This is a genomic window from Cognatishimia activa (assembly GCF_001458335.1).
In the GTDB taxonomy this organism is placed as follows: Bacteria; Pseudomonadota; Alphaproteobacteria; order Rhodobacterales; family Rhodobacteraceae; genus Cognatishimia; species Cognatishimia activa.
This window is the reverse complement of record NZ_CYTO01000020.1, coordinates 223,888-275,746: the sequence shown is the minus strand read 5'-3', so window position 1 is coordinate 275,746 and position 51,859 is coordinate 223,888. Positions and strand designations below refer to the sequence as shown.

General features: G+C 54.7%; 56 protein-coding genes, 1 tRNA gene and 1 other RNA gene. 23 read left to right on the top strand and 35 right to left on the bottom strand.

Annotated features, from left to right (window positions below; all coding sequences use genetic code 11):
- Nucleotides 1-824, top strand: an 824-nt coding sequence (locus tag TA5113_RS11170) for a LysR family transcriptional regulator (RefSeq protein ID WP_082638117.1), incomplete at its 5' end; no start/stop codon positions are given.
- Between the two features lie 62 nt (nt 825-886).
- Here TA5113_RS11170 and TA5113_RS11165 read toward each other — a convergent pair.
- The 11 genes from TA5113_RS11165 to TA5113_RS11115 form a co-directional block, all read right to left on the bottom strand.
- A complete protein-coding gene (locus tag TA5113_RS11165; protein ID WP_058314918.1) occupies nt 887-1,975 on the bottom strand; it encodes an alpha-hydroxy acid oxidase in 1,089 nt (362 codons plus the stop codon).
- Entirely contained in the window at nt 1,975-2,529 is a 555-nt protein-coding gene (gene comE, locus TA5113_RS11160; protein WP_058314919.1) for a sulfopyruvate decarboxylase subunit beta, read from the bottom strand. Before comE ends, TA5113_RS11165 begins: the two co-directional genes overlap by 1 nt.
- On the bottom strand, nt 2,526-3,032 hold the full coding sequence (locus TA5113_RS11155; protein WP_058314920.1) for a thiamine pyrophosphate-binding protein: 507 nt from the start codon (nt 3,030-3,032) through the stop codon (nt 2,526-2,528). Before TA5113_RS11155 ends, comE begins: the two co-directional genes overlap by 4 nt.
- Before the next feature lie 12 nt (nt 3,033-3,044).
- Nucleotides 3,045-3,455, bottom strand: a complete 411-nt coding sequence (locus TA5113_RS11150) for a universal stress protein (RefSeq protein WP_058314921.1) — start codon at nt 3,453-3,455, stop codon at nt 3,045-3,047.
- Between the two features lie 12 nt (nt 3,456-3,467).
- Nucleotides 3,468-4,463, bottom strand: coding sequence for an alcohol dehydrogenase catalytic domain-containing protein (locus tag TA5113_RS11145; RefSeq protein WP_058314922.1), 996 nt, complete (start codon nt 4,461-4,463; stop codon nt 3,468-3,470).
- Entirely contained in the window at nt 4,460-5,218 is a 759-nt protein-coding gene (locus TA5113_RS11140; protein WP_058314923.1) for an SDR family NAD(P)-dependent oxidoreductase, read from the bottom strand. The genes TA5113_RS11145 and TA5113_RS11140 overlap by 4 nt, the downstream gene beginning before the upstream one ends.
- Entirely contained in the window at nt 5,211-6,518 is a 1,308-nt protein-coding gene (hisD, locus tag TA5113_RS11135) for a histidinol dehydrogenase (protein WP_058314924.1), read from the bottom strand. The genes TA5113_RS11140 and hisD overlap by 8 nt, the downstream gene beginning before the upstream one ends.
- A 26-nt stretch (nt 6,519-6,544) precedes the next feature.
- Complete coding sequence (locus TA5113_RS11130) at nt 6,545-7,591, bottom strand: DUF475 domain-containing protein (RefSeq protein ID WP_058314925.1); 1,047 nt, start codon at nt 7,589-7,591, stop codon at nt 6,545-6,547.
- Nucleotides 7,592-7,594: 3 nt separating this feature from the next.
- The gene (locus tag TA5113_RS11125; protein WP_058314926.1) at nt 7,595-10,069 is read right to left on the bottom strand and encodes a TRAP transporter large permease subunit; all 2,475 of its coding nucleotides are present in this window, start codon (nt 10,067-10,069) and stop codon (nt 7,595-7,597) included.
- Nucleotides 10,070-10,231: 162 nt separating this feature from the next.
- Complete coding sequence (locus TA5113_RS11120; RefSeq protein ID WP_058314927.1) at nt 10,232-11,326, bottom strand: TRAP transporter substrate-binding protein; 1,095 nt, start codon at nt 11,324-11,326, stop codon at nt 10,232-10,234.
- 139 nt (nt 11,327-11,465) lie between these two features.
- Entirely contained in the window at nt 11,466-13,067 is a 1,602-nt protein-coding gene (locus TA5113_RS11115; RefSeq protein WP_058314928.1) for a GMC family oxidoreductase, read from the bottom strand.
- Nucleotides 13,068-13,175: 108 nt separating this feature from the next.
- Between TA5113_RS11115 and TA5113_RS11110 the strand changes: the two genes are divergently transcribed.
- Nucleotides 13,176-13,937 (top strand): IclR family transcriptional regulator, encoded by a 762-nt coding sequence (locus TA5113_RS11110; RefSeq protein ID WP_058314929.1) that lies wholly within the window; start codon nt 13,176-13,178, stop codon nt 13,935-13,937.
- Between the two features lie 151 nt (nt 13,938-14,088).
- Here TA5113_RS11110 and TA5113_RS11105 read toward each other — a convergent pair.
- Together TA5113_RS11105 and TA5113_RS11100 are read right to left on the bottom strand one after the other, a co-directional pair.
- Nucleotides 14,089-14,164 (bottom strand) — tRNA-Ala (locus TA5113_RS11105).
- Between the two features lie 98 nt (nt 14,165-14,262).
- A complete protein-coding gene (locus TA5113_RS11100; RefSeq protein WP_058314930.1) occupies nt 14,263-14,583 on the bottom strand; it encodes a TIGR02300 family protein in 321 nt (106 codons plus the stop codon).
- Between the two features lie 106 nt (nt 14,584-14,689).
- On the opposite strand from TA5113_RS11100, the gene TA5113_RS11095 reads away from it, so the two are divergent.
- A complete protein-coding gene (locus TA5113_RS11095) occupies nt 14,690-15,391 on the top strand; it encodes a M48 family metallopeptidase (protein WP_058314931.1) in 702 nt (233 codons plus the stop codon).
- A gap of 48 nt (nt 15,392-15,439) precedes the next feature.
- Nucleotides 15,440-16,090, top strand: coding sequence for a GntR family transcriptional regulator (locus TA5113_RS11090; RefSeq protein ID WP_058314932.1), 651 nt, complete (start codon nt 15,440-15,442; stop codon nt 16,088-16,090).
- 10 nt (nt 16,091-16,100) lie between these two features.
- On the opposite strand, the gene TA5113_RS11085 is transcribed toward TA5113_RS11090, so the two are convergent.
- Nucleotides 16,101-17,063, bottom strand: coding sequence for an acetyl-CoA carboxylase carboxyltransferase subunit alpha (locus TA5113_RS11085; RefSeq protein ID WP_058314933.1), 963 nt, complete (start codon nt 17,061-17,063; stop codon nt 16,101-16,103).
- Nucleotides 17,064-17,122: 59 nt separating this feature from the next.
- Nucleotides 17,123-17,716, bottom strand: coding sequence for a LysE family translocator (locus TA5113_RS11080; protein ID WP_058314934.1), 594 nt, complete (start codon nt 17,714-17,716; stop codon nt 17,123-17,125).
- Between the two features lie 72 nt (nt 17,717-17,788).
- Between TA5113_RS11080 and TA5113_RS11075 the strand changes: the two genes are divergently transcribed.
- On the top strand, nt 17,789-18,241 hold the full coding sequence (locus TA5113_RS11075) for an Lrp/AsnC family transcriptional regulator (RefSeq protein ID WP_058314935.1): 453 nt from the start codon (nt 17,789-17,791) through the stop codon (nt 18,239-18,241).
- Between the two features lie 90 nt (nt 18,242-18,331).
- On the opposite strand, the gene TA5113_RS11070 is transcribed toward TA5113_RS11075, so the two are convergent.
- Nucleotides 18,332-19,291 (bottom strand): L-malyl-CoA/beta-methylmalyl-CoA lyase, encoded by a 960-nt coding sequence (locus tag TA5113_RS11070; RefSeq protein WP_058314936.1) that lies wholly within the window; start codon nt 19,289-19,291, stop codon nt 18,332-18,334.
- Between the two features lie 297 nt (nt 19,292-19,588).
- Between TA5113_RS11070 and dgcN the strand changes: the two genes are divergently transcribed.
- The 3 genes from dgcN to TA5113_RS11055 all read left to right on the top strand — a co-directional run bounded on the left by dgcN (nt 19,589) and on the right by TA5113_RS11055 (nt 22,516).
- Complete coding sequence (gene dgcN / locus TA5113_RS11065) at nt 19,589-20,590, top strand: N-acetyltransferase DgcN (protein ID WP_058315743.1); 1,002 nt, start codon at nt 19,589-19,591, stop codon at nt 20,588-20,590.
- Between the two features lie 89 nt (nt 20,591-20,679).
- Nucleotides 20,680-21,645 carry an N-acetyl-D-Glu racemase DgcA gene (gene dgcA, locus TA5113_RS11060; protein WP_058315744.1) on the top strand — a complete coding sequence of 322 codons (966 nt, stop codon included), beginning with the start codon at nt 20,680-20,682 and terminating at the stop codon, nt 21,643-21,645.
- A gap of 10 nt (nt 21,646-21,655) precedes the next feature.
- A complete protein-coding gene (locus tag TA5113_RS11055) occupies nt 21,656-22,516 on the top strand; it encodes a D-amino-acid transaminase (protein WP_058314937.1) in 861 nt (286 codons plus the stop codon).
- Nucleotides 22,517-22,583: 67 nt separating this feature from the next.
- Here the strand turns inward: TA5113_RS11055 and TA5113_RS11050 are convergent, their stop codons facing one another.
- The 3 genes from TA5113_RS11050 to TA5113_RS11040 are packed head-to-tail and all read right to left on the bottom strand — an operon-like array spanning nt 22,584 to nt 24,011.
- On the bottom strand, nt 22,584-22,898 hold the full coding sequence (locus TA5113_RS11050) for a DUF1244 domain-containing protein (protein WP_058314938.1): 315 nt from the start codon (nt 22,896-22,898) through the stop codon (nt 22,584-22,586).
- A 4-nt stretch (nt 22,899-22,902) separates the two neighbouring features.
- A complete protein-coding gene (locus TA5113_RS11045) occupies nt 22,903-23,253 on the bottom strand; it encodes a 5-carboxymethyl-2-hydroxymuconate Delta-isomerase (protein ID WP_058314939.1) in 351 nt (116 codons plus the stop codon).
- A gap of 11 nt (nt 23,254-23,264) precedes the next feature.
- The gene (locus tag TA5113_RS11040; RefSeq protein ID WP_058314940.1) at nt 23,265-24,011 is read right to left on the bottom strand and encodes an N-formylglutamate amidohydrolase; all 747 of its coding nucleotides are present in this window, start codon (nt 24,009-24,011) and stop codon (nt 23,265-23,267) included.
- Nucleotides 24,012-24,129: 118 nt separating this feature from the next.
- Here TA5113_RS11040 and pyk point away from each other — a divergent pair, with 118 nt between their 5' ends.
- The 3 genes from pyk (at nt 24,130) to rplT (ending at nt 26,532) form a co-directional block, all read left to right on the top strand.
- Complete coding sequence (gene pyk, locus TA5113_RS11035) at nt 24,130-25,578, top strand: pyruvate kinase (protein WP_058314941.1); 1,449 nt, start codon at nt 24,130-24,132, stop codon at nt 25,576-25,578.
- Between the two features lie 374 nt (nt 25,579-25,952).
- Nucleotides 25,953-26,153 carry a 50S ribosomal protein L35 gene (gene rpmI / locus TA5113_RS11030; RefSeq protein ID WP_058315745.1) on the top strand — a complete coding sequence of 67 codons (201 nt, stop codon included), beginning with the start codon at nt 25,953-25,955 and terminating at the stop codon, nt 26,151-26,153.
- Nucleotides 26,154-26,166: 13 nt separating this feature from the next.
- On the top strand, nt 26,167-26,532 hold the full coding sequence (gene rplT, locus TA5113_RS11025; RefSeq protein WP_058314942.1) for a 50S ribosomal protein L20: 366 nt from the start codon (nt 26,167-26,169) through the stop codon (nt 26,530-26,532).
- Between the two features lie 74 nt (nt 26,533-26,606).
- Here the strand turns inward: rplT and TA5113_RS11020 are convergent, their stop codons facing one another.
- A complete protein-coding gene (locus TA5113_RS11020; RefSeq protein WP_058314943.1) occupies nt 26,607-27,758 on the bottom strand; it encodes an NnrS family protein in 1,152 nt (383 codons plus the stop codon).
- Nucleotides 27,759-27,901: 143 nt separating this feature from the next.
- On the opposite strand from TA5113_RS11020, the gene pheS reads away from it, so the two are divergent.
- Nucleotides 27,902-28,972: a phenylalanine--tRNA ligase subunit alpha gene (gene pheS, locus TA5113_RS11015; protein ID WP_058314944.1), complete on the top strand. Its 1,071-nt coding sequence runs from the start codon at nt 27,902-27,904 to the stop codon at nt 28,970-28,972.
- A gap of 36 nt (nt 28,973-29,008) precedes the next feature.
- The gene (gene pheT, locus TA5113_RS11010; RefSeq protein WP_058314945.1) at nt 29,009-31,420 is read left to right on the top strand and encodes a phenylalanine--tRNA ligase subunit beta; all 2,412 of its coding nucleotides are present in this window, start codon (nt 29,009-29,011) and stop codon (nt 31,418-31,420) included.
- Between the two features lie 46 nt (nt 31,421-31,466).
- Here pheT and TA5113_RS11005 read toward each other — a convergent pair whose 3' ends face one another.
- Nucleotides 31,467-32,360: a LysR family transcriptional regulator gene (locus TA5113_RS11005; RefSeq protein ID WP_058314946.1), complete on the bottom strand. Its 894-nt coding sequence runs from the start codon at nt 32,358-32,360 to the stop codon at nt 31,467-31,469.
- Between the two features lie 124 nt (nt 32,361-32,484).
- Between TA5113_RS11005 and TA5113_RS11000 the strand changes: the two genes are divergently transcribed.
- Both TA5113_RS11000 and TA5113_RS10995 read left to right on the top strand, forming a co-directional pair.
- Nucleotides 32,485-33,117, top strand: a complete 633-nt coding sequence (locus TA5113_RS11000) for a class I SAM-dependent methyltransferase (RefSeq protein ID WP_058314947.1) — start codon at nt 32,485-32,487, stop codon at nt 33,115-33,117.
- 93 nt (nt 33,118-33,210) lie between these two features.
- A complete protein-coding gene (locus TA5113_RS10995) occupies nt 33,211-33,660 on the top strand; it encodes a YtoQ family protein (RefSeq protein ID WP_058314948.1) in 450 nt (149 codons plus the stop codon).
- A gap of 77 nt (nt 33,661-33,737) precedes the next feature.
- Here TA5113_RS10995 and TA5113_RS10990 read toward each other — a convergent pair whose 3' ends face one another.
- Entirely contained in the window at nt 33,738-34,442 is a 705-nt protein-coding gene (locus tag TA5113_RS10990; RefSeq protein ID WP_058314949.1) for a glutathione S-transferase family protein, read from the bottom strand.
- A 146-nt stretch (nt 34,443-34,588) separates the two neighbouring features.
- Here TA5113_RS10990 and mscL point away from each other — a divergent pair, with 146 nt between their 5' ends.
- Entirely contained in the window at nt 34,589-35,020 is a 432-nt protein-coding gene (mscL, locus tag TA5113_RS10985; protein WP_058314950.1) for a large conductance mechanosensitive channel protein MscL, read from the top strand.
- A 79-nt stretch (nt 35,021-35,099) separates the two neighbouring features.
- Nucleotides 35,100-35,876 carry a mechanosensitive ion channel family protein gene (locus TA5113_RS10980; RefSeq protein WP_058314951.1) on the top strand — a complete coding sequence of 259 codons (777 nt, stop codon included), beginning with the start codon at nt 35,100-35,102 and terminating at the stop codon, nt 35,874-35,876.
- Between the two features lie 47 nt (nt 35,877-35,923).
- On the opposite strand, the gene TA5113_RS10975 is transcribed toward TA5113_RS10980, so the two are convergent.
- On the bottom strand, nt 35,924-36,205 hold the full coding sequence (locus TA5113_RS10975; RefSeq protein WP_058315746.1) for a DUF1330 domain-containing protein: 282 nt from the start codon (nt 36,203-36,205) through the stop codon (nt 35,924-35,926).
- Nucleotides 36,206-36,260: 55 nt separating this feature from the next.
- Here TA5113_RS10975 and TA5113_RS10970 point away from each other — a divergent pair, with 55 nt between their 5' ends.
- Nucleotides 36,261-37,175, top strand: a complete 915-nt coding sequence (locus TA5113_RS10970) for a LysR family transcriptional regulator (protein WP_082625868.1) — start codon at nt 36,261-36,263, stop codon at nt 37,173-37,175.
- 31 nt (nt 37,176-37,206) lie between these two features.
- Here the strand turns inward: TA5113_RS10970 and ald are convergent, their stop codons facing one another.
- Nucleotides 37,207-38,325, bottom strand: a complete 1,119-nt coding sequence (gene ald / locus TA5113_RS10965; protein ID WP_058314952.1) for an alanine dehydrogenase — start codon at nt 38,323-38,325, stop codon at nt 37,207-37,209.
- Between the two features lie 139 nt (nt 38,326-38,464).
- On the opposite strand from ald, the gene TA5113_RS10960 reads away from it, so the two are divergent.
- Nucleotides 38,465-38,923 carry an Lrp/AsnC family transcriptional regulator gene (locus tag TA5113_RS10960; protein ID WP_058314953.1) on the top strand — a complete coding sequence of 153 codons (459 nt, stop codon included), beginning with the start codon at nt 38,465-38,467 and terminating at the stop codon, nt 38,921-38,923.
- Nucleotides 38,924-38,991: 68 nt separating this feature from the next.
- On the opposite strand, the gene yghU is transcribed toward TA5113_RS10960, so the two are convergent.
- On the bottom strand, nt 38,992-39,855 hold the full coding sequence (yghU, locus tag TA5113_RS10955) for a glutathione-dependent disulfide-bond oxidoreductase (protein ID WP_058314954.1): 864 nt from the start codon (nt 39,853-39,855) through the stop codon (nt 38,992-38,994).
- 139 nt (nt 39,856-39,994) lie between these two features.
- Entirely contained in the window at nt 39,995-40,201 is a 207-nt protein-coding gene (gene rpsU / locus TA5113_RS10950; protein ID WP_005614280.1) for a 30S ribosomal protein S21, read from the bottom strand.
- 126 nt (nt 40,202-40,327) lie between these two features.
- On the opposite strand from rpsU, the gene TA5113_RS10945 reads away from it, so the two are divergent.
- Both TA5113_RS10945 and TA5113_RS10940 read left to right on the top strand, forming a co-directional pair.
- A complete protein-coding gene (locus TA5113_RS10945; RefSeq protein ID WP_058314955.1) occupies nt 40,328-40,999 on the top strand; it encodes a COQ9 family protein in 672 nt (223 codons plus the stop codon).
- A gap of 21 nt (nt 41,000-41,020) precedes the next feature.
- Nucleotides 41,021-42,001, top strand: a complete 981-nt coding sequence (locus tag TA5113_RS10940) for an NAD(P)H-quinone oxidoreductase (protein WP_058314956.1) — start codon at nt 41,021-41,023, stop codon at nt 41,999-42,001.
- 109 nt (nt 42,002-42,110) lie between these two features.
- On the opposite strand, the gene TA5113_RS10935 is transcribed toward TA5113_RS10940, so the two are convergent.
- Nucleotides 42,111-42,749, bottom strand: coding sequence for a ribonuclease T2 family protein (locus tag TA5113_RS10935; protein ID WP_058314957.1), 639 nt, complete (start codon nt 42,747-42,749; stop codon nt 42,111-42,113).
- 134 nt (nt 42,750-42,883) lie between these two features.
- On the opposite strand from TA5113_RS10935, the gene TA5113_RS10930 reads away from it, so the two are divergent.
- Nucleotides 42,884-43,648 carry a DUF1013 domain-containing protein gene (locus TA5113_RS10930; protein ID WP_058314958.1) on the top strand — a complete coding sequence of 255 codons (765 nt, stop codon included), beginning with the start codon at nt 42,884-42,886 and terminating at the stop codon, nt 43,646-43,648.
- Between the two features lie 52 nt (nt 43,649-43,700).
- Here TA5113_RS10930 and TA5113_RS10925 read toward each other — a convergent pair whose 3' ends face one another.
- The 5 genes from TA5113_RS10925 to TA5113_RS10905 form a co-directional block, all read right to left on the bottom strand.
- Complete coding sequence (locus TA5113_RS10925; RefSeq protein ID WP_058314959.1) at nt 43,701-44,084, bottom strand: VOC family protein; 384 nt, start codon at nt 44,082-44,084, stop codon at nt 43,701-43,703.
- A gap of 71 nt (nt 44,085-44,155) precedes the next feature.
- The gene (locus tag TA5113_RS10920) at nt 44,156-44,809 is read right to left on the bottom strand and encodes a DUF2306 domain-containing protein (protein WP_058316712.1); all 654 of its coding nucleotides are present in this window, start codon (nt 44,807-44,809) and stop codon (nt 44,156-44,158) included.
- A gap of 82 nt (nt 44,810-44,891) precedes the next feature.
- Nucleotides 44,892-45,482, bottom strand: a complete 591-nt coding sequence (gene recR, locus TA5113_RS10915) for a recombination mediator RecR (RefSeq protein WP_058314961.1) — start codon at nt 45,480-45,482, stop codon at nt 44,892-44,894.
- Nucleotides 45,483-45,561: 79 nt separating this feature from the next.
- Nucleotides 45,562-45,906, bottom strand: coding sequence for a YbaB/EbfC family nucleoid-associated protein (locus tag TA5113_RS10910; protein WP_058314962.1), 345 nt, complete (start codon nt 45,904-45,906; stop codon nt 45,562-45,564).
- Between the two features lie 84 nt (nt 45,907-45,990).
- Nucleotides 45,991-47,748, bottom strand: coding sequence for a DNA polymerase III subunit gamma/tau (locus TA5113_RS10905; RefSeq protein WP_058314963.1), 1,758 nt, complete (start codon nt 47,746-47,748; stop codon nt 45,991-45,993).
- 249 nt (nt 47,749-47,997) lie between these two features.
- Between TA5113_RS10905 and TA5113_RS10900 the strand changes: the two genes are divergently transcribed.
- Entirely contained in the window at nt 47,998-48,522 is a 525-nt protein-coding gene (locus TA5113_RS10900; protein WP_058315747.1) for a dual specificity protein phosphatase family protein, read from the top strand.
- An 11-nt stretch (nt 48,523-48,533) separates the two neighbouring features.
- Here TA5113_RS10900 and rsgA read toward each other — a convergent pair whose 3' ends face one another.
- The 3 genes from rsgA to TA5113_RS10890 all read right to left on the bottom strand — a co-directional run bounded on the left by rsgA (nt 48,534) and on the right by TA5113_RS10890 (nt 51,678).
- Nucleotides 48,534-49,559: a ribosome small subunit-dependent GTPase A gene (gene rsgA, locus TA5113_RS10895; RefSeq protein ID WP_058314964.1), complete on the bottom strand. Its 1,026-nt coding sequence runs from the start codon at nt 49,557-49,559 to the stop codon at nt 48,534-48,536.
- Between the two features lie 169 nt (nt 49,560-49,728).
- Nucleotides 49,729-49,827, bottom strand: an RNA gene (gene ffs / locus TA5113_RS16685) — signal recognition particle sRNA small type.
- Nucleotides 49,825-51,678, bottom strand: coding sequence for a 5'-nucleotidase C-terminal domain-containing protein (locus TA5113_RS10890; RefSeq protein WP_165589410.1), 1,854 nt, complete (start codon nt 51,676-51,678; stop codon nt 49,825-49,827). Before TA5113_RS10890 ends, ffs begins: the two co-directional genes overlap by 3 nt.
- Between the last annotated feature and the right edge of the window lie 181 nt (nt 51,679-51,859).

The following is a 51,859-nucleotide window of genomic DNA, read 5'->3' as shown; positions in this document are numbered from 1 at the left end:
CACCCGCCGTGACGTCTGCGCGTATCTCGCAGCTCGAAGAGCACCTCAGTGTACGATTGTTCCAGCGCACCACAAGAAGTTTGACGCCCACAGAGCAAGGGCGCGTCTTCTACCAGGGGGCCTGTGGCGTTTTAGAAGCGGTCGATAACGCCGAGGCAGATGTTGCGGACCTTACAGACAATCCGAAAGGGTCGCTGTTCGTTGCTGCGCCGCTTGGTGTGGGCCGGCGCCTTATTGCTCCGCATGTGCCTGATTTTATAAATGAATACCCTGCTGTTTCGGTGCGCTTGCGTTTGACCGACCGTAAAATCGATTTGACCACTGAGGGTTTGGATCTGTCCTTCTTTCTTGGTCAGCCTGAAGACAGCAATTTGCGCATTCGCAAGATCGCAGACATTGAACGAGTGCTCTGCGCTGCGCCGAGCTATATCAAGGCGAGGGGCAGACCAAGATCAGGCACAGAGATCATTGAAGCCGGTCATGAATGCCTCAGCCTGCGTTATCCCGGCACAAAAGAGTTTCAGTGGCCTTTAATGACTGAGGCAGGTGTGAAGCGCTTTCAAGTGTCCGGGAGATACGAATCTGACGACGGCGATGTCCTGACGGACTGGGCACTGGCTGGAAACGGTATTGTGATGAAACCGATGTTTGAGGTCGCCCGTCATATCGAAGAAGGGCGTTTGGTGGTTGTCGGAGAAATGACACCGCCGGAGCCTGTTCAAATGGCTTGCCTCTATACACATCGGCGTGGGCAGGATCCTAAGACGCGCCTCTTTATGGAATTTATGATTGAGCGGATTGAGCGGGCGGTGCAGACGGTCTAGCGGCGTCTTGCAACATGGAATTTGGTTCCCCTTAGGAGCGGCTGAATGCTTAACGGCTCTTTTTACGGGGTCTCTGTTAGTCCAACCATTGCCATCGCACTGGACAGCTCCGTTTCGAGAACGCCCCAAAGTTGGCGCAAACCTTCTTCGCCATTTGCAGCAATTGCGAATTGCAAAATGCGCCCCAAGAAAACAAAATCAGCGCCGGTTATCAGCGCTTTCAAAATATCTTCGCCAGAACGAATGCCGCTGTCTAAGAGAACCGGATAATCCGCACCGAGTTCTTGGCGAATGGCGGGCAACGCTTGGATCGGGGAGGGGCTGCTAGAAAGCTGCCGGGCTCCGTGGTTGGACACTTGAACCCCATCTACGCCATGGTCTTTCAATGCTTTTGCGTCCTCAGGATCCAGCACGCCTTTGACGACAAGTTTGCCCGGCCAGCGATCGCGTAACGCCCTTAGAGTTTCCCAATTTGCTTTGGCGCGGCTCTCTGTGCGGTCAAACTCAAATCCTTCCATGAGGAAATTGGCCATGTCGGGACGCCCGGCCAACAATGTGCTTAGCGACCAGCGGGGATGCATCGCAAAGTCAAAGACCTGACGATGGCCCATGCGAAACGGCATGGTGAAGCCATGGCGTAACTCTCTCGGGCGACGGCCGACCTCTGGGACATCCACCGTAAGAACCAAAGTTTGATAACCGGCAGCTTTCGCTCGATCGACAAGCTTGAATGTCCTTTGCCCATCGCCGCTGAAATAGAGCTGAAACCAAGCATTGCCCTCGGCTTCTTCAATCATTTGCTCCAGTGGGGTGGAGGCCACGGTCGACACACCAAGAGGCACTTTTTTCTCCGCCGCGAGTCGGGCCAGCATCAAGTCAGCGCCGGGTGCCGAAAGATTGCACATGCCCATTGGGGCGATGCCAAATGGGCACTTTGTTTTCACGCCGAACAAGTTTGTGACGATGGACCTCTCACTGACATCTCGCAAAATTTTCGGAGTGAGGGTGATGGCGTCTAAAGCGTTTCGATTACGTCTAGCACCTGTTTCATTGCCAGCTGCGCCGTCAATATAATCAAATACCATCCACGGCAGTCGGCGCTTGGCAATGCGCCGCGCGTCTTCTGCTGAGTGGATGGTGCGCGAGGACATCAGCTAGCGACAGCCTTCATGAAGCGATCCCGGATGACGACTGGGTCCATTGTAATGACAGGCATCTTGGCATTGCCGCTGTCACATTTCACGACCATCACAGTTCCTTTCCCGCTATCAATTGCTGCCTGCAGGGCTGTACCTGTGTCCACGTCCTGTACCTCGACGACATTCTCGCAGCCAGCCGCGCGCGCCATTGCAACCAAGTCCGTCTTCATACTGGTATATGTCGGCTGGTCACCGGTGGATCCGTAAGACCCATTGTCGATGATCATCAGAATATAATTGTCGGGGCAATTGTTGCCGATGGTGGGCAGGGTACCCAAGTTGGTCAGGATCGATCCATCGCCGTCAATCACGATGACTGTCTTCGGCTGTGCTAAGGCCAAGCCAAGGCCAATTGAGGAAGCCAAACCCATGGTTCCAAGCATGTAAAAGTTTGTAGGCTGGTCGTCGATCGCATGCAGTTCTTGTGAAGGTATGCCGATATTACAGACCACCAGTTGATCACGCAGGATCGGGGCGATGTCTCTTAGGATTTCTGAACGGATCATTGGTCGCCATAGCCTCCCCAGAAATTCGCATCCGTTAGGATCGCGACGGGTTTGTTGCACATGAAAGTGTATTTCAGGATGTTGTCGAACTCTTCCACATCGCTTTGCCAGTGGAAGTGGTATGTGGGGATATGCATCTGCGCCAAAAGCGCCTTTGTGTGGACCGCCATTTCCACCTGACAAGCGACCGGCTCGCGCAGTTCCCCTCGGTAAGAAATGATCATCGGTAGCGGCATGCGGTAGTATTGGATCAACGTCGCAAGGGTGTTGATCGTGACCCCAATTGCGGTGTTTTGCATGATGATGGCCGGACGTTTCCCCCCCATCCATGCGCCAGCGCACAACCCCATTCCTTCATCTTCTTTGTTACTTGGAATGTGAAAGATGTCGCTGCGTTGATCGATCTCTTCGATCACCCCTGCCAATTGTTTGCATGGCACAGTGGTGACGAAAGACACATCATTGGCCGCCAGATCGTCGGCAATGCGTTTGTCGATATTCATTTTACCTTCCTTTTATGTGTCGCGATGGACGTGAACGGCGCATGGAGCGTGGCGCACGACTCGGGCTGCGGTCGAGCCAATGAGGTAGTCCGTCAGCCCGGGCTTATGTGAACCGATAACGATGCAGTCGAAGCTATGTTCCATGGCGTAGCGGGTGATCGCATGGTGGGCTTGGCCACGTGTGATTTCCGCCTTGACGCCCGGCATATCAGCCACTTTCTTTTCCAAAAGATTGCGGGCTGCCTGAAACCCGCGCTCGACAGTATCCTCGCCGATGTAAACGCTGACCGATCCCTTGGGGACTTCAAACACATGCAGCGCCGTGATCTCGCCGTCCTCAGCACAATTCGCTTTGGCGATAGCCAGTGTGTGTGGCGAAATACCGTGGTCCAACGCCATTGGAACAAGAACCTTTTTGTACATGGACCTTTCCTTTCAGGTTTGGCTGGGGGGACCCCAGGGGGTGAGAATAATCTTTGGAGCCGCTGACCGACCAGCACGCATGTCTTTGAATGCGGTTGATCCGTCTTCTAGAGCACGAGTCTCTAACCAGTCGAGCGCGCCCAACCGTCCATCAAACATGGCTTGGGTGGCATCGCGAAAGTCCTGCTCGGTGTAGGTATAGGTGCCGATAAAACTGATCTCTTGCAGTGTCAGTCTGCGAATATCTAAGCCGCCGTCATTGTCGCCGAGACCCACATGCACAATCACACCACCTGGTTGCGCCAATTCGGATGCGGCTGCGCGCGTCGCATTGAAGCCGACTGCGTCGATCACTATTGGTGCAGATTTTGTGGGCGCTTCATGTGCATCTAGCCCGTACTGGTTTCTAAGATACGCGCGGCGCTGGGCATTGGGCTCCGATATCTGAATTTCTGTTATTCCCATAGCGGTGAGTGCCAGAGTTGCCGCGAGCCCGATTGCGCCTCCGCCGATCACAAGCGCTTGCCGATCCATGGAAGGGTGCAAAGCCTCCAGCGCGACACGCGCTGCATGCCAGCTCACAGAAATCGGCTCTGCAAGCGCGGCCTTTTCCAAGGAGAAGCTGTCGGGCACGGGGATGAGGTTTGATTCTGGCATCGAAACGAATTGCGCGAATGCCCCTTCGCGCGGGGGCATCGAAATGATCTGGCGGTCAGGGCACAGATTGGTACGGCCTGATCGGCAATAAGAGCAGGTTCCACAAGTCACCAGTGGGTTAATAGTGACCCGACGCCCTTTCCATGGACCATCCTCAACGACCCCAGCGGCCTCATGCCCGAGGGTGAGCGGAGCGGGGCGGCGTTCATCGTGACCGAGATACGCATGGATATCTGACCCGCATATCCCAACGGCGTGAATGCGAACCAGATGCTCTCCGTCTTTGACGGTCGGCACCGGAACATCCCGCATTTCAAGTCTTTCAACACCTTCGTAAACAAGAGCTTTCATTTTGCTGTGAAACCTCCGTCGACCATCAAGACTTGCCCGGTGACATAGGCGGATGCGTCGGAGCACAAGAAAAGAAGAGGGCCGTCGATATCCTCAAGACGCCCATTGCGACCGACGCATGTTTGCGCTGCGTTGCGCGCGGAACGGTCCGGGTCATCAAAGACCGCTTGGGTCAGTTCGGTTGGGAAAAATCCGGGTCCAATGGCATTGGCAGTGATACCGTCGCTAGACCAAGCTTCCGCCATAGCGCGGGTCATTTGACCCACGCCTGCTTTGCTAGCGCCATAGGCGATACCACCGGGAAAAGCGCGGGTGGTCTGCAGTGAAGCAAAGTTGACAATACGGCCCCAGCCTTTCTGCTTCATCGCGGGCACCAGCGCTTGCGACAAGAAAAAAGGAGCTGACAGATTGAGGTCGAGTGTTTGATCCCAACCATCACGGGTGACTTCATCAGCTGATTGGCGTGTATTTATGCCAGCTGCATGCACGACGATATCAGGCGCTCCAAAAGGCGCTTCAATTCGCGAGACCAGATCAGCGAAACCATCACGATCAGTCACATCAGCAGCGACATGCGCGCCTTGTCCCATATCGGCAACAAGGCTTTGAAGGTCGCTCTCGCGGCGCGCGATAGCAATCACCTTCGCGCCAGCAGCGCTCAGCACCTCAGCAGAACGCCGACCAAGGCCACCGCTGGCACCGGTCACGACCGCGACACGCCCGGTCAGGTCAAAGAGATCGCGCGGGTCAGCCATTGGCGGTCAGATCAAACTCTTCGTCAGGGAAATATTTTGCCAATCGCACATCGGCTGCGCGAGCGTGTCCTTCCATGCCTTCAAGACGCGAGATACGGGCCGTTGCTTCAGCCACCTGTTTTGAGCCCTCGCGGCTGGCGCGCTGCCACGTGACAATCTTCATGTATTTGTGGACGCTCAACCCACCCGTATAGCTCGCAGCTCCAGAAGTCGGCAGAACGTGGTTTGTTCCTGCTGCCTTGTCACCATAGGAGACGGTTGTCTCTTCTCCCAAGAACAGCGAGCCGTAGCATTTCAAGCGGCTGAGCCACCAATCTAGATCATCAGCTTGGACGGTCAGGTGTTCTGGGGCGTAGTCGTCAGACGTGGCCGCCATTTCTTCGCGATCTGCACAGACGATAACCTCGGCATAGTCGCGCCACGCGGCTTCTGCGTTTTCGCGGTTAAGTTCTGGGAGATCTGCAATTAGATCGGGAACACGCGCCAAAACATCCCGTGCCAGCGGTTCGTGATCTGTTACCAACCAAACCGGAGAGTTGTATCCATGCTCGGCTTGCGACACCAAATCCGTCGCAACAATATGCGCGTCGGCACCTTTGTCAGCAAGGATCAGGCTGTCAGTGGGACCCGCGATCATGTCGATGCCGACACGGCCATATAGACTCCGCTTTGCTTCGGCCACGAACTGGTTGCCCGGACCGACGATAATATTGGCTTTGGGCTGCCCAAAAAGGCCAAAGGCCATAGAGGCGACACCTTGAACGCCTCCGAGAGCCATGATCTTGTTGGCGCCGCAAGCGTGTGCCGCAAAGACAATTGCGGGATTCAGTCCTTCGCCGGGCTGTGGGGCCGATGACACTGTAATATGTTCGCAACCCGCTACTTTGGCGGTGGTGACGGTCATGATCGCGCTTGCGATATGACGGTACCGACCGGCAGGGACGTAGCAACCAGCAGCGGAAACTGGGATCGCTTTTTGACCAGCAATCAGGCCTGGATTGATCTCGTATTGGACATCTGCAACCGTGCCTTTTTGGACTTCCGCAAAACGGCGCACGTTGTCATGCGCAAAAAGAATATCGTCTTTGAGCTTTTGCGGGACCTTCGCGCAGGCGGCTTCGATCTCCTCCGGAGTTAGCTCTACATTGCCAACATATTTGTCGAATTTCGCGGCATATTCCAAAGCCGCCTCTTCGCCACGTTGCTCGATGTCAGCGAGGATATCTGCGACGGTCTTGGCTGTTTCACCCGCATCCGAACGGGCGGTCAGTGGCGCTTTTTTCAAATAGGTACGTGCCATTCAAAAACCTTTCTTAGGGTGATGAGCTATGCTGCGTGTTTGTTGTGTCGGATCGATGCGTAGAAAGCCAACCCGATCAGTGCCATGCCGATACCGCCGGTGATGAGTTCATGAACATGGGTCAGAGATTGCAGGAACATGATAACCGAGAGGGCGAAAATCGAATAGAAAGCGCCGTGTTCGAGATAGCGGAACTCGGCCAGAGTACCGCGTTCAACGAGCATGATTGTCATAGAGCGCACATACATCGCGCCAATGCCAAGACCGATTGCGATGAGCAGAATGTTTGTTGTCAGGGCAAAAGCACCGATCACGCCATCAAAGGAGAAACTTGCGTCTAGAACTTCGAGATAGAGGAACGCCCCAAGGCCACCCTTTGCCCCAATCTCCGCGGTTTTGCCCGCGATATTGTCCAGATAAGTGCCCAACCCATCGACCATGGTGAATACGAGTAGCCCCATGATCGCAGAGGTTAAGAAAATTCCCTGATCGTGCTCGGGAATAGATCTGCAGATCAGAAGCACAATCACGAGAACAAAGGCGATCTCAAACCCACGGATTGATCCCCAAATGCGTAGGCGTCTCTCTAGCATTTCAATCCAGTCGATGGACTTGTCTTCATCAATGAAGAACTTCAGTGCAACCATCATTAGGAACGTGCCGCCAAATGCGGAGATTGGCCCATGGGCGTGACCGATGATTTCCGAGTATTTGTCCGGGTCTGTCAGAGCCAGATGCATTGCCGCAAAGGGGTTGATCCAAGCAAAGATTGCGACAATCGCCAGCGGGAAGACAATCCGCATGCCAAAGACGGCGATCAAGATGCCCCAAGTTAAGAACCTACGCTGCCAAACCGGGGTCATCTCTTCCAGCTTGTTGGCGTTTACGATGGCATTGTCAAAGGACAGCGCGATCTCCAGCGCCGCCAAAACTGTGCCGACGACTAAGAAAGAGACGAGCCCAGGGATGGTTCCCGTTGTCGCCCAGCCAAGCCAGCCCGACAAGCCAAGCCCGATAACGGTGACGACCAGCGGCCATTTCAAATAGGACAGCGTGTTGCGTTGTGCGCTCATTTGTTAATTCCCTGACATGACGGCGGGTAGCCAAAGGACGAGTTGTGGGAAGAGGAACAGAAGGATCAAGCCGAACAGCTGAACCAACATGAACTGCATCATGCCCAAGTAGATGTCCTTTAGGTCCCAATTCGGCACCACGCCTTTGAGGAAGTAGGCCGACAGCGCCACCGGTGGCGAAAGCCATGCGGTTTGTAGATTAACCGCCACAAGAATACCGAACCAAACCATGAGGTCGTAGCGATCCAGCCCGTAGATATCGAGCTTCTCCACAGTGGGCAGCAAGATCGGGACGACGATCAGTACGATTGGCACCCACTCCAGAGGCCAGCCCAACAAGAAGATCAGCGCCATAACCAGCAGCAAGATCAGGTAAGGCGACAGCTCGAGTCCCAGCAGGATCTCTGTCATCATCTTTGGTGTGCCAAGGGCCGAGAACTGCGCTCCAAAGAAATTGGATGCGGCCACCAGGAACATGATTAGGACGGTGATTTCCAGCGCCTTGATCAGGCTGTCAAAGAAGCTTGGAATGGTGAACTTGCGGTAGGCGACCGACAGAAGGATCGCACCAAATGCACCCATTGCCGCGGCTTCCGCCGGTGTTGCCAGGCCCAACAAGATCGACCCCAAAGCGAAGGAGATCAGGATGGTCGGTGGCATCAATCCAGCAAAGAATTCGTCCCACAGCTGTGAGAAATAGAACCCTTCGTCGGCGTCTTTGCCATAGATCGGGCGGGCCAATACCGCGAGCAGGATCGTGAACGCCGCGAAGATGATGGACCAGATTGGCAAACCTCCATCCGTACTCATATTCGCGAAGATCATGAAGATGTGGAACAGGACTGCGATGGGCAGAACAATGCGTAGAACACTGACGTTCCGGTAAGCCCTGTGAGCGATCAGCAGCGTGATACCAAGCACGATTAGGCCGCCGAATGGGACGATGCTACCCAAGCTTCCGCTCAAGCTGATGCCAAAGACACGACAGATGGTGAGAATGCCAAGGCAAATCAACGCAACCTCTGCACCGTAGTATTTGGACGTATCAGGCTGATCCTCTTCTGCCAGAACGGGACCCAGCTCTGGGTTCAGCCAGCAGCGACCCAGCGTGTAAAGCAGGTAGAGTGATGCGAGTAGCGCGCCGGGAATGAAGGCCCCGCGGAACAGATCCAATGTGGAAACTTCCAACACAGGACCCATTACGATCAACATGATCGATGGTGGGATCAGAATACCCAATGTACCGCCAGCCGTGATCGTCCCAGCCGCCAATTTCACGTCATAGCCTGACCGGCTCATCGTCGCGCCGGCCATAATCCCTAGCAGTGTCACAGATGCGCCAACGATACCTGTCGCTGCCGCGAAGATCGTCGAGACGATCAAAACAGCGATGAACAGTGCACCACGGACGCGGGCCATGATCATTTGGATGGATGCGAAGAGACGCTCCATCAAACCCGCGGCCTCCATCACGATGCCCATCAGCACGAACAATGGCACCGCCATCAGCTGATCATTCAGCATGGTGGAGTTTGTGTTCAGTGTCATCAGAAGGGTCGTGAGTTTGAAATTCGCACCCCAGATGCCAAACACGAAGCCAAGGAAAACCAGCGTGAAAGAGATCGGGAAACCGATGAAGATCACGAACAGCATTGCCCCGAGCATGATCAGGCCAATGGTTGGCTTAGACAGGCTTGGCCGCGCTTTCATGAGTTCGGTGAACCACTCGCCACCCGGCACAATATCGGGTGCGAATACTGCGAGCATCAGCCAGACAAAGACGATGACGTAGATCGGCAGAAGCCGTACAAAGAAGCGTTCGCGTTCTTTGCCCATTTTGTGGAAGGCGCGGAATATTTCCGGAATACCCTGCAGAAACAATAGGAAACCACCGATTGGCATAGCGATACGTGCAGGCCAAAGGATCGGTTGCCACGCACTATCAAGCGCCATGGTTTCACCGGTTGTGAACGCAAGCCACCAGAATTGGGATGCAACAACTGTGAACAGCGCCATCGAAGGTAAAAAGAACAGCAGATATAGGGACGCGTCGACGGTTGCTTGCGTCTTATCTGACCAATTGCGGTAAAGGAAATCCGCCCGGATATGAACACCGCGCATCAACCCGTAACCCGCGGCGGCCATAAAGAGCATACCGGCGATCATTCGGCTGGTGTCATAGACCCAAAGCGTTGGACCAAGGCCAAGGGCGCGGGCGAAATCCTCAAATCCTGCATCTTGCAGGATCGCAAAGGAATTCCGCATGAACACTTCGTAGACCACGACCGCAATGAGCGGCACCATCATGAGGGCAATGACCTGACCCGCGCGATGGTTAATGACGTCAATGGCGGCGGTGATTGGGCGCTGCCAAGCTGTCATGTCTTCGGGTGTTTCTCCCGGCGCTTCAGCGCGCCGCTCCGCGATCAACTCGTCAGCAATCTCGAGTTCATCTGGGTTTACCTCATCTGTGGCCATACCCTATCTCCCCTCTCTCCCTGGTCGATAAACGCCCTTTACGGGTGCTCATTTTGGGTAAGGGTCAACTGAGTGTTGGCCCTTGCCAAAAATGGCGAAGTTGTCGTGACGTTTGATCGGTGTCGTGCGGCACCGAATTTAAGGCGCCGCACGTTTCACTTGTTACTTCAGCGTCGCCGCATGAGCGCGACCTAGACCTGCGTTTGAGGTCTGTGCACCGGCCCAGAATGGCACCGCAATGTCAGCAAAGTCTTTTTGGGACTGCCAAACCTCGGCGAAGAATTCATCCTCATCCGCCGCTGCTTGCAGTGCTTTTTTCGCTGCTGCCATGTACTCGGTAAAGTAGTCCTGAGGCGTGTCCTCAAGGATGACACCGTGGTTTTCGGTAAGATCCTTCAGCGCCTTGCCGTTTTCATAGATACGGTAAGACAGGGACTTGCTCAGGGATGCATTTGCTGCAACGTCCAGCGCCATCTGCTCTTGTTCAGTCAGGCTGTCATAGAAATCACGGTTCACATACATGTCCGCGTTCACAGTCACCTGGTGCAGGCCTTGCAGATAGTAGTGCTTCAGGACCTTCTGGAAGCCAAACACGGAGTCAGGCTTTGGGCAGCACCATTCCGCTGCGTCGATGGTGCCTTTTTCCAAGGCTGGCAGAATGTCACCGCCGCCCATTGCGACCGCTGGGACACCGATGTCCGCGTATGCTGCGCCAACCATACCTGGAGGAGCGCGGAAACGCATCTGACGGAAGTCATCCATGGATTCAATTGGTTTCGGGAACCAACCCAACGCTTCTGGACCTACCGGCTGCAACATGAAGCCTTTGACGTTCACGCCCATCTCGTCCCAAAGACGATCATAAAGCTCTTTACCGCCGCCGTATTGGAACCAGCTGAGGAACGCGATGTTGTCTAGGCCAACACCCGCACCGGCGACTGGCGCACCAAAGAGGTTTGCAGCGACGTGCTTGCCGCCCCAATAGTGCGTCCAAGCAAAGCCACCTTCGACCAGACCGGCGTCAACCGCGTCCATGATGTCGCGAGGGCCAACAACGGCACCCGCCGGCAACACTTCAATGGTTAGCGACCCACCGGTCAGCGCGGCTACGTCCTTGCCGAACTCGTTCAGCATGAACACCTCATCGGCAGTGATAGGCAAAACCGATTGGATGCGAAGCACCTTCTCGGCCATTGCCGTGGTCGCCATCAGCGCCAAGGCAGTTGCGCCCGCCGCTATATGTTTGAACTTAAGCATTTATTCTCCTCCCTTGAGATAAAGCCTTCTGTCTTCTTTTTGGCGTTTGCGAGGCCGAAGGCACTGCCCCGAAAGTATTGAGATCGGCTTGCCGATCTAAATTGTGTGCCGAGATCCGGCATCTTGTGCTGCTCGCGCGTCATGATCTTGCGTCCTCCAACACAAGATCGGCGGCCTTTTCGCCGATCATGATACAGGGCGCGTTGGTATTGCCGCTGACGATCTGCGGCATGATGGATGCGTCCGCCACCCGCAGCCCATTAACGCCTTTGACCTTTAACCGAGGGTCAACGACGGCCATGTCATCGACACCCATTTTGCAGGTGCCGGTTGGGTGATAGATCGTCACCGCTGTGCGGCGCGCCCAATCCAGCGTGCCCTGTTCGTCATCCATCGCAATGTCAGAACCGGGCGCATGTTCTTCCGTGATATGCGCCTTAAGCGGGTCTGTTTGAGCGATCTTGCGAGCGATCTGGATGCCCTTAACGATGGTAGTGCAATCCAAATCGGTCGCCAGGTAGTTCGGATGTATTTCCGGATGGTCGTCCATGTTCGCAGAGCGCAGCGACAAATGTCCTGCGCTTTCAGGGCGCAGCTGCAAGACTGACGCCGTAAAGGCGGAAAACTTGTGCGGGCCATCGGCCGGCTTATCCGCGCTCCAAGGTTGGATGTGGAACTGAATATCTGGGGTTTCCAATTGATCGTCGGTCTTAAGGAAACCGGTGCCCAGGCTTGCGGCCATTGTCATAGGCCCGCGCTGGGTCAACGCGTATTGCATCGCCATCATACCTTTTTTGAAGATGCTATTCGCTTCGGTATTGATGGTGCTGAGATTGGTCTTGTAGACCGGACGTGCCTGAAGATGGTCCTGGAGGTTCTTCCCAACACCGGAAAGCGCCGACCGGACCTCGATCCCGTGGGGTTTCAGCTCTTCAGGGTCCCCGATCCCGGAAAGCATGAGAATCTGGGGTGACCCAATCGCGCCTGCACTCAGGATCACTTCCTTGCGGGCGTGAATATCCTCCATCGCGCCATTGCGCTTGATACGAATGCCAGTTGTGCGCCCATCTTCGATGAGTACTTTTTCGGTCTGCGCATCTGTGATGATTGTTAAGTTCTGGCGGTGCTTCACGGGGTTCAGGTAAGCAACTGCAGAAGAGCATCTGCGGCCTTTGCGCATGGTGAGCTGGAAATACCCAACGCCTTCTTGGTCTTCTCCGTTATAGTCTGACGTGCGCCTGTATCCTGCGGTTTCGGCAGCATCGATCCAAGTGTCCACGACTTCGCGAGTCAAACGGCTGTCTTGTACGGACAGAGGTCCATCGGTGCCACGCACGTCGTTTGAGTGGTCTCCATGCCAGGTTTCTGAACGCTTGAAGAGCGGTAGAACACTGTCCCACGCCCAGCCTGTGCAGCCGAGTTGTGCCCAATGGTTATAGTCTTCAGGCTGCCCCCGAACATAAAGCAGACCGTTGATCGAACTCGAACCTCCAAGCACGCGACCGCGCGGCCATGAAATAGCGCGCCCGGCAATACCTGGGTCCTGTTCTGTCATATACATCCAGTCGGAACGGGGATTGCCCATCGTGCGGAAGTATCCCACCGGAACATGGATCCAAGGATTGCGATCCGCAGGCCCCGCTTCAATCAGCGCAACCGTGAACCGATCATCTGCACTCAGACGATTTGCAAGTGCGCAACCAGCCGATCCAGCTCCAACAATGACGAAGTCGAACTTCATATTTCCTCAATTATCAAAAAATGAGACTTTAGGTCTCGAATTTGGTAAAAAATGACGTTACAGTGATTCGTGGAAAATCCACCATCTTTTTTTACGAAGGGGGCTTAATTGCCGGATTCTGATCGCATCCCAACCAATCTGCGCACGCTTTTGATCCTGGAAATTCTAGGGAAAAGTGATCTGCCGATGACAGCGACACAGATTAACGAAGAACTTGGGTTGCCAAAACAGACCGTTCACAGATTGTGCGTGACGCTCGAGGAGAACGGGTTTCTGACACGCCCCGGCAATGCCAAAAAATACCAAGTTGCCCGGCGTCTTCGTGAAATGGGATCTGGGTTGCTTTACAATTCAAGAGATCACGTGGCGCGCCACCAAATTCTGAAACAGGTGTCTGAATGCGTCGGTGAAACCGTCAACTACGCAGCGCCGGGCAATACCGGGATGCATTATTTGGATCGCGTGGAAACCGACTGGCCCTTTCGAGTTCAGCTTCCGATCGGCACAAGCGTACCCTTCCATTGCACGGCGAGCGGTAAATCTTTTCTGGCAAGTCTCGCACAGAAAAAACGTGAAGCGCTGGTAAACTCGCTTGCGCTGGAAAGTATGACCCAATTTACACTCGATACACCGGAGCGCCTACTTGAGGAACTCAGTCAGATCCGCAAGCAAGGATACGCGCTTGATCAGCAAGAGTTTATCGAAGGAATGGTTGCAATAGCGGTCCCGGTTTTGGATACGCAAGGACGTTACATTGCCAGCATCGCTTACCACGGGCCTTCACAGCGGGTGTCTTTGACTGAGGCTATTGAGCGCAAAGATATCCTTTTAACTGCAGCGCAGAATCTCAGCTCAGCCCTGTTTTTGTAATCCAGTCTGCTGAAGTCAGACGTTGCAAGGCCACAGTAAGTGGAAGCGCCTTAGCGACAATTGCTGCTGTAGAATCTCACAGACAAAGTCGCCAAATGCAATTTCTCTGACCGAACATGCAGAACCATGTGATCATTTTCAATTGGAAAATTGGTGGAGCCTAGGGGGATCGAACCCCTGACCTCTACAATGCCATTGTAGCGCTCTCCCAGCTGAGCTAAGGCCCCAAATTTGCCAGATGATTTTGCTATTCGGCGTTCATCTGTGCGCGCCTAATTAGGCATTTCATTGGGCGGGATCAAGTGGAAATCCCGCCCGAATGAGATCAATCGTCGTTATCGTCCGCTGGAACATCTGCGATGTCGTCGAGGGAAACGTTATCGTCGTCGTCCTCGTCCAACACATCATCGTCCAGATCGATATCTACATCATCATCCTCAAGCACTTCCGCATCATCTGCGGTTGCTGCTTTGGCTTTCAATGTCGCCGCATCTTCATCATCTGCAGCAATCATGCGGCTCTTGCCGCTGTCCATCTCAACCACCTCACCGGTGTAAGGGCTGACGATTGGATCTTTGTTCAGGTCGTAAAAACGCTTGCCAGTTGTCGGGCACAGGCGCTTTACGCCCCATTCTTCTTTGGGCATGGGAATCCCCCTAAATCACGTGAGTCTTGTCGACAGTTCGCGCCAAGTGCCATATGTGACGGGGCAAGTCAAAGGGTAACGCATAATCCGATGCGTTGAGGGTGCAATGACACAACATTTTCTGCCAATTGGTCCAAATGGAGAGCCCCAAATTGAGGTTCACTTGCGCCGCAGCAAGCGGGCGCGACGGATCAGTTTGCGGGTCTCTCGCCTGGATGGGCGTGTCAGCCTGACTTTGCCCCAGCGCGTGCCAGAGAAAGAGGGTCTGGCCTTTGTGGCGCAGAAGGCCGATTGGGTTCGGTCGCAGTTATCCGATCTCCCAGGCGAGATTTTGGTGGATCTAGGGGCATCGATCCCGTTTCAAGGCGAGCTGCTTGATATCGCGCTGGGCAGTGCCAAAACCGTTTCGATAGAAAGCGACATGCTTTTGGTGCCCTCGGGCCGCAAGGCCGTCGGTCGTCAGGTCGAAGCGTTCTTAAAATTGCAAGCGCGGGAGCGTCTGGTTGCGGCTTCGGATCGCTATGCGCAGGCTTTGGGGCGCCCCTATAGCAAATTCACCTTGCGTGATACCCGGTCTCGCTGGGGGTCCTGCACATCGGCCGGCGGTTTGATGTATTCTTGGCGCCTGATCATGGCGCCGGAAGAGGTGCTAAACTACGTGGCAGCCCATGAGGTGGCGCATCTGGATCAGATGAACCACTCCCCAAAATTCTGGGCACTCGTCGAGCGTCTTTATGGACCCTTCCAAGCGGAAAGGCGTTGGCTGAAGCAGCATGGCGAAAAGTTGCATCGCTATCGCTTCGCTTAAGCCACTTTCGCGATTGACCTCCGGCTTTTTTGTGATCACATTCTTTGAATGCTGCAAAATCAAAAGCCACAAGACTACGCCACATCCGCCCATGACCGTGTCTATCGCGGATTGCGATCAAGGATCATGCACGGAGAGATTCTGCCCGGACATGCGTTGACACTTCGAGGGATTGGATCTGAGTTCGGCGTGTCTATGACACCTGCAAGAGAAGCGGTTCGGCGTTTGGTCGCCGAGGGCGCATTAACTCTTTCAAGCTCGGGCAGGGTTGCGACCCCGGAACTTACAAATGATCGCATCGAAGAGCTTGCGGCCCTGCGTGCGCTGATCGAAGTCGAACTGTCCAGCCGGGCGCTCCCGCGTGCGCACATGGCTTTGATTGATCGATTGCAGGCCATCAATAACTCGGTCGCTGAACGGGTCGCGCAGAAAGATGCGGTTGGATATATTCGCGCCAATCTTGATTTTCACCGCGCGCTATATCTGCGTGCCCAAGCGCCTGCGATGCTTGCAATGGCGGAAACCGTTTGGCTGCAAATGGGGCCAACGATGCGTCAACTCTACGGCAAATTGCGCCGGTCCGAGCCGCCGCACTATCATCGTTTGATTATTGCAGCACTAAAGGCTGGGGATGAGCCCGGTCTTCGACTTGCGGTCAGGTCTGATGTGACAAACGGGTTGCGTCTGCTGGCGTCCTAAAGGACTCGCTTTACGCGGCGAGACCTTTGCTGCCCAGATCCATGAACTTCTGGCGGCGGGACTTGATGACGTCCTCGCGGCTCAGACCATCCACCTCTTTCAGCATTTCAGCGATGGCGTTGCCGACAGCTTCGATCGCTTGGTCGCGGCCACGATGCGCGCCACCCAGAGGTTCGGTGATGCTGCGATCCACGACACCCAGTTGTAGGAGATCACCAGCGGTCAGACGCAGTGCTTCCGCCGCTTCACGCATCTTGTTGGCGTCTTTCCAAAGGATAGATGCGCAACCTTCTGGCGTGATCACGGAGTAAACAGAATGCTCTAGCATTGCGAGCTTGTTGGCTGTTGCCAGCGCAACCGCGCCACCGGAACCACCTTCGCCAATGATCACAGAGATCACCGGGACGCCTACTTGCAGGCACTTTTCTGTGCTGCGGGCGATGGCTTCGGACTGGCCGCGCTCTTCCGCGCCTTTGCCAGGGTATGCGCCCGGCGTGTCCACGAGCGTGACAATCGGGATGCCAAATTTGTCGGCCATCTCCATTAGGCGGATCGCCTTACGATAGCCTTCAGGACGGGCCATGCCGAAATTGCGTTCGATACGTGACTTGGTGTTGTTGCCCTTTTCCTGACCAATCACCATCACTGGCTGATCGTTAAACCGCGCCAAACCGCCCATAACCGCATGGTCATCGGCAAAATTCCGGTCGCCGGCGAGGGACGTGTATTCGGTGAACAGTGCTTTGATGTAATCTTCGCAATGGGGGCGATCCGGGTGCCGCGCCACCTGGCATTTCCGCCATGGAGTCAGGGTTTGATACAGCTCTTCCAAAAGTTCGCTGGCCTTTTTGTCCAGCGCAGCCGCCTCGTCAGAGACATCCATTTCCTCATTTTGCCGCGCCATGGCCCGAAGTTCTTCGGCTTTGCCTTCAATCTCGGCCAGCGGTTTTTCAAAATCGAGGTAGTTGGTCATTGTTCACTCCGCGCAATCCTGCGTTTCGCTATATGACCCTACGTGCAGACAATTGCAACTCATGCTGTCAGGCTGGGGATAAGAGAAATGACCAAGAGCGCGGCCATCGTCCAGTTAAAGACCGTTAGGCGGCGCGGGTTGCTCAGGATAACGCGCAGCTTTTGACCCAGAATCGTCCAAGTGCTGACGGTCGGGAGGTTGATCCCTCCAAAGACGATGGCGACCAGCAGTACAGATAGAAGCTCGCGACCCGGTGCATAGAGCGTGATCGCCGACAGCGCCATGGTCCAAGCCTTGGGGTTCACCCACTGGAATAGCGCCGCTTGCGTGAATGTCATAGGTTTCGCGCCTGCACTCATGCCTTCGGGGCTTGCCGAATGTGCGATCTTCCAGGCCAGCCATAACATATACGCTGCGCTGAGCACTTTCAGGATCAGATAACTGGGCGGCCAAGCATCAAACAGCTGCATCAGCCCTGCGCCCACCAACATCACCATAATTGTAAAGCCGATCCCAATTCCAAGCATATGTGGGATCGTGCGAACGAAGCCGAAATTTGCCCCGGAGGCCAGCAACATCATGTTGTTTGGGCCTGGGGTGATCGACGTGACGAAGGCGAATGCGACAAGGGCGGTGAGGATTTCAATGGTCATTTCGCAATCATGAGGGATAAATAGCCGTGTTGGGTTGCGTTTTGGTGTTCATTTTAGATAGTTTCGCAATCAATGGCGAAAAATGATGAAATAAACGATCATATATTGCGAGAGCTGGCTCGCGATGGCCGGATGAGCAATCTTGAATTAGCAGATCGCGTGGGTCTGTCGCCTTCGGCATGTTTGCGTCGGGTGCAGGAGCTAGAGCGTGAGGGCGTGATCTCTGGTTATCGTGCGGTGCTTGATCGCGGGAAACGCGGGATTGGCTTTGTGGCTTACGTGACTGTTGGATTGAACCAGCACACAAAAGACGCTCAGGAAGCGTTTGAGCGGGCCATTTCGCGTGCCCCTGAAGTGATCGAATGCCACAACATAACGGGCGCAGTCGAATACCTATTGCGCGTCGAGGCGACTGACCTTGTGGCCTACAAAACGTTTCATACAGATGTGTTGGGTGTGCTGCCCCAGGTCCACTCGATCACCAGCTATGTGGTGATGGGGTCTCCGAAAGACCAGCGGAGTTAAGGCTGGCAACCCGGACAGAGAGCTTGCGTCCGGGTTGCCGGGGACGGGCAGGTCCTTAGGGAAAACGAACAGTGCCCGGGAAATTTGGTTTTAGCTTGCGGTGATCAGTTCGGCCTGTGCGACGATCACTTCGGCTTGTTTGATCGAGGCGATATCCACAAGGCGACCCTTGTAAACGGTTGCGCCTTCACCTTTTGCCTTTGCGTCTTCCATAGCTGCGAGGATTTCGCGTGCTTCTGCAACCGCTTCCTCGGATGGGGTGAAGACATCATTGGCCAATGCGATTTGTTTCGGGTGAATCGCCCATTTGCCGACCATGCCGAGCGTGGCGGAACGACGTGCCTGCGCGATGAAGCCGTCATCGTCAGAGAAGTCACCAAATGGCCCGTCGACCGGCAGGACGCCGTGGGTCCGGCAAGCGGCAACGATCTTGGCCTGTGCCCAATGCCAAGGGTCTGACCAATGACGGTTTTCACCCACTTGCATATAGTAGTTTTCCTGTGTGCCACCGATCCCGGTGGTTTGCATGCCCATGGAGGCTGCGAAATCGGCCGCGCCAAGGCTCATGGCTTGAAGGCGAGGAGAGGCAGCGGCAATTTCTTCCGCATGGGCGATGCCTGCCGCGGATTCGATGATCACTTCAAACGAGATTTTCTTTTTGCGACCTTTCGCGGCCTCAATAGCGGTGACCAATGCGTCGACTGCGTAAATGTCTTCGGCGCAGCCAACTTTTGGGATCATGATTTGATCCAAGCGCTCATCCGCTTGTTCCAAAAGATCTACGACATCGCGATACCAGTAAGGCGTGTCCAGACCGTTGATGCGCACAGAGATGTATTTGTTGCCCCAGTCGACGCTGCCAATCGCTTCGATGACATTTGCACGCGCTGAATCTTTGTCAGATGGTGCAACGGAGTCCTCAAGGTCAAGGTTGATCACGTCTGCACTGGAGGCGGCCATCTTCTCAAAGATCGCTGGACGAGAGCCTGGGCCAAACAACTGGCAGCGGTTTGGGCGGGCAGGCGCGGCGGGCTGGATGCGGAAGCTCATTTGGAATCCTTTGGGTAAGGAAGTTACAATTTGTGTTGCTTGATGGTTATTAAATTACGTTACTGGCTGCAATCATAAATTTCGCGTTCGCGGCAAAATTACGCTGCGTTGCGGCGATTTGCGCGACGTCGCAGATTCTTCGATAAGCTGAGCTTTGAGAGAAGAAAATTCGAATAAAGCCCAAAAAACAGAATATTCCTTCCAAAAAAGTCAGCAATAATGACGTGTTTGAGAGAAAATTCGGAAGATTTTGCTGAAATCTCCATGCGATTGGAATTTTATATCGGGAGCATGGCGATGATCGAGACACCATATCTGCTTTTCTTGGGCGATGCGCCCGACATGTTGGCTGCGAAAGTGGCCATTGGTATTCGCGACTGGCGTCCTGAAAACGCAGTAGGCCAAATCAGCCTGCCAGGTTGTGGCGCGGATTTGGGTATCACCGAAATGACTCTTCAAGAGGGTCTGGATGCTGGCGCAAAGACACTTGTTGTTGGTGTTGCCAACCGCGGCGGGGTGATCTCTGACACTTGGAAAGAAGTGCTCCTGAAAGCGATCGAGATGGGCTATGACATCGCATCCGGCCTGCACAATCTTCTGTCTGACGAGGGCGATTTGGTCGCGGCGGCGCTGATGCATGGTCGCACGCTGCACGACGTTCGCATTCCATCCGTTCAGTACCCGATCGCGAATGGCGTGAAGCGAACTGGTAAGCGTTGCTTGGCCGTCGGCACCGATTGTTCTGCGGGTAAGATGTACACAGCGATGGCGATGGATGCAGAAATGCAGAAGCGCGGTCTGAAGTCGACTTTCCGCGCGACTGGTCAAACAGGTATCTTGATCACTGGCTCCGGCGTGCCTCTGGACGCGGTCATCGCGGACTTCATGGCGGGTGCGGTTGAATATCTGACACCTGACAATGACGCAGACCACTGGGATTTCATCGAAGGGCAGGGCTCTTTGTTCCACGTGTCCTATTCTGGCGTGACCATGGCGCTGGTGCATGGTGGACAGCCCGATGCGCTGATCCTCTGCCATGAGCCAACACGGACTCACATGCGTGGTCTGCCGGGCTATTCTTTGCCAAGCCTGCAAGATCTGCGCGACGTTGCGTTACAGCTGGCACGCGTTGCGAACCCAGACTGTGTTGTGGCTGGCATCTCCATCAACACCCAGCACCTGTCTGATGATGAAGCGACCGCATATTGCGCGAAGGTAGAAGAAGAGATGGGTCTGCCAACCATCGACCCATACCGCCATGGCGCAGGCCGTCTTGTGGACGCCCTCGCTGCAATCTGATCTATAGACCCCGCCGGAGGTTCGCGCTGAAATGTGTGATGCCTCCGGCGGGGATATTTTTTGCCAAAAAGAAAGATGGGGGCGGGTTTTTGAAGGTCACCGTTTCAAAAGACGTTTTTAAGCTGGCGCAGGTTTTTACCATCTCGCGTGGGTCTCGTACGCAGGCTGAGGTTCTGACCGTTAAGATCGAAAAAGATGGTGTGACCGGCTGGGGCGAATGTGTGCCTTATGCGCGCTACAATGAGACGCTTGAGAGTGTCACCGCTGAGATTGACGCGCTGCCCGCAGACTTTAGCCGCGAAGAATTGCAGGGCTTGTTGCCCGCGGGTGCCGCAAGAAACGCTGTTGATTGCGCGCTTTGGGATTTGGAAGCGAAGATCGCAGGCAAACCTGTTTGGGAACTTGCGGGGTTGCCCAAACCGGAACCAGAAATCACCGCATACACGCTGTCGCTCGACACCCCTGAGAATATGCAAAAGCAAGCGGCGGAGAACGCACATCGCCCGCTCTTGAAGATTAAGCTTGGCACTGCCGACGATATGCCGCGGCTGCAAGCTGTGCGCGCAGGGGCACCAAAATCGACCATTATCGTGGATGCCAATGAGGGCTGGTCTGCTGAGGTTTATGCAGAGCTCGCGCCACATCTGGTGCGTTTGGGTGTTGAATTGGTTGAACAACCGCTGCCTTCCGGTGAGGACGAGGCTTTGATCGGTATGGAACGCCCGGTTCCCGTGTGCGCCGATGAAAGCTGCCATGATCGCACAAGCCTGCCGAAACTCACCGGCAAATACGATGTGGTGAACATCAAGTTGGACAAAACCGGTGGCCTCACCGAAGCGCTCAAACTTCGCGAAGAGGCGCTCGCAGCAGGTTACAAAGTCATGGTTGGCTGCATGGTTGGCTCGTCGCTCGCCATGGCTCCGGCCACGCTTGTGGCACAAGGCGCGATGATAACAGACCTTGACGGACCGCTGCTATTGGCCGAAGACCGCGATAACGCTTTGACATTTGACGCAGAGGGCGTTCATCCGCCTGTTCCTGCACTTTGGGGTTAAGGAGACCATTATGACCCGTACCGTATATGTGAATGGTGAATACCTGCCAGAAACCGAAGCAACGGTTTCCATCTTTGACCGTGGTTTCCTGTTTGCCGATGCGGTGTATGAGGTGACTTCCGTGCTCGATGGCAAGCTGATCGACTTTGAAGGTCATGCTGTACGTCTTGAGCGCTCCTTGAATGAGCTCGACATGCAAGCGCCTTGCACCAAGGAAGAGCTGCTGGAAATTCACCGGAAACTGGTTGAGCTGAATGGCATCGAAGAAGGTTTGATCTACCTACAAGTGTCACGCGGGTCTGACGGTGATCGTGATTTTGTGTTCCCATCTGAGGATACAAAACCAACACTCGTTCTGTTCACCCAGAATAAGCCGGGTCTGGCGAATAGCTCAGCGGCCCAAAAGGGCGCGAAGGTGATTTCGATTGAGGACATCCGCTGGGGCCGCCGCGATATCAAGACCGTTCAACTGCTTTACCCATCCATGGGTAAAATGATGGCGAAAGCTGCCGGTGCAGACGATGCTTGGATGATCGAAGACGGTTATGTCACCGAAGGTACATCAAACAACGCCTATTACGTCAAAGACGGTGTGATCGTGACCCGTCCTTTGTCCAACGACATTCTGCATGGCATCACGCGGAAAGCGGTTCTGCGACTGGCGGAAGAAGCGCAGATGAAGATCGAAGAGCGCTTGTTCACCATCGATGAAGCAAAAGAAGCGGATGAAGCCTTCACAACATCTGCATCTGCATTTGTTATGCCTGTTGTCGAAGTAGATGGTGTCGCGCTGGGCGACGGTACGCCGGGCCCAATCGCAAAACGTCTGCGCGAAATCTATCTGGAAGAGTCCCGCGCTCAGGCGATCTAAGCACTTTCAGGTTCGACCCGAGATTTAAGGAAGAATGGGCAGGTTTATGATCTGCCCATTTTTGTTGTCACTTCTGATCTGTGACGTTTTCTTTAAAGGACGTCTTAAACGCTTTTTGCTGATCCGCGGACGCATCCGTTTGGTAGTTGGTTTTCCATTCGGCCATGGTCATGCCGTAGAAAATTTCTCGGGCTTCGTCCTTGCCCATCTCAATTCCACGCGCGTTAGCCGCTTCTTGATACCAGCGGCTCAGGCAATTTCGACAGAACCCGGCAAGGTTCATCATGTCGATGTTCTGGACGTCAGTGCGTTTTTCCATAAGATGCTCGCGCAGGGTGCGGAAGGCTGCGGCTTCCAGCTCGATCCGGGTTTGGTCATCCATGAGTTTATTCCTCCTTGAGAACGCGGCGGGCGTAGATATCGCGTTGAATTTCGACGGGTGCAACTGACAGCGCACCGACCTCCGGCAAATGCTTTAGCAAAACAGCAAGCAAGTCTTCGGCCAACTTGCGTTGCACTTCGGGCGGGCGACCATCCATCAGGCGCAGCGTGATATGGGCAAAGCCGGGCTTCGTCGCGCCAGACACTGTATGATCGCATGCCACTGAGCGTGCGCGAATGTCTTGCCGCCCGAAAACACCGCTTGAAGCCGCGGTCTCAAACAAGGCGTGCACCAGGGCACCGATGTCGTGGTCGTCAGACAATTCTGATGAATGCTCTAACACGAGATGTGGCATCGAAACTCTCCTCAGTATCCACTGCGCGCGAGCGCATCATTTAAGATTGGGGCCAAACGTGTCGCCCACGCGTGTTGCTCTTTGGCGTTGATGATCAAGTCCTGACGCAGCTCAATAAGTGTGTTCAAGCGTCCCATTTGCAAGGCCAGTCGATCCACTGCATCCCCGGGAAGGTGGCCATGATAGGGCTCATTATCCCCGACAGTAAGGTCATTTTCTTCGCGCAGGCGCTCAATCACATGCGGCCCCAGATTTCGCGGATCGTGAGCGGCGTGCAAGATCGCCACTTCCCATGGGCGTGGCGCTTTGCCGTTAAGGCGCGGTGAGAAACTGTGCATCGCAACTATGATCGGGTCATCGCGCTGTGAGGCCACGCGCTCAATCGCATCATTGTAGGGCTTGTAATATGTCTCAAGCCGTCTTTGCTCTTCCTTGACATCAATCTCGGCATTGGCCGGGATCAGAGTGCCATCATAAAGGCGCATAATGAGGGTTGGGTCGACCTCACCGCGATTTGGGTCAATCACCAGTCGGGAAAAGTCGGATGCTACCACTGGGGCATCCATGAGTTCGCCAAGGCTCAGGGCGACGCCAAGCGCGCCGATGTCGTAGGCGATGTGGCGCTGCATATCAGCGGGGGCGAGACCTAAGTCGCCTCCGTTTACCTCTTCGGGCACGCGGTTAGAGGCGTGGTCCACGGTGATCACCCATCGGCTCGCGCGGGTTTCACCGTGGATTTGATAAAAGTTCTGTGTCATCAGCCTGTCGTTTCCTTCCCCTAGGCATTATTTCAGACGCGCCGAAAAGGGAATTGCGTAAATCGCGCTGACGTTATAGTTAGCGGTAACATTTATTCGCTAGGGACACGAAAATCCGATGAGACGCCTACGTAACGTCAAGATTGTAGCCACGCTGGGACCAGCTTCTGAAACTTACGAAACAATCCGCGCGTTGCATGAGGCCGGTGCGGACACGTTCCGTTTGAACATGAGTCACGGCACGCACGAAGAGATCAAAGAAAAGCACAAGATCATTCGTCAGGTGGAAGAAGACCTCTCGAGCCCGATCGCCATTCTTGCGGACCTCCAAGGTCCAAAGCTACGCGTTGGCGTTTTTGCCAATGATGAGGGTGAGGATCTTGTTGAAGGTGAGAAGTTCCGCCTCGATCTTGACGACACTGCCGGTGACATCAATCGCGTGAACCTGCCACATCCTGAGATTTTCGAAGCCCTAAAGCCGGGTGCGCACCTTTTGGTCAATGACGGCAAGATCCGTCTGCGTGTTGAGGACTGCGGGAAGGACTTTGCGGATTGTATCGTTGTGACTGGTGGCCGGATTTCCAACCGCAAGGGCGTGAACGTACCTGATGTGGTGCTGCCATTGGCTGCGTTGTCCGTAAAAGACAAAAAAGACTTGGAGTTTGTCGCCGAGTTGGGTGTTGACTGGCTCGCACTTTCTTTCGTGCAGCGTCCTGCAGACGTTTTGGAAGCGCGCGAATTGGTGCGCGGCCGTGCATCCGTTCTTTCCAAGATCGAGAAGCCAACCGCGGTTGAGAACTTCGATGAGATCCTCGAAGTGTCTGACGGCATCATGGTTGCCCGTGGCGATTTGGGTGTTGAGCTGCCGGTGCAAAACGTGCCGCCAATCCAGAAGCGTTTGGTGCGTAAGTGCCGTCGGGCCGCAAAGCCAGTGATTGTCGCGACTCAGATGCTTGAAAGCATGATCGAAAGCCCAATGCCGACGCGCGCGGAAGTTTCGGATGTTGCGACAGCCATCTATGAAGGTGCAGACGCGATCATGTTGTCAGCGGAATCTGCAGCGGGCGATTATCCAATTGAAGCGGTCACAACGATGAACAACGTTGCCGTCGAAGTGGAAAGCGACCAAACCTATCGCGAAGTGATCGAAGCCTCTCGGACCAGCAAAGGCGAAGAGGTTGCGGATGCGATCGTTGCCGCTGCCCGTGAGATTGCGGAAACCACAGAAGTGAGCGCGATTTGCTGCTTTAGCCAAAGCGGTACAACCGCATTGAAAGTTGCACGCGAGCGTCCTCGCGTGCCGATCATCGCAATGACAAGCCGCCTGAACACCGGACGGCGCTTGGCTTTGACTTGGGGCACAACCTGCGTGATTACGCCAGAACTGGATCGCTTTAAGTCTTGCGTTGTGGCTTCTGTTGGCGCTGCAAAACGTCTTGAGATGGCCACTGACAAGGATCAAGTCGTTGTAACAGCAGGTCTGCCTTTCAACATGCCGGGCACCACAAATATCGTTCGCGTCGCGCCCTGTGATGAACGTTTGATTTTGGCCACCGAACCCGAGTAATCTGTCCCCATCGACACTCTTTATTAGAGAGGGAAGATGGGACCTGATGCAATTTTAACGATTGGCCTTGTTTTAGCGACTTTTTCAGTGCCCGCCTTTCTGTCAGCTATGGCGGATGGGCGGTCCACGCGAGCGGCGTCGCTAAGCGTTTTGTTGGCGGGGTGCGCGGTAGTGTACGCATTGACAACCAAGCCCGGTGGCTATTCAGGCGAGGAAATCCCTCGTGTGGTCATCGGAACATTGGCGAGCCTTATAAAATAAACGAATCCTCTTGCAGGATTTGGAATCGGGGCGTATACGGCGCCTCTATCCGCGCGTCCGGCTGAGTGGCATGCCGAGTCGCGTTTGTACCGACGAATATGAAGGAGACGGAAATGCCTAAGATGAAGACCAAATCAAGCGCCAAAAAGCGCTTTAAGATGACGGCAAGCGGCAAAGTGAAAGCTTCGCAAGCTGGCAAACAGCACGGTATGATCAAGCGCACGAACAAGTTCCTGCGCAACGCACGTGGCACGACAACTCTGTCTGCACCTGATGCGAAGATCGTTAAATCATACATGCCATACGCACGCTAAGGAGCTCTGAACTATGTCCCGCGTTAAAGGTGGTACCGTAACCCACGCCCGTCACAAGAAAATCGTCAAGCAAGCGAAAGGCTACTACGGCCGTCGCAAGAATACCTTCAAGGTAGCGTCCCAGGCGGTTGATAAAGCAAACCAATACGCAACACGTGACCGTAAGAATCGTAAGCGTAATTTCCGCGCTCTGTGGATCCAGCGTATCAACGCAGCTGTTCGTGCACATGACGAAGCACTGACATATTCCAAATTCATCAACGGCCTGAACCTGGCTGGCATCGAAGTGGACCGTAAGGTTCTGGCGGACCTCGCCGTACACGAGCCAGACGCGTTCAACGCAATCGTTGACCAAGCAAAAGGCGCACTGGCTGCTTAATGCAGCCGCCCAAGTTGCTTTGAAAATTGATACAAAAGCCCGTGACATTGTCGCGGGCTTTTTTGTTGTTGGGTTTATGGGAGCGGTCTCGCCAGCACCGGTACATATCGCCATAGCAATGTGCCATAGCCAACTGTCCAGATGATCGCCGCCGCGCTAAACAGCGACACATTGGTCGGAGCAAAGCTGGTCGCAGTTAACAAAACAGCTGAAACGAAAATACCTGCGAACCCCAGCGCATCCTTGGAGTCTCCCTTAATCGGGTGAATCGCTTGCGTGAGTGCGATTCGTGCCAACACGGCTATGGGCATCAGGCCCATTGCACCTGCAAGCCAGGCGTAAATCGCAGCGCTGGTGGGGAAATCGGGGCGAATTATGCTCATTGCAAGCAGCCCAAGGCCGATGGGTACAAACAAATAGGCGCCCTGCAAGGAGATCAGCAAAGGCTCTTTCCAAAGCATGATCCGCTGCCAACGAATCCAGCGCGCGGCGTTGAACAGTCCGGCGATCCCGAGGCCAATCGCGCTTATCGGGTTTTCGGGATGCATGGCCCACAAAAGCAGCGCAGGCGCGGTGACCGTCAGGGTTGCTGCATCCAAGACATCAAAAAACGGGGTCAGTCTCGGGTGGTGTTTGGCATTCAACCAATTACGCGTAAACAGTGCGAGAACGCGCCCACCCACAAGGGCGATCATAAGAACGACCAGCGCGATTCCAAACCTTGCGGCGGGATGATGCACCGCTGCTCCATAGTTCGATGCTCCCAAATGAAACGACGCGTTCGCAATCGCGCAGAGACCGGCAACCACCGCGAGGGGTAAGTTGTGCGGGGCTTTCCCCCGGATCAACAATTGCGCTGACCGCACTGCGATAAAGCCTAAGAAACCCAGGTCGATCAGCAGGACCAACGACGCAGGCAGTTCCGCCGCAAAGAAAACCGCAAGACGCCCAGCGATCCAAACAAAAATCAACCCAACCAACCCGCGACCGGTGGCAATCGGATGACCTGCCCAATTGGGAATTGCGACCAGCATAAAACTTGCTAGCGCGGCGCCACCGAAGCCAAACACCATTTCATGCACAAACCAATCGATTCCCAACCATGGGTGGGGCCGGGCCACGACGCCAGTCACAATCATTGCCCAAAGCGCCATGCAAATCGCGGACCAAGCCATCGCGCAAAGGATCATGGGGCGATATCCGTCTGACATGAGTGTTTTGAACATATTGCCCCGTCCAGTCCTGTGATTTCCGTCACCATAAAGGCCATATGGCCGGGAAATTCAATTTGTCATCCGCCAAGCTGCGCTCCTATCTTGCACCCGCTTGTGCAAGCCGTTAGCAGAGGACAACGAATTTGGAGGCCTCCATGGACGATCTCAGAGATAAATATATCGGTCTGATTGCAGATGCAGCGGATGAGGCCGCAATCGAAGACCTGCGTGTGCAAGCGGTGGGTAAGAAGGGCGAGATTGCCCTGAAGATGCGCGAGCTGGGCAAAATGACCCCAGAAGAGCGTCAGGTGATGGGCCCCAAACTGAATGCCCTAAAAGACGAGATCAACTCTGCGCTCTCTGCAAAGAAATCCTCGCTGGCCGATGCAGCGCTGGAAGAGCGCCTGAAAACCGAATGGCTCGACGTGACCCTGCCGGGCCGTGGTCGTCGTCAGGGCAGCATTCACCCGATTTCGCAGGTCACCGAAGAGGTCACAGCGATCTTTGCTGACATGGGTTTTGCGGTGGCCGAAGGCCCGCAGATCGAAACCGATTGGTATAACTTCGACGCGCTGAACATTCCGGGCCACCACCCGGCGCGTGCGGAGATGGATACGTTCTATACGCACCGCGCGGAAGGCGACAATCGGCCTCCACACGTGCTGCGCACGCACACCTCTCCGGTTCAAATCCGTTCCATGGAAAAGACCGGCGCGCCAACGCGGATTATCTGTCCGGGCCGCGTCTATCGTGCGGACTATGACCAGACGCACACACCGATGTTCCACCAAGTGGAAGGCCTGGCCATCGACAAAGACATCTCTATGGCGAACCTGAAATGGGTGTTGGAAGAGTTCCTGACTGCCTTCTTTGGCACAACGGTTAAAACCCGTTTCCGCGCCAGCCACTTCCCGTTCACGGAACCATCTGCCGAAGTCGATATCCAGTGCAGCTGGGAAGACGGCTCTGTGAAAGTGGGTGAGGGCGACGATTGGCTCGAGGTTTTGGGGTCCGGCATGGTGCACCCGAAGGTTCTGGCCGCTGGCGGTATCGACGCAAACGAATACCAAGGCTTTGCCTTCGGCATCGGGATCGACCGCTTGGCGATGCTAAAATACGGCATCCCTGACCTGCGCGCCTTCTTTGACAGCGACTTGCGCTGGCTACGCCACTACGGCTTTGCGTCTTTGGACCAGCCGACCCTTCATGGCGGCCTTGTGCGCTAATCGCATTCAACCGAAATTGACTGACGGAATAGACCGATGAAATTCACGCTCTCTTGGTTGAAAGATCACCTGGACACCGACGCAAGCCTCGATGAAATCCTCTACGCCCTGACCGACCTAGGTCTAGAGGTGGAAGAGGTTGTGAACCCTGCAGATCGCTTGAAAGAGTTTACCATCGCCAAGGTTCTGCACGCCGAAAAGCACCCGGATGCGGACAAGTTGAAGGTGTGTAACGTTCTGACCGACGAAGGCGAAAGCCAGATTGTCTGCGGCGCGCCAAACGCGCGTGAAGGCATTACCGTGGTTCTGTGCAAGCCGGGCTCCTACATTCCTGGCCTCGATATCACCATCAAAGTCGGCAACATCCGTGGTGTTGAGAGCCATGGCATGATGGCCTCTGAGCGTGAGCTGGAACTGTCTGACGAGCATAACGGTATTATCGAGCTGCCGTCTGGCGAAGTGGGCGAGAAATTTGTCGACTGGCTGGCGGCGAATGATCCATCCAAAGTCGACCCAGTGATCGAGATCGCGATTACGCCAAACCGCCCGGATGCGCTGGGCGTGCGCGGAGTGGCGCTCGATTTGGCGGCGCGCGGTCTTGGCACCATGAAGCCTGCGAAAACCGCTGATGTTTCCGGATCCTATGAGAGCCCAATCGGTATCTCTATCGATGACGACACCCGCGAGAACGGCTGCCACGTCTTTGCAGGTCGTTTGATCAAAGGTGTCAAAAACGGACCATCGCCTAAGTGGCTGCAAGACAAACTCGAAGCAATTGGCCTGCGTCCGATCTCCGCCCTTGTGGATGTGACCAACTTCTTCACTTTCGACCGCAACCGTCCACTGCACGTGTTTGACGCGGACAAAGTCAAAGGTGACCTGCGCGTGCACCGCGCGGCGGGTGGTGAGACCCTCGTTGGTTTGGACGAAAAGGAATACACTTTCTCAGCCGGTCAGGTGGTGATCTCTGACGATGAAGGCGTTGAAAGCATCGGTGGTATCATGGGCGGTCTGGCGACAGGGTGCACCGAGGAAACCACCAACGTCTTCCTTGAAGCGGCGGTTTGGGATCACGTTCAGATCGCGACCACAGGTCGTGCCCTAAAAATCAATTCCGACGCGCGCTACCGCAATGAGCGTGGCATCGACCCGGCTTTCAATATGGAAGCGCTGGATCTAGCGACAGCAATGATCATGGAGCTTTGCGGTGGTGAGCCATCCAACGTGGTGACCGCTGGTGAAGTGCCGGATGTCAGCCGTGCCTATAAGCTCGACACAGATCGCGTGCAGTCTTTGGTGGGTATGGAAATTCCAGCCGTGCAACAGCGCAAGACACTGGAAGATCTGGGCTTTGTGCTGGAGGGGGACATGGCGCAGGTTCCGTCTTGGCGTCCTGACGTTCTGGGCGAAGCGGATCTGGTGGAAGAAGTCGCTCGTATCGCGTCCCTGACCAAGCTGGAAGGCAAGCCGATGCCACGCACCCAAGCGGGTGTGCCACAGCCAATCCTGACCCCGTTGCAAAAACGCGAACAGATTGGTCGCCGCACCACCGCGGCGCTGGGCTATAACGAATGCGTCACTTATTCCTTCATCGACAAGAAATCCGCGACCCTCTTTGGCGGCGGCGATGACGCGACCATGCTGGAGAACCCAATCTCTAGTGAGATGAGCCATATGCGTCCGGCGCTTCTTCCTGGCCTGTTGCAAGCAGCAGCACGTAACCAAGCGCGCGGCTTTGCGGATATGGCATTGTTTGAAGCGGGGGCCGCTTTCCATGGCGGCGAGCCAAGCGAACAACATCTCCAGGTCAGCGGCCTGCTGGTGGGTCGTACCACCGGTCGAGATGTGCATGGTGAAAGCCGTGACGTTGATGTGTTTGATGCGAAAGCGGATGCTGAGGCGGTGCTTGCCGCATTGGGCGCGCCTGCGAAAGTGCAAATCCTGCGTGGCGCTGAAGGCTGGTGGCATCCGGGCCGTCACGGCAAGATCTGTTTGGGTCCAAAGAAGGTGCTTGGCATCTTTGGTGAACTGCACCCGAAAGTGCTCTCCGAAATGGGCGTGAAAGGTCCGGCTGTGGGCTTCACAATCTTCCCAGAAGAAATCCCATTGCCGCGTAAATCTTCTGCGACTCGTCCGGCGCTCGAGCTGAAGGATCTGCAGGCAGTCGAACGTGACTTTGCCTTTGTGGTGGATAGCGCGGTTGAAGCGCTGACATTGGTCAATGCTGCGGCTGGCGCCGATAAAGAACTGATCGAAGCGGTCCGTGTCTTTGATGAGTTCACCGGCGAAACGGCCGAGGCGCAAATGGGCGAAGGCAAAAAGTCCATCGCTGTGACGGTGCGTCTGCAGCCAAAGGACAAGACTCTGAAAGAAAAAGATATCGAAGCGGTTGCCGCCAAGATCATCGAGAAGGTCAGCAAGGCGACTGGTGGTACGCTTCGCGGATAAGCGGGTCAGACCCTAAGAGTTCAAACCCCTGCGCCTTGCGCGGGGGTTATTTTTTGCGCGCGAGAAACTCTGCCAGCATGTCATAGACCAATCGTATGCGACGACTGGTGTGCAGCTCTCTGTGAGTCACTAGCCATGTCGGGAAAACAATTGGATCTGCTTCGGGCAGCAGTTTTACCAAATCTGGATATCGATCGGCAACGTGTTCGCTCATCGCCGCGATCCCGAAACCTTCAACGCAAAGTTGCCAAGCGACAAGGCCATTTGCCGACCCGATTCGGAAATTGTGATCCGTTAGATCAATGCCAAGGGGCTGCAAGAAGCCTTTCATCGCTTCCTTGTCGCCAAACGAGATGAATTCGAAATTCGAGAGATCTGCGAAGTCTTTAGGGTGACCATGCTTCTGAAGATAGCTTTTACTGGCGTAGAAATAGGCTTTGGGTTCCGCCACAAGGCGCGCGATCAAATCTGGCTGTTCCGGGCGCACATGCCGAATGGCGATATCCGCTTCGCGGCGCATAATGTCCTGCACATCATTTACGGCGACAATGTCGATAGAAAGATCCGGCGCAGCTGCGCGCAGATCCTTGAGCACCTCGGGCAGCAGGTAGCCAGAGAAAACATCTGACGCGGTGATCCGAATTTCGCCTTCAATGGCCTGAGATTGACCCTGCGCGACCAGCGAAATCCGATCGGCTGCCAGACCCATATTCTGTGTATGCTCAAGCATCTCTACGCCGGCTGTAGTCAGCTCCAGCGTCCTGCCGATGCGCTCAAACAGCATCACACCCAACTCCTCTTCAAGGGCCGCGACCTGGCGGCTGAGAGTGGGTTGTGTCAATCCAAGCTCCCGCGCGGCGGCGCTGAGCGAACCGGTTTCGGCGGTCGCTAAGAAGGCGCGGATGTGGTTCCAATCGGGTTGTTTGGGCGATGTGCTCATACGGATATGTATAAGGAGGCTGCGAATTTCGGCAATTCCTTATGTTTTTTGTATCGGTATTCTTACCGCAACAGATGATTGCGGTGCCATTTCAGCCGCGCATTAGGATGAAAAGGACGCCGAAATGGTAAACCAAGAACAGTTTTGGGACGGGATTGCGCCAAAATACGCGAAGTCGCCGATCAAAAACATGGAGAGCTATGAATACACGCTCGACCGAACTCGTAGCTATTTGAAAGAGAGCGATCTGGTGTTGGAGATCGGTGCTGGGACGGGCTCGACGGCGCTTTTGTTGGCGGATGGCGTAGAGCAGATCGTAGCCACGGATATTTCTGAAAAGATGCTTGCGGTTGGGCGCACCCGCGCGAAAGAGCAGGGCGTTGAGAACATCCGTTTCCAGCGCACTGAGGCAGATAGTTTGCCCGAAGGGCCATTCGATGCGGTGATGGCGCATAATCTGCTGCACCTCGTGGAAGATCTACCGGGTACGCTGCAAGCATGCCATGAGGCTCTAAGTCCCGGCGGCTTGCTGATCTCAAAGACTTTCGTGAGACCAACCAAAGGCTTGCAGTTGATGTACCGGTTCATGCGTGTGGTGCTGCCGGTGATGCAATGGCTTGGAAAAGCGCCTTATGTGGCGATTTATACGGTGCAAGAATTCGAGCAAGCCTTTGAGCGCGCGGGCTTTGAAATCATTGAAACAGCCAACTATCCAGCCACCGAAGCGCGGCGGTATATTGTTGCGCGTAAGCGGTGACACCAACAACTGGACTTATCGATAAAAATCGCCAGCCGCTGGACGCTCTGACGCTTTCGATCAATAGTGCCGCCGAAGAATTGGAGGCATATTATGACCCTAAAGGTTTACCTATCCGGTGAGATCCACACCGATTGGCGTGAGCAAATCGTTGAAGGCGCAAAAGGCTTGGACGTTGCGTTTGATGCGCCCGTCACAGATCACGACGCTAGCGACGATTGCGGAGTGCGCATCTTGGGTTCAGAAGATCAGAAGTTCTGGCACGACCATAAGGGCGCAAAGCTGAACGCCATTCGAACACGCAAAGCCATTGCTGACGCAGATGTCGTCGTGGTGCGTTTTGGTGAGAAGTATAAGCAATGGAACGCCGCTTTTGATGCAGGCTATGCATCCGCATTGGGCAAATCGCTTATCGTATTGCACGGCGCTGATCATCAGCACGCGCTGAAAGAAGTCGACGCTGCGGCTTTGGCGGTTGCCGAAGATCCAATCCAAGTTGTGCAAATGCTGCGCTATGTTCTGAGCGGTGCTCTGCCAGACTAATCGACCTTAGGAATTGAAGCGGCGGGGGCCCTAGGCGTAAGTCGCATAGGTATGTTCCCGCCGCTTCGCTTTTGCAATCAACCTTCGCGAGGAGGGATATTGCTACCTTTCACGACGGATGGACGCGTATTGAACCGCTCGATGTAAGCTTGGATATTTGGAAGGTCTGGCAGGCCAACCAATTCCACCGCTTCATAGAAGGTCAATGCCTTGAGCCAAGGCACAATTGCGATGTCCGCGATTGAGAAGAAATCTCCGGCGATCCAGTCCTGGCCATCGAGTTGTTTTTCCACGACCGCCAGCAAGCGTTTTGCTTCACTGATGTAGCGCTCGCGAGGACGCGGGTCCTCGATTTCGCTACCTGCGAATTTCACGAAGAAGCCCATTTGGCCAAACATTGGTCCAAGGCCGCCCATTTGGAACATTAGCCACTGAAGAACGCGAGCCTTGTCCTCACCAGTGTCGCCCAGCAGCTTGCCGGTTTTTTCCGCGAGGTAGATCAGGATTGCACCGCTCTCAAAAAGACCGACCGGTTTCCCCTCTGGGCCATTTGGGTCGATGATTGCCGGAATTTTATTGTTGGGATTGAGGCTTAGAAACTCCGGGCTCTTCACGTCGGCGTCTGACAACGTGACCAGATGCGGTTCATACGGCAGCTGTAGCTCTTCCAAAGCAATAGAGACTTTCACCCCATTTGGGGTCGGAAAGCTGAACAGTTGCAGGATTTCAGGGTTGGCGACAGGCCATTTTTTGGTGATGGGAAATGAAGATAGATCGTTCATTGTGACTTCCTTGCTTCTATAGGGGGGAAGATATGAAGAAATTCCCGTCGTTTTAGTCGCATTTGCGTGCGTTTATGTGCAACGTCATGTGCACCGATGCAAAGTTTGTGCATTGGTGTCAATGTGGGACTAGAGGGGAAACAAAAATGTTGAAAGAATTTAAGGACTTTATCGCCAAGGGCAATGTCATGGACATGGCCGTTGGTATCATCATCGGTGCAGCGTTCACAGCGATCGTCAAATCTATGGTGGACGACCTGATCAACCCAATCATCGGCCTCTTCATGGGCGGTGTGGACTTCGTGAATAGCTACCTTGTTTTGGCGGGCGATGTGCCCGCGGGTGCAACTTTGGAAGCAGCCCGGGAAACCGGCGCGTCGGTCTTCGCCCATGGTGCATTCATTATGGCGATCATCAACTTCCTGATCATCGCTTTCGTGGTGTTCATGCTGGTGCGCTACGTGAACAAAGCAAAAGAAGCAGCAGCGAAAGAAGAGGAAGTTGTGGAAGAAGCAGCACCAGCGGGTCCAAGCGAGCTGGATGTTTTGCTTGAAATTCGCGACTCATTGAAGAAGTAAAGAACGGAAGGTCCGCGTCATGCGGTTCCGAAGTGGACAGGGCCGGGATCATCCGGCCCTTTTTTATAATAGGTGAAACATGGAAGCTTTGTTGATCAGCGCGGGTAAGGCGCTGGTGGTTTTGGTGGTCGGTTGGACTTTGGCAGGATTTGTGTCCGGTCTGGTGCGCCGCAGAGTGATGGCAAGCGAGACAATTGATGACACGATCGGCAATTTCGCCGCGTCTATCATCCGCTGGGTCATCTTGCTGATCGTTGCGATTGCGGTTTTGGGGATCTTCGGGATTGAAGCCACAAGCCTGGTCGCGATTATGGGTGCGGCCACCTTGGCTATCGGGATGGCCTTGCAAGGAACGCTGGCAGATTTGGCAGCGGGGTTCATGCTAATCTTGTTCCGCCCCTACAAGTTGGGGCAATTTGTCGATGTTGCAGGCACAGCTGGCACTGTCAAAGACATCAACCTGTTTGTTACAGAACTGGTGACGCCGGACAATGTGCAAATCATCGTGCCAAATGGCCAGGCATGGGGTTCGGTGATTACCAATTTCTCCCATCACGAAACGCGTCGCTGTGATTTGGCTTTCGGCATCGATTACGGTGACGACATTGAGAAAGCGAAAGCAATCATCACGAAGCTCGCAGGCGCTGACAGCCGTGTCCTGAAAGATCCAGAACCTTGGGTGCGCGTCACCAATTTGGGGGATAGCTCTGTCGACCTAACGGCGCGTCTTTGGTGCGATGCCGCTGACTATTGGGAACTGAAATTCGGCATGACCCAAGCGGTGAAAGAAGCCTTTGATAAAGAAGGTATCTCGATCCCTTACCCACACACAGTGGAAATCAAACGCGAGGCATAAAGCCTCAAGGAGGCGGGCCCCAAATTAAACGGGGCCCGCCGTCTTTCTTACATGAGCACGATGCGAGAGTCGCCTGCGGCCTGGCGCATTTTGTGCACCTCAGCGATCTCCGGGTCATTGATCCAACCCAGCGCGGCCTCGCGGTTCTCAAATTGCAGAATGACTGTGACGTTTGGGGCGGCACCGTTTCCTTCAATCACCTGCGCGTCGCCTGAAACGGCGAGTGGACTGACACCATGTTTGGCCATGGCGGGGCCAGCGACTTCGCGATAGGCAGCAAGCTTATCGGGGTCGGTGACGGTGATGGTCACCATTGCATAAGCGGTCATTTTTAAATCCTCTTGCTTGTTGCGGCAAACATAGGTGTCAGTCGAATGATCGAAAATGATCATTGATGCGCTTATGTTGTGCGTTTACGATCAAGTTATGTTGGATTGGAATGACCTGAAATTTGTCCTCGAAACCGCGCGCCAAGGGGGCACCAGCGGCGCCGCGCGGGCATTGGGTGTAAACCATGCCACGGTGGCGCGTCGTATCTCGGCAGCAGAAACGGCGCTGGGTGCGCGGTTGTTTGAGCGCTTGCCCAGTGGCTATGTGACCACCGATGCGGGAATGGATGCCGTGCGAACTGCCGAAGCCATGGAAGCGATGCAGGCGGACTTGGACCGGCAGATCGGTGCACGCGACACAGAACTGCGTGGGCTGTTGCGTGTGACAGCTTCGCAATTGCTGTTCCAGCGCTGCCTCGCGCCGATCATCAAAGATTTCGGAGACGCCTATCCAGAGATTGAAGTGAAGCTCATGGCCACAAATGAGTCTCTTAATCTCGCTCAAAGAGAAGCAGACGTCGCGATCAGGTTTTCGAAAAGCCCGCCGGATACTTTGGTTGGGAGGCGATTGTTTGAGCAGCGGGGCACGGTTTTTGCTTCGCGCGCTATGCTTGATCAGGACCCAAGAGGAGAAGCGCCATTGGATTGGGTGCGTTTTGCCCATTGGCCGGGACCACCCGCGGAAATCAAAGCGGTGCGAACCCTGAGGCCGCGATTAACAGTGGATGATATGACCGCCGCCATTGGCGCAGTGCGTGCAGGGATTGGCGCAACGCGGATGTCGTGTTTCTTAGGGGACCCTGATCCTGATCTTGTACGGGTGCCGGGTATGCCGATTTTCGCGCAATTGCCGCTCTGGGTTCTGACCCATGCGGATTTGCGCGATGTGCCACGTATCCGCGTATTCTTAGATTTTGTGACCAAGCGCTTGCTTGAGCTACAGCCGCTCTTTGAAGGTCGCGTAAAGTAAAAGGGGCACCCGATGGATGCCCCTTTCAGTGTTAGTTTTTGAGTGCCAGTGTCGGCGCGATCACATCGATCCCCAACGCTTTGCCGACTGCATAATAGGTCAGTTGACCAGCGTGTACGTTCAGACCGTTGAGCAGGTGAGGGTCGTCCTCACACGCCTGACGCCAGCCTTTGTCCGCAAGGTTTAGCAGGAACGGCAGCGTTGCGTTGCCCAAAGCTTGGGTGGACGTCCGAGCAACAGCACCCGGCATGTTGGCCACGCAGTAGTGCATCACGCCATCTACTTCGTAGATTGGGTCTGCGTGTGTTGTTGCCTTGGAGGTTTCAAAGCAACCACCTTGGTCGATCGCAACATCCACCAGCACTGCGCCCGGTTTCATTTCGGACAGCTGTGCACGAGAAACCAGTTTCGGAGCCGCCGCACCTGGGATCAGAACCGCACCAATCACCATATCCGCTTCGCGCACCAGCTCGGCGGTTGCGCCAGCGGTGGAGTATTGGTTCTTGAAGGTGCCACCATAGACGTCGTCCAGGTAGCGCAGGCGATCGAGGCTGCGGTCCAGAACCGTTACGTCTGCGCCCATACCCGCAGCGATTTTTGCCGCGTGGGTGCCGACAACACCGCCGCCGATGACGACAACTTTCGCCGGGGCAACACCAGGTACGCCGCCCATCAGAACACCGCGGCCACCATTGGCTTTCTGCAATGTCCATGAACCCACTTGTGGGGCCAGACGACCCGCAACTTCAGACATTGGCGCAAGCAGTGGCAGACCACCACGTGCGTCGGTCACGGTCTCATAGGCAATGGCCGTACAGCCGCTTTCCAGCAGGTCTTTGGTTTGCTCTGGATCCGGCGCAAGGTGCAGGTAAGTAAAGAGCAGTTGGCCTTCGCGAAGCATCTTACGCTCAACCGCTTGTGGCTCTTTCACCTTCACGATCATATCCGCAGTGGCGAAGATTTCCTCCGCGGTATCTAGGATGACGGCACCGGCATCGAAGTAGTCTTCGTCCGTGAAGCCAGCACCAAGACCTGCACCGCGTTGGATCACCACATCGTGTCCGTGGTTCACAGCCTCACGTGCTGCGTCAGGGGTCATGCCGACGCGGAACTCTTGAGGTTTAATTTCAGTTGGGCAACCGATTTTCATTGTATTTTTCCCCGTTAAATCGATGGCTTTACTATGGGGAAGTTGAATTCAAAGGTGCTTCTTTATTGAGCGAAATGAAAACGTGCATTTCGAAGATTCTTCGTGTATTTTTCAATAAACCGCACAGGAATTCGCAAAAATGTCGTTAGATGACACGGATCGTCGCATACTCAAGGTGCTGCAGAAGCGGGGCCGAATCTCAAATGCAGAGCTGTCCGAAGCTGTAAACCTGTCACCATCAGCCTGCCATCGGCGCGTGCATAGCCTAGAAGACCAAGGGTATATCCGCGACTATGTGGCCTTGCTGGATGCACGCAAAATGAACGTGCCAACAACGGTATTTGTGGAAATCACTCTGTCGGGACAGGCCGATGAAGTGCTGGAAGCTTTTGAAAAGTCCGTCGCGCGCATCCCTGATGTTTTGGAGTGCCATTTGATGGCTGGAACGGCGGATTACATTTTGAAAGTGGTGGCGGAGAATACGGAAGACTTTGCACGTATTCACCGCCAGTATTTGGCGCGTTTGCCCGGGGTGGCGCAGATGCAAAGCTCTTTTGCCTTGCGGACGGTGTTTAAAACAACCGCTTTGCCGGTTTGAATGGGGGGAGGGGCGTTGCCCCTCAGCGCTGATGCGCTTTCACCCCAGAGTATTTTTGCAAAGGTGAATTAGCTGTTCTCCAGCTTATCTTGGGTCTTGGTGTCAAAATCACTGGCATCGTGGCGCTCGTGGAGCTGCATTTCAGGCTCGCCAAAGGCACGATTCACCATACGGCCCCGCTGCACGGCCGGACGGGCGGCGATCTTTTTGGCCCAGGCCATCACGTTTTTGTAGCTTTCCACATCCAAGAACTCGGCGGCACCATAAAGGCGGCCAAGAACCAATTGGCCATACCAAGGCCAGATCGCCATATCCGCGATGGTGTAGCCTTCACCTGCAATGAAGGGTTTCTTTGCAAGCTCACGATCCAGGACATCAAGCTGGCGCTTTGTTTCCATGGTGAAACGGTCAATCGGGTATTGCCATTTTTCTGGGGCATAAGCGTAGAAATGGCCAAAGCCGCCACCCAGATAAGGCGCGCTTCCCATCTGCCAGAAAACCCAGTTCATGGTTTCTGTCCGTCCCGCAATGTCGGTCGGGAGGAAGGCATCAAACTTTTCCGCCAAATAGAACAGGATGCTTGCGGATTCAAAAACACGCTGGCCGGTTTCAGTATCGAACAATGCTGGAATTTTGGAGTTTGGGTTGATCTCAACAAATCCACTGCCGAATTGGTTGCCGTCAAGGATCTTGATCAACCAAGCGTCATATTCTGCACCAGCATGGCCCGCGGCGAGCAATTCCTCGAGCATGATCGTGACTTTCACGCCGTTTGGCGTCGCCATGGAATGCAGCTGAAGAGGGTGTTTGCCGACAGGCAGTTCTTGATCGTGCGTTGCGCCTGCGATTGGGCGATTGATGCTCGCGAATTCGCCGCCGCTTTCTTGTTCCCAAGTCCAGACTTTTGGCGGAGTGTAGGTGGTATCTGACATGATGCGTCGCCCTATTGGATATCGTTTCCAAGAACCTAGGGTGGCGGCGGCCTTCCTCCAAGGGTTGATGGCAAAAGAAAACCCCCAAGGCCTGAGCCTTAGGGGTTAACTATTCATCTGTGTCCAAAGCTGGGGTTGCTTAGAGCAAACCTTCGCGCTGTGCTTTCTTACGTGCCAGTTTACGGGCACGGCGGATCGCTTCAGCTTTTTCACGCGCTTTTTTCTCGGACGGCTTCTCGAAATGTTGCTTGAGCTTCATTTCACGGAAGACACCTTCACGCTGCAGCTTTTTCTTCAGGGCACGAAGCGCCTGATCGACGTTGTTGTCGCGAACACTAACCTGCATGTGGTTTTCACCACCTTTCTAAGTTGAAGTTGCAATAAAGATTGCAGGAGCCCGCCCTATAGCAAAGGGCAATTGTTCTGTCTATTATGTGCACGAACCGCCAATGCCAACCACGGAAGTGCTGTTATGAGCGAAGACTTGAAGACTAAACTGATGAATGCCGCTGTGAACCATGTGGCTTTTGATGGTTGGTCTCAGGAGAGCTTTGAGGCGGCCATTCGAGATACTGATGTGAATCCGGTTGTTGCGAAAGCGATTTGTCCACGGGGTGCTGTTGATCTTGCGGTTGCTTACCACAAGGATGGTGACGCGCGCATGGTGGCGGCCTTGAAGGACGCTGACCTGACCGAGATGCGGTTCCGCGACCGGGTGGCTTTTGCGGTGAAATTGCGGTTGCAGCTTTGTGAAGACAAAGAAGTGGTAAGGCGGGGGACGACGCTGTTTGCTTTGCCACAATACGCTGGCACCGGTTCGGGTTTGATCTGGGGCACTGTGGATGCGATTTGGACCGCGTTGGGCGACAGTTCTGAAGACATCAATTGGTATTCTAAACGCGCGACGCTGAGTGCTGTCTATGCCGCGACGGTGCTATACTGGCTTGGTGACGACAGCGAAGATCATAAGGCAACTTGGAGCTTCTTGGACCGTCGCATCGACAATGTCATGCAGTTTGAAAAGGCAAAAGCGGCATTCAACAAGAGCCCGCTGGGCAAGATTTTTGCGGGGCCAATTTCTGCGGTCAGCCGTGTTCGACCGCCTGAGCCCGCGACCAATATGCCAGGGCGTTGGCGCAGCTAACTAAATTCGGAGACTTCCTATATGAGCGATGTGATGCGCGCGGTTGAGATTACCGAGCCCGGTGGGCCTGAGGTCTTGCAAATCAGTGAACAGTTTGTCCCGGTTCCCGGCTCCGGCGAAGTGTTGATCAAAGTGGCTTATGCGGGTGTCAATCGCCCGGATGCTTTGCAGCGGGCTGGTTTGTATCGGCCACCGCCATCGGCAAGCCCACTGCCGGGCTTGGAATGCGCCGGAGTTATTGTTGCCGTTGGACCGAACGTTGCAGGCTGGAAAGAAGGTGACGAAGTCTGCGCTCTTCTACCCGGTGGTGGCTATGCGGAATACGTGCTGACGCCATCGGCGCATTGTTTGCCAGTCCCCAAAGGAATGGCTTTGCGCGAGGCAGCGTGTTTGCCCGAGACTTTCTTTACTGTCTGGAGCAACGTTTTTGATCGCGGCGGACTTAAGGCAGGGGAAACCTTCCTAGTGCATGGCGGTAGTTCCGGGATCGGCACCACGGCGATCCAACTGGCGAATGCGTTCGGTGCTCGTGTTTTTGCAACCGCCGGGTCCGAAGAGAAATGTGAGGTTTGCCGTCAGCTCGGTGCAGAGCAGGCGATCAATTATCGTGAAGCGGATTTTGTAGAGGTATTGAAGGCCGAAGGCGGGGCAAACCTTATCCTGGATATGGTGGGCGGGAGCTATCTTCCGCGAAACATCAAAGCGCTGGCGATGGAGGGGCGGTTGGTTCAAATCGCGTTCCTACAAGGCCCAAAGGTTGAACTGAACTTTGCGCAAATCATGTTGCGTCGTTTGACAGTCACAGGATCTACCTTGCGTCCTCAGAGTGATCTGGCAAAGGCAAGAATCGCAGAAGAGCTTCTAGAGAAAGTCTGGCCCTTGCTAGAGGGCGGCCGTGTTGCTCCGGTGATGGATTCTGAGTTCTCGCTGGAAGACGCGGCAAAGGCGCATGCTCTTATGGAGGGCGGGTCGCATATTGGTAAGATTGTTCTAAAGGTCTGAACCGCAGCGCGATTGCACGCAGCGCCATAGAAGCTCGGCATTTTCAGTTCCAGGGCCCGTCTTGGAAAATTAACGAATTACGAAGGAGTTAATCCCTCGCTGCATGCGGCTAGCGAACAGGATCAAAGCGTGCACTGTCTATGCTGCAATCTTTGATCACATCACGTCCGCAGGGCACAGGTGTGAGGTCTTTGGACAAACACACCCGCGCTTCTTGGATGTAACCTTGTTTGCAGGTGACGGTCAGGCCGTCCGCTGAAAGGGTTGGATTTTCTTTCAAGAAGGCTTCTTCGATCAGACGCGCGGGCAGACGGACGGCGTTGTCGAGTTTGCGGAAAATTTGCGGGCGTTGAATGCTGCCATAGGCTTCTCGGGAGAGTGTGAAATACTCCTCCGCCGAAAGTCCTGAACAGGTCCCGTGCTTCTTCCACTGATGCCATGCGAGGCCAGATGTGCCCATGATATCGGCCATATCTGACGTCATACGCCGCGAGGGCGCTCTTTCCGCAGTTGGGCAATAGCTCGGCCAGCCGCGATGGAATTGGGGCCAAAGCCCATGCAAAATCCAGCCATGATCTTCGCTAGCGTCACATTGCGGAGAGTTTTTCGCGTCCCCTTCAATAGCGCACCAGTTGGGTGACCAGCTAAGCGCCATGACGTAATAGTCAAACACGCCTGCCTTTTCGCCTTCCGCTTGGGCGTTTACCGCGATGCCACAGGCTAACAGAGCCGAAACCAGAAACCGCATTCACTCTTTCCTTTTGTCACTTGGGGCACTATATCGGCTTCAAGTTCCCCGACAACGGAAACCCGCATCCCCTCAAAAGGATGCCGTCAGACCCAAAGTCTGGCGAGGGGACACCTGTATTCTAGGAGGCCGATATGGCGAAACCGATTATGGCAAAAGCCACCGCTGTGTGGTTGGTTGATAACACCACAATCAGCTTCAAGCAGATTGCGGACTTCGTGGGCATGCACGAGTTGGAGATCCAAGGCATCGCAGATGGTGATGTGGCGGCAGGCGTGAAGGGTTTTGACCCGATTGCCAACAACCAGCTCACTCAGGACGAGATCGACGCGGCCGAAGGCAGCCCGCTGCACAAGTTAAAACTGAAGTTCAACGCAGCTGCGGTTGGCGAAGAAAAGCGCCGTGGTCCACGTTACACGCCGCTGTCCAAACGTCAGGACCGCCCGAACTCGATCCTGTGGTTGGTGAAGTTCCACCCAGAACTGACAGATGGCCAGATCGCGAAGCTGGTGGGCACCACCAAGCCAACCATCCAATCCATCCGCGAACGCACCCACTGGAACATTGCGAATATGCAGCCGATCGATCCGGTCGCGTTGGGTCTGTGTAAGCAATCTGAGCTGGACGCAGCGGTTCAGAAAGCAGCGGCGAAGCAAGCGGCTGAGGGCAACGTGATGTCTGATGACGAGCGTCGCAAGCTGGTGTCCACAGAACAGTCTCTGGAAATGGACGCGGAACCACGTATGCCGACATCCATTGAAGGTCTGGAAACCTTCACCTTGGGTGGCGACGATACTGCGGGTCTAGACGACCCGCGTGCGGATGACGAAGAGAAAGACTTCTCTGACGCTGACAGCTTCTTCGACCTGCCAGGCGACAGCGACGACGAACAGCCATAATTGGCGCGACAATCGACTGTAGAAGACCCGCAGCTTTGCGGGTCTTTTTTTATTAAACGCCAGTCGGCGAGCAGATCTCAATCAAAAAGCCATTCGGGTCTTTGACGTAGGAAATCCGTTGGCCCCAAGGTTGATCAACGGGCTTAGAAACAGGAGTTGCTCCTGCGCCAGTCGCTTTTTCAAAACTCGCGTCGACATCGGATGTTTCAAAGGCCAATTCAAAGACCGGATCTTGTAGGGCGGCGTCGCCAGGTGATTTTCCAAGATTGCGCATAAGGGACTTTGCCGAAAACGCGATTTTGGTGTCACCGGTAATGAGTTCCCCATAATCCCCAGCCTCATGAAGGAAACCGATTTCAAAGCCAAATGCAGCGTGGAAAAATTCTAACGAGGATTTGACGTTGCCGACGTAGAGAATGGTGTATTTAAAAATCATTTGGGGGCCCTTTTATGAGATACCATAAGGCCCCCCGCTGACAGGTTTTGACAAGTGCTGAAACGCGGCCGCTAAGTTGCCGCGGTTTTCTTTGTTCTGGGGCCGGCGATGATTTTCTCGGCCGCAATGATGCCGATCATCCATCCGAGGATCATCATTGCATCTGCGATTTGCGGATCAAATCGCCCCATAAGTCCCGTCGCCACTGCAATGAGGTAGCTTTGGATGCCGGACGCAGCTGCTAAGGAATAGCCACGGATCATCCAGGCGCGGTGAACGGGGATATTTTTTCGAATGGCAGCGAGGACCCCCAAGACGACAAACGTCGGTATGGCGATGCCAAAGACAACGCGGCCGATGTCGATCATGAAAGATGCCGCGCTGTGGGAAGGATAGAGAAAAACCATCCAAACTCCATAGAGCGAGAAGATGATTGCACTCACTGCAGCGCTCCAGCCAATGCGGCGGTGTAAGATGCGATGTTTGCGCCGCAAGCCCGGCGACATTTGCAATGCGCCCAGAACCAAGAACAATGACCCAAAGATCACGTGCATCAAGATCGGGACAGGCATATCAAAAAAGCGCAATTCATCAGCGTCTGTCACAGCCGCAAGATCCGTCGTGGCCAGAACTACCGTGCGATAGATGCTTGCCGCGATGGGCATAACGCCAAGAAGGACGAGTAGGATTGGAATGCGCCACGTGGTTTGTCTAAGAACGGTCATGGGTATCTCCTTTGCTGGGAGTTCTCTCATGAATGGCTTTATGCGAAAATTGGCGAAATTAGCATCTCACATATGCAGAAATTTAGACAGGCTTCCGGGCTTTCAGGGCAGCTGTGATTGTGCCCTCGTCTAGGTAGTCGAGCTCGCCACCCACGGGCACGCCTTGCGCCAAAGAAGAGACTTTGACCTGATGTTCGAGTTGGTCCGCAATGTAGTGGGCGGTGGTTTGGCCATCGACGGTTGCGTTGAGGGCAAGGATCACCTCTGTGACGCCTTCAGTGGTGATGCGGTCGACCAAACGGGGAATGGAAAGGTCTTCGGGACCAACGCCCTCTAATGCGGACAGTGTACCGCCAAGCACGTGGTAGCGACCTTTAAAAACACTGGCGCGTTCCATCGCCCACAGATCGGCGACGTCTTCGACCACACAGATCTCACCAGTTGCGCGGGTCTCATCTGCACATATGTCGCAAATGTCTGACGTGCCGATATTGCCGCAGTTGAGGCACTCTCGCGCCGTTTCAGCAACGCGTGCCATGGAATCTGCAAGTGGGGTCAGAAGCAGCCCACGTTTGCGGATCAAGTGCAACACTGCGCGTCGGGCAGAGCGGGGACCGAGGCCCGGCAGGCGGGCCATCAGGTCGATGAGATTTTCGAGATCGCTGCTGCTCATTCTGAGGGCCTACTCTGCTGCACCGGTTGTGCCGGTTTTGAGTATTTATACAAAGAAGAAGCGAATGCGTCTTTAGAAATTAAAACGGCAGTTTGAAATCTGCGGGCAGGCCAAGGCCTTCGGTGATCTTGCCCATTTCGGATTGAGATTTTTCCGCGGCCTTGGATTGCGCGTCTTTGATGGCCGCCAGGATCAGGTCTTCGGCAACTTCTTTTTCAGACGGCACAAAGATCGATGGATCAATGTCGAGTGCTTTGAGTTCACCCTTGGCGGTGGCCGTGGCTTTCACGAGGCCCGCGCCGCTTTCGCCGACAACGGTCATGTTGTTCAGGTCGTCCTGCATCTGCTGAACTTTTTCCTGCATTTCCTGCGCTTGTTTCATCATCTTGGCCATATCGCCAATCTGGCCCAGTCCTTTAAGCATTGGGATCTCCTATTTGCTTGAGCGCTTGGCGTTCATTGTCTTTGTGCCCATATCGCAATTGTTTTTGGGTATAACAAGGGGCGCTTACTCTTCCTCAAAAGGATCCCATTCGTCTTCGACTTCCGGCAAGGCTTCGGCCAGCGCTTCATTTGCGATGTCTTGTTGGGATTTGATCTCGGTGATCTTGGATTTTGGGAAGGAGTCAAAGATCGCTTGCACCAATGGATGCGAACGTGCTTCCTCTCGCATCGCTTCAGCAGCGGCGTCTTCGACTTCAAAGATGGATGGCTGCCCGCCGTCATTGACCAAAATCACGGCCCAACGGTTGCCGGTCCAGCGTTGCAATGCGCCACCCAAACGTTGCGCCAAGTCTTGCGGTGCATTGGGCGCAGGAACGAATTCGATGCGTCCGGGTTGGTAGCTGGCCAAACGCACGTATTTTTTGACGTTGTTGAGCAGCAAACCATCGCGGTTGGATTTGATCAGTTCCACCACGTGATCAAAGGTCGCGTAGCGGGCCAATGCGTTGTCGCTTTGCGGGGCGAGCGCGGTCACTGTCCCACCCGGACCGCCCGCCATTTGGGTGCTTGCGTAGGCTTGCGTCGCCCCACCCCCGTTTGGGCCGCCATTTGGCGTTGGCGCACCGCCGCCCGATGGTGGTGTCGGTGGTGGAACAGGTGTGTTTTGCAATTTGCGCACCAGCTCTTCCGGGCTCGGCAGATCCGCAACATGGGTCAAGCGGATGATGGCCATTTCTGCGGCCATCATAGCGTTTGGCGCAGCGGCAACTTCTTCAATGGCTTTCAGAAGCATCTGCCACATGCGGGTCATGACTCGCATTGGCAGGGTTTCTGCCATCGCCTGACCACGGGCGCGTTCGTCCGGGCTGATAGTGGGATCATCCGCCGCTTCCGGCGTGATTTTCACCACAGAAACCCAATGGGTGATTTCGGCGAGGTCGCGCAGAACAGCCATCGGATCGGCCCCGTCGGCATATTGAGCCGACAGCTCATTGAGCGCACCGCCCGCGTCGCCCTTGAGGATCATGTCATAAAGGTCGAGCACGCGGCCACGGTCCGCGAGGCCGAGCATCGCGCGCACTTGATCTGCTGTTGTTTCGCCGGCACCGTGCGAAATGGCTTGGTCGAGCAAGGAAGTCGCATCCCGTGCAGAGCCTTCTGCCGCGCGAGTTATTAGGGCGAGCGCATCGTCGGAAATCTCGGCGCCCTCAGCGGTTGCGATTTTGCGCATGAGCGCGATCATATCCTCGGGTTCAATCCGGCGCAGGTCGAACCGTTGGCAGCGCGAGAGAACCGTCACCGGGACCTTGCGGATTTCCGTGGTCGCAAAAATGAATTTTACATGGGCAGGTGGTTCTTCCAACGTCTTCAGCAACGCGTTGAACGCGCTGGTGGAGAGCATGTGCACCTCGTCAATGATGTAGATCTTGTAGCGCGCGGACGCAGCCCGGTAGTGCACAGAGTCGATGATCTCGCGAATATCACCAACACCAGTGCGGGAGGCAGCGTCCATTTCGATCACGTCCACATGGCGACCTTCCATGATCGCGGTGCAATGCTCGCACTCGCCACAGGGTTCGGTTGTAGGGCCCCAAGTGCCATCCGGACCGATGCAGTTCATGCCTTTGGCGATAATCCGGGCAGTTGTGGTTTTACCGGTTCCACGGATACCAGTCATGACAAAGGCCTGCGCGATGCGGTCCGCTTCGAACGCGTTCTTCAGGGTGCGTACCATGGCGTTTTGCCCCACCAGATCCGCAAAGGTCTCTGGACGGTATTTGCGGGCCAGAACCTGATAGGTGGAATTTTCGGTATCGCTCATGAGGGGCCTTCTGAATCGGGTCCCAAGCAGGTTAAGGGTTGCAGGGCGGCACGTCCACCGGATTGGTGACCAGGCCTGCTTGTTCGCGCCTTGGTTTGCGGATGCCGTGGCGGTCATTCTTGCCATTGTATGCAGTCGCTGACCGGCCCCCTCAAAAATGGAAACAATAGCGCTAAAAGAAAGCCCTTGGTTTGCAGGCCGTCTATGCAAGAATGTGTGTCGGTGCGTGCGACTCGCCCTGAGGTTTTTATGGCGCATATTTCGTTTTTTGCATTGCCTGTCGGGGGCGGGGTACTGGGGATCTCGCAATTGCCCGGGCGTGGCGGCGACTATACTGCGGATTTAGTTGATATTCGGGCGTGGCGTCCGTCGATTGTTTTGTCTCTGACCACACTGGGGGAGATGGCGGACTTAGGCGCACAAACCCTTGGCACCGATTTGCGCGAAAGAGCCACGCGTTGGGTGCATCTGCCGATCTCAGATCTTGGCGTTCCTGATGCTGGATTTGAAGAGTCTTGGCCCGAGGTGGCCGAGAAGATCCTGTTGGCTCTGCGAGGCGGTGGCCGGGTGCTTGTCCACTGCAAAGGTGGATGCGGCCGGTCGGGCATGGTCGCGCTTCGCTTAATGGTGGAGGCAGGGGAAAAGGCGGACGTTGCATTGGGCAAATTGCGCGGTGTTCGACCCTGCGCGGTCGAAACAGACGAGCAATACCATTGGGCACAAAAAGGGCGGAAACGGAAACTGCCTCAACCGGGTGGATTACACTGCGGTTGAGGCTTGGTTTTTTAGCGGCCTTTGCGCCTATGGCTGCCCTTTACGACGGTGCGCACATGTTTGGAAAAAGATTTCTGGCGTCGACGGGTTTGGGCCAAAGTCTCGGAATTAAGCGTGTTTTCACGTTCCAACTTTAGCCAACGCGCTACGCGATCTGGGTCAACGTCACCCGCTTCGATCGCAGTTTTGATCGCGCATCCGGGCTCGGTATCATGATTGCAATCGTTGAACTTGCAGGATTGTGCCAAGATCCGAAGGTCTTCGAAAACCGCATCTAATCCTTCTTGCGCGTCAACCAGTTGCAATTCACGCATGCCCGGCGTGTCGATAAGCCAACCGCCATTTCGCATGGGTTTTAGAAAACGGGCGGTTGTCGTGTGCCGCCCTCTTGCGTCATCTTCTCGAATGCCTGCCGTGGCGTCATTGTCACCCGTCATGCCGTTTGCGAGGGTTGTTTTGCCAACGCCTGACGAGCCGACGAACGCAGCAGTTTGACCCTTTGAAACCCAAGCCATTGTGCGCGCGACCTCTTGCGGATCTTTGGCATTTAGAACCTCGACCGTCGGGGCTTGTGGGAGGCTGGCGACTTGTTGGCGATAGACCTCAGGATCGTCGCACATGTCGGTTTTGGTCAACAGTACGACTGGATAAGAACCGGCCGCCTCAGAAAGTGCCAAATAGCGTTCTAGTCTCGCGATGTTGAAGTCCGCATTGCAGGAACTGACGATGAAAAGCGTGTCGACATTGGCAGCGATTAGTTGAGACTTCACTTCGTGTCCCGCCGCGCGCCGCTGTAGCAACGTCTGCCGTTCTAGAATCGTTGTGATCCGGTTCTCTGGGTCTGCGAGCACCCAATCACCCACAGCAATTGAGCCGGTTTCATGATCTGGTGACAGAAGCTGAGTATAACCAGCAGGCGACAGTGCTGTGACGCTGCTTCGATGCACCTCAGAAACGCGAAACGGAGTCGGGCTGTCAGCCTCAATCTGGGCTGCGTAAAAAGAAGACCATCCAAGGTCTTGCAAGGTATAATTCATTGATTTTGCCTATGAAACGATAACATCAACGCATTTGCTTTCTGGCAAAGCGTAAACGAGTTCAGGCAAAGCAAGCCTAAGCTCAGGCTGCTGCCTGAAGGGATAACATGACAATCATAAAGTCCCTCCGTTCGTTTCGATTGGCGTCAACATGGACGCCGGTTTGGCAAGGTGAGAGGCTGAACATCGACCCAAGCGGGGCTCGTTACGGCTGCTTCCTTCCGGACCTGACCGGGTTGGCGAGGTGCTTGCCCGCGCCAACCTCTCAATTCCGGATATAGGCCGAGCGTTTGGGGAATGCAATAGACCCCGCTTTGGGTGATGCATCGAATTCAACGAGGAATTCCAAGAAACCGTCGGAATTCACGATCGGGTAATTTAGACCGATCTCTGGGCCATACCCTTCTTTTAGAATGTCGAGTGCGCCAGACCCTATTTGCACACATGCGGACATGTTTGGTGCATCTGAGAATTTCCAAGGAGACGTTGGAAGCTCTTCGCCGCGCACTCCGCGGGCCAACACCATTGATAAAATGCTCCTGCAATCAATCAACGGAAGGTCGAAGTGATTGCTTGTCGTCGCACCCGGAAAATTCCCACCGCCGCCCGCGCGGTAACTGTTGGTGAGCAGCACAAACGACTGGTCAGGATGCACGGGTTTTGAGTTCCAACGAAGGTCTTGAATGCGTTCACCGTTGCCGACTTTTTTACCCGAAACGTCGTAGCGGGCAGGTTGGGTCAGGTTGATCTCGTATGTTACTCCGAAAATCGTATCAAACCCGTAGCAAGGAAAAGCAGGGTCACGAAGCGGTTGGGGCGGTTTTTCGGCGTTTAGCCGGTTGTAACTTGATGCGGACATCTCCAACCATTCGCGCAAGCTTTGCCCATTGATGTGCAAGGCAACCAATGTGTTCTGAAATGGATGTAGCTTGGTAAGATCTTCTTGTGCAATTGTCCCGGCGTTGACCTGAATGTAGTTGTTCGGCCCGCCCCAGCCGCCTGCTTTGGTCGGGCTCGCCGCACTCAATACCGGTATATTTTCAGGAAAGAGATCGTTTGCGTGAATGCGGATGAACTCTCTTTGGGCGAAAGCGGTAAGTGCAACCGCTGGATCACCGGGCAGTCGAGAAAAATAGCTGTGGATTGGCACATTTATGCGCCCAACAGGTTCAGCCAAGTAGGAAGCACATTCCTTGTGGTACGGCTCTAGCAGCGATCGAAGCGCCTTATTTGATTTGGCTTCTCTGGTACTCAGCAGTCTTGAAGTACTCGCCAGCACCTGTGTTCGCATCGCGTCTTTTTCCAACTCCAATGTGATTTCACCCAACCAGGCCGCATCGCATCCAGGTTGCACGGTTGGAACGCCAAACAGAGTGCCATTGTGATGATTGATGCTGAGCGTGGGTTTTTGAGACTTGAGAGGAAATTGCCGATGGCTATGGCCACAAATCAGTGCATCGATGGGAACGCACTCTGCGATCGGCAAAGCAGCGTTTTCCATCTTTTCAGACAACTGCTGCGCGCCAATTCCACTGTGCAAAAGGCAAATGACAAGATCTGCATCCGCCGCCTTTAGTGTTTGCGCTTCACGGGTTGCGGCCTCAAAAATATCAAATGTCTGCGCATCTTGAGCCAGGTGACGATTGTTCCATGCGATGACCTGCTCGGGCAGCAATGAAAAAACGCCAATCTTCAAACAAATGGTTTCCCCATCCTCGTCCTCAAAATCGCGTTCCAAGATCACACTTGGCCGCCAGTTTTGTCGATCGCATTGAATGTTTGCGCTGAGAACAGGAAAATTAGCCTGTTTGATCCCGGTATTTAGAAAGTCGATTCCATAATCAAATTCATGATTTCCTAAACCGACCGCGTCATAACCAACGTGGTTCATTGCGCGAATGACTGGATGATGCTGAAACAACTCGTTCTGCGCCTCGCTGCAGTAATCGCATAGTGGTTTGCCCTGAAGAAAATCACCATTGTCAAAAACAAGACAGTTCCGATGCGACGCACGAATGTCATCAATAAGCGTGGCGGCATGGCTAAGGCTCGACCGGGTTTCATCGTTTTCGGTCGGGGTAAGCGCCCCATGCACGTCTGACGTCGCCAGAATTTTCAATGAAAGGCGCCGTGTTGTTTCGATTGAATTTGGAGCCAATTGCAGGCCTCGTGGGTAAAAAAGTTGTTTTGTAGAAGGGACTTCTGCTTTCAAAGGTAGTTCGCGTATAGGTTGTGTCAATTCTTTTTTGTCTCTCCGTGATACTACGGGATCGCAAAAACCTCAGGACAATGTTGATCAA

Bases quoted from the DNA above. Each gene is read 5' to 3' on its own strand.
- TA5113_RS11165 (WP_058314918.1), bottom strand. From the start codon at position 1,975: ATGTCCTCGCGCACCATCCACTCAGCAGAAGACGCGCGGCGCATTGCC.
- comE (WP_058314919.1), bottom strand. From the start codon at position 2,529: ATGATCCGTTCAGAAATCCTAAGAGACATCGCCCCGATCCTGCGTGAT.
- TA5113_RS11155 (WP_058314920.1), bottom strand. From the start codon at position 3,032: ATGAATATCGACAAACGCATTGCCGACGATCTGGCGGCCAATGATGTG.
- TA5113_RS11150 (WP_058314921.1), bottom strand. From the start codon at position 3,455: ATGTACAAAAAGGTTCTTGTTCCAATGGCGTTGGACCACGGTATTTCG.
- TA5113_RS11145 (WP_058314922.1), bottom strand. From the start codon at position 4,463: ATGAAAGCTCTTGTTTACGAAGGTGTTGAAAGACTTGAAATGCGGGAT.
- TA5113_RS11140 (WP_058314923.1), bottom strand. From the start codon at position 5,218: ATGGCTGACCCGCGCGATCTCTTTGACCTGACCGGGCGTGTCGCGGTC.
- hisD (WP_058314924.1), bottom strand. From the start codon at position 6,518: ATGGCACGTACCTATTTGAAAAAAGCGCCACTGACCGCCCGTTCGGAT.
- TA5113_RS11130 (WP_058314925.1), bottom strand. From the start codon at position 7,591: ATGAGCGCACAACGCAACACGCTGTCCTATTTGAAATGGCCGCTGGTC.
- TA5113_RS11125 (WP_058314926.1), bottom strand. From the start codon at position 10,069: ATGGCCACAGATGAGGTAAACCCAGATGAACTCGAGATTGCTGACGAG.
- TA5113_RS11120 (WP_058314927.1), bottom strand. From the start codon at position 11,326: ATGCTTAAGTTCAAACATATAGCGGCGGGCGCAACTGCCTTGGCGCTG.
- TA5113_RS11115 (WP_058314928.1), bottom strand. From the start codon at position 13,067: ATGAAGTTCGACTTCGTCATTGTTGGAGCTGGATCGGCTGGTTGCGCA.
- TA5113_RS11100 (WP_058314930.1), bottom strand. From the start codon at position 14,583: ATGCCCAAAGAAGAATGGGGCGTAAAGCGCCTGTGCCCGACAACTGGC.
- TA5113_RS11095 (WP_058314931.1), top strand. From the start codon at position 14,690: ATGACACAACATTTTCTGCCAATTGGTCCAAATGGAGAGCCCCAAATT.
- TA5113_RS11090 (WP_058314932.1), top strand. From the start codon at position 15,440: ATGCTGCAAAATCAAAAGCCACAAGACTACGCCACATCCGCCCATGAC.
- TA5113_RS11085 (WP_058314933.1), bottom strand. From the start codon at position 17,063: ATGACCAACTACCTCGATTTTGAAAAACCGCTGGCCGAGATTGAAGGC.
- TA5113_RS11080 (WP_058314934.1), bottom strand. From the start codon at position 17,716: ATGACCATTGAAATCCTCACCGCCCTTGTCGCATTCGCCTTCGTCACG.
- TA5113_RS11075 (WP_058314935.1), top strand. From the start codon at position 17,789: ATGGCGAAAAATGATGAAATAAACGATCATATATTGCGAGAGCTGGCT.
- TA5113_RS11070 (WP_058314936.1), bottom strand. From the start codon at position 19,291: ATGAGCTTCCGCATCCAGCCCGCCGCGCCTGCCCGCCCAAACCGCTGC.
- dgcN (WP_058315743.1), top strand. From the start codon at position 19,589: ATGATCGAGACACCATATCTGCTTTTCTTGGGCGATGCGCCCGACATG.
- TA5113_RS11055 (WP_058314937.1), top strand. From the start codon at position 21,656: ATGACCCGTACCGTATATGTGAATGGTGAATACCTGCCAGAAACCGAA.
- TA5113_RS11050 (WP_058314938.1), bottom strand. From the start codon at position 22,898: ATGGATGACCAAACCCGGATCGAGCTGGAAGCCGCAGCCTTCCGCACC.
- TA5113_RS11045 (WP_058314939.1), bottom strand. From the start codon at position 23,253: ATGCCACATCTCGTGTTAGAGCATTCATCAGAATTGTCTGACGACCAC.
- TA5113_RS11040 (WP_058314940.1), bottom strand. From the start codon at position 24,011: ATGACACAGAACTTTTATCAAATCCACGGTGAAACCCGCGCGAGCCGA.
- pyk (WP_058314941.1), top strand. From the start codon at position 24,130: ATGAGACGCCTACGTAACGTCAAGATTGTAGCCACGCTGGGACCAGCT.
- rpmI (WP_058315745.1), top strand. From the start codon at position 25,953: ATGCCTAAGATGAAGACCAAATCAAGCGCCAAAAAGCGCTTTAAGATG.
- rplT (WP_058314942.1), top strand. From the start codon at position 26,167: ATGTCCCGCGTTAAAGGTGGTACCGTAACCCACGCCCGTCACAAGAAA.
- TA5113_RS11020 (WP_058314943.1), bottom strand. From the start codon at position 27,758: ATGTTCAAAACACTCATGTCAGACGGATATCGCCCCATGATCCTTTGC.
- pheS (WP_058314944.1), top strand. From the start codon at position 27,902: ATGGACGATCTCAGAGATAAATATATCGGTCTGATTGCAGATGCAGCG.
- pheT (WP_058314945.1), top strand. From the start codon at position 29,009: ATGAAATTCACGCTCTCTTGGTTGAAAGATCACCTGGACACCGACGCA.
- TA5113_RS11005 (WP_058314946.1), bottom strand. From the start codon at position 32,360: ATGAGCACATCGCCCAAACAACCCGATTGGAACCACATCCGCGCCTTC.
- TA5113_RS11000 (WP_058314947.1), top strand. From the start codon at position 32,485: ATGGTAAACCAAGAACAGTTTTGGGACGGGATTGCGCCAAAATACGCG.
- TA5113_RS10995 (WP_058314948.1), top strand. From the start codon at position 33,211: ATGACCCTAAAGGTTTACCTATCCGGTGAGATCCACACCGATTGGCGT.
- TA5113_RS10990 (WP_058314949.1), bottom strand. From the start codon at position 34,442: ATGAACGATCTATCTTCATTTCCCATCACCAAAAAATGGCCTGTCGCC.
- mscL (WP_058314950.1), top strand. From the start codon at position 34,589: ATGTTGAAAGAATTTAAGGACTTTATCGCCAAGGGCAATGTCATGGAC.
- TA5113_RS10980 (WP_058314951.1), top strand. From the start codon at position 35,100: ATGGAAGCTTTGTTGATCAGCGCGGGTAAGGCGCTGGTGGTTTTGGTG.
- TA5113_RS10975 (WP_058315746.1), bottom strand. From the start codon at position 36,205: ATGACCGCTTATGCAATGGTGACCATCACCGTCACCGACCCCGATAAG.
- TA5113_RS10970 (WP_082625868.1), top strand. From the start codon at position 36,261: ATGATCATTGATGCGCTTATGTTGTGCGTTTACGATCAAGTTATGTTG.
- ald (WP_058314952.1), bottom strand. From the start codon at position 38,325: ATGAAAATCGGTTGCCCAACTGAAATTAAACCTCAAGAGTTCCGCGTC.
- TA5113_RS10960 (WP_058314953.1), top strand. From the start codon at position 38,465: ATGTCGTTAGATGACACGGATCGTCGCATACTCAAGGTGCTGCAGAAG.
- yghU (WP_058314954.1), bottom strand. From the start codon at position 39,855: ATGTCAGATACCACCTACACTCCGCCAAAAGTCTGGACTTGGGAACAA.
- rpsU (WP_005614280.1), bottom strand. From the start codon at position 40,201: ATGCAGGTTAGTGTTCGCGACAACAACGTCGATCAGGCGCTTCGTGCC.
- TA5113_RS10945 (WP_058314955.1), top strand. From the start codon at position 40,328: ATGAGCGAAGACTTGAAGACTAAACTGATGAATGCCGCTGTGAACCAT.
- TA5113_RS10940 (WP_058314956.1), top strand. From the start codon at position 41,021: ATGAGCGATGTGATGCGCGCGGTTGAGATTACCGAGCCCGGTGGGCCT.
- TA5113_RS10935 (WP_058314957.1), bottom strand. From the start codon at position 42,749: ATGCGGTTTCTGGTTTCGGCTCTGTTAGCCTGTGGCATCGCGGTAAAC.
- TA5113_RS10930 (WP_058314958.1), top strand. From the start codon at position 42,884: ATGGCGAAACCGATTATGGCAAAAGCCACCGCTGTGTGGTTGGTTGAT.
- TA5113_RS10925 (WP_058314959.1), bottom strand. From the start codon at position 44,084: ATGATTTTTAAATACACCATTCTCTACGTCGGCAACGTCAAATCCTCG.
- TA5113_RS10920 (WP_058316712.1), bottom strand. From the start codon at position 44,809: ATGACCGTTCTTAGACAAACCACGTGGCGCATTCCAATCCTACTCGTC.
- recR (WP_058314961.1), bottom strand. From the start codon at position 45,482: ATGAGCAGCAGCGATCTCGAAAATCTCATCGACCTGATGGCCCGCCTG.
- TA5113_RS10910 (WP_058314962.1), bottom strand. From the start codon at position 45,906: ATGCTTAAAGGACTGGGCCAGATTGGCGATATGGCCAAGATGATGAAA.
- TA5113_RS10905 (WP_058314963.1), bottom strand. From the start codon at position 47,748: ATGAGCGATACCGAAAATTCCACCTATCAGGTTCTGGCCCGCAAATAC.
- TA5113_RS10900 (WP_058315747.1), top strand. From the start codon at position 47,998: ATGGCGCATATTTCGTTTTTTGCATTGCCTGTCGGGGGCGGGGTACTG.
- rsgA (WP_058314964.1), bottom strand. From the start codon at position 49,559: ATGAATTATACCTTGCAAGACCTTGGATGGTCTTCTTTTTACGCAGCC.